At 72.0% G+C, this 57,055-nt stretch carries 50 protein-coding genes and 1 riboswitch (2 of these 51 cut by a window edge); of the genes, 17 read left to right on the top strand and 33 right to left on the bottom strand.

The window, feature by feature from the left end; all coding sequences use genetic code 11:
- From ABD262_RS14030 to ABD262_RS14020, 3 genes are all read right to left on the bottom strand, one after another.
- Window positions 1–2,053 carry the 5' portion of an elongation factor G-like protein EF-G2 gene (locus ABD262_RS14030; RefSeq protein ID WP_344137281.1) on the bottom strand. The gene continues 44 nt to the left of window position 1, outside the view, so only the first 2,053 of its 2,097 coding nucleotides appear in the window; the start codon lies at window positions 2,051–2,053; the stop codon falls past the left edge of the window.
- 63 nt (window positions 2,054–2,116) lie between these two features.
- Entirely contained in the window at window positions 2,117–4,285 is a 2,169-nt protein-coding gene (locus ABD262_RS14025; protein WP_344138235.1) for an ATP-binding cassette domain-containing protein, read from the bottom strand.
- Between the two features lie 91 nt (window positions 4,286–4,376).
- Entirely contained in the window at window positions 4,377–5,057 is a 681-nt protein-coding gene (locus ABD262_RS14020) for an ECF transporter S component (RefSeq protein ID WP_344137278.1), read from the bottom strand.
- An 87-nt stretch (window positions 5,058–5,144) separates the two neighbouring features.
- Window positions 5,145–5,247, bottom strand: a riboswitch (TPP riboswitch).
- Window positions 5,248–5,340: 93 nt separating this feature from the next.
- Between ABD262_RS14020 and ABD262_RS14015 the strand changes: the two genes are divergently transcribed.
- Window positions 5,341–5,619: a DUF4235 domain-containing protein gene (locus tag ABD262_RS14015; protein ID WP_344137275.1), complete on the top strand. Its 279-nt coding sequence runs from the start codon at window positions 5,341–5,343 to the stop codon at window positions 5,617–5,619.
- Window positions 5,620–5,629: 10 nt separating this feature from the next.
- Here ABD262_RS14015 and hutI read toward each other — a convergent pair whose 3' ends face one another.
- From hutI to ABD262_RS14000, 3 genes are read right to left on the bottom strand one after another with little or no spacing between them, the layout of a single operon-like run.
- Window positions 5,630–6,793 carry an imidazolonepropionase gene (hutI, locus tag ABD262_RS14010; RefSeq protein WP_344137272.1) on the bottom strand — a complete coding sequence of 388 codons (1,164 nt, stop codon included), beginning with the start codon at window positions 6,791–6,793 and terminating at the stop codon, window positions 5,630–5,632.
- Window positions 6,790–8,115: a formimidoylglutamate deiminase gene (locus ABD262_RS14005; RefSeq protein ID WP_344137269.1), complete on the bottom strand. Its 1,326-nt coding sequence runs from the start codon at window positions 8,113–8,115 to the stop codon at window positions 6,790–6,792. Before ABD262_RS14005 ends, hutI begins: the two co-directional genes overlap by 4 nt.
- Complete coding sequence (locus ABD262_RS14000; RefSeq protein WP_344137267.1) at window positions 8,112–9,320, bottom strand: allantoate amidohydrolase; 1,209 nt, start codon at window positions 9,318–9,320, stop codon at window positions 8,112–8,114. Before ABD262_RS14000 ends, ABD262_RS14005 begins: the two co-directional genes overlap by 4 nt.
- A 182-nt stretch (window positions 9,321–9,502) precedes the next feature.
- Here ABD262_RS14000 and ABD262_RS13995 point away from each other — a divergent pair, with 182 nt between their 5' ends.
- Window positions 9,503–10,015, top strand: a complete 513-nt coding sequence (locus tag ABD262_RS13995) for an aminoacyl-tRNA deacylase (protein ID WP_344137265.1) — start codon at window positions 9,503–9,505, stop codon at window positions 10,013–10,015.
- Between the two features lie 66 nt (window positions 10,016–10,081).
- On the opposite strand, the gene ABD262_RS13990 is transcribed toward ABD262_RS13995, so the two are convergent.
- From ABD262_RS13990 to ABD262_RS13955, 8 genes are all read right to left on the bottom strand, one after another.
- Window positions 10,082–11,209 carry a metallophosphoesterase gene (locus tag ABD262_RS13990; RefSeq protein ID WP_344137262.1) on the bottom strand — a complete coding sequence of 376 codons (1,128 nt, stop codon included), beginning with the start codon at window positions 11,207–11,209 and terminating at the stop codon, window positions 10,082–10,084.
- 107 nt (window positions 11,210–11,316) lie between these two features.
- Entirely contained in the window at window positions 11,317–12,975 is a 1,659-nt protein-coding gene (gene hutU / locus ABD262_RS13985; protein WP_344137259.1) for a urocanate hydratase, read from the bottom strand.
- Between the two features lie 67 nt (window positions 12,976–13,042).
- Window positions 13,043–14,608: a histidine ammonia-lyase gene (gene hutH, locus ABD262_RS13980; RefSeq protein ID WP_344137256.1), complete on the bottom strand. Its 1,566-nt coding sequence runs from the start codon at window positions 14,606–14,608 to the stop codon at window positions 13,043–13,045.
- Between the two features lie 77 nt (window positions 14,609–14,685).
- Window positions 14,686–15,195 (bottom strand): ribonuclease E activity regulator RraA, encoded by a 510-nt coding sequence (gene rraA, locus ABD262_RS13975; protein WP_344137253.1) that lies wholly within the window; start codon window positions 15,193–15,195, stop codon window positions 14,686–14,688.
- Between the two features lie 5 nt (window positions 15,196–15,200).
- Window positions 15,201–15,593 (bottom strand): universal stress protein, encoded by a 393-nt coding sequence (locus ABD262_RS13970; protein WP_344137250.1) that lies wholly within the window; start codon window positions 15,591–15,593, stop codon window positions 15,201–15,203.
- On the bottom strand, window positions 15,590–17,203 hold the full coding sequence (locus ABD262_RS13965; protein ID WP_344137247.1) for a tripartite tricarboxylate transporter permease: 1,614 nt from the start codon (window positions 17,201–17,203) through the stop codon (window positions 15,590–15,592). The genes ABD262_RS13970 and ABD262_RS13965 overlap by 4 nt, the downstream gene beginning before the upstream one ends.
- Window positions 17,203–17,718 (bottom strand): tripartite tricarboxylate transporter TctB family protein, encoded by a 516-nt coding sequence (locus ABD262_RS13960; RefSeq protein WP_344137244.1) that lies wholly within the window; start codon window positions 17,716–17,718, stop codon window positions 17,203–17,205. The genes ABD262_RS13965 and ABD262_RS13960 overlap by 1 nt, the downstream gene beginning before the upstream one ends.
- Window positions 17,715–18,725 (bottom strand): Bug family tripartite tricarboxylate transporter substrate binding protein, encoded by a 1,011-nt coding sequence (locus ABD262_RS13955; RefSeq protein ID WP_344137241.1) that lies wholly within the window; start codon window positions 18,723–18,725, stop codon window positions 17,715–17,717. Before ABD262_RS13955 ends, ABD262_RS13960 begins: the two co-directional genes overlap by 4 nt.
- Window positions 18,726–18,832: 107 nt before the next feature.
- Between ABD262_RS13955 and ABD262_RS13950 the strand changes: the two genes are divergently transcribed.
- The 4 genes from ABD262_RS13950 (at window position 18,833) to ABD262_RS13935 (ending at window position 22,871) form a co-directional block, all read left to right on the top strand.
- Window positions 18,833–20,470: a sensor histidine kinase gene (locus tag ABD262_RS13950; protein ID WP_344137238.1), complete on the top strand. Its 1,638-nt coding sequence runs from the start codon at window positions 18,833–18,835 to the stop codon at window positions 20,468–20,470.
- Entirely contained in the window at window positions 20,467–21,138 is a 672-nt protein-coding gene (locus ABD262_RS13945) for a response regulator (protein WP_344137235.1), read from the top strand. The genes ABD262_RS13950 and ABD262_RS13945 overlap by 4 nt, the downstream gene beginning before the upstream one ends.
- Window positions 21,139–21,232: 94 nt before the next feature.
- Window positions 21,233–21,994: an IclR family transcriptional regulator gene (locus ABD262_RS13940; RefSeq protein WP_344137232.1), complete on the top strand. Its 762-nt coding sequence runs from the start codon at window positions 21,233–21,235 to the stop codon at window positions 21,992–21,994.
- Window positions 21,995–22,148: 154 nt separating this feature from the next.
- Window positions 22,149–22,871, top strand: a complete 723-nt coding sequence (locus ABD262_RS13935; protein ID WP_344137228.1) for a D-alanyl-D-alanine carboxypeptidase family protein — start codon at window positions 22,149–22,151, stop codon at window positions 22,869–22,871.
- Between the two features lie 30 nt (window positions 22,872–22,901).
- Here the strand turns inward: ABD262_RS13935 and ABD262_RS13930 are convergent, their stop codons facing one another.
- A complete protein-coding gene (locus ABD262_RS13930; protein WP_344137225.1) occupies window positions 22,902–24,365 on the bottom strand; it encodes a PhoX family protein in 1,464 nt (487 codons plus the stop codon).
- Between the two features lie 120 nt (window positions 24,366–24,485).
- Here ABD262_RS13930 and mobA point away from each other — a divergent pair, with 120 nt between their 5' ends.
- From mobA to ABD262_RS13895, 7 genes are all read left to right on the top strand, one after another.
- Window positions 24,486–25,070, top strand: a complete 585-nt coding sequence (gene mobA, locus ABD262_RS13925; protein ID WP_344137222.1) for a molybdenum cofactor guanylyltransferase — start codon at window positions 24,486–24,488, stop codon at window positions 25,068–25,070.
- Window positions 25,067–26,044: an NAD(P)H-quinone oxidoreductase gene (locus ABD262_RS13920; protein WP_344137220.1), complete on the top strand. Its 978-nt coding sequence runs from the start codon at window positions 25,067–25,069 to the stop codon at window positions 26,042–26,044. Before mobA ends, ABD262_RS13920 begins: the two co-directional genes overlap by 4 nt.
- A 49-nt stretch (window positions 26,045–26,093) precedes the next feature.
- Complete coding sequence (locus ABD262_RS13915) at window positions 26,094–26,456, top strand: DUF1304 domain-containing protein (RefSeq protein ID WP_344137217.1); 363 nt, start codon at window positions 26,094–26,096, stop codon at window positions 26,454–26,456.
- Window positions 26,457–26,589: 133 nt separating this feature from the next.
- Window positions 26,590–27,240 (top strand): PadR family transcriptional regulator, encoded by a 651-nt coding sequence (locus ABD262_RS13910; protein WP_344137212.1) that lies wholly within the window; start codon window positions 26,590–26,592, stop codon window positions 27,238–27,240.
- On the top strand, window positions 27,237–27,989 hold the full coding sequence (locus ABD262_RS13905) for an ABC transporter ATP-binding protein (RefSeq protein ID WP_344137209.1): 753 nt from the start codon (window positions 27,237–27,239) through the stop codon (window positions 27,987–27,989). Before ABD262_RS13910 ends, ABD262_RS13905 begins: the two co-directional genes overlap by 4 nt.
- Window positions 27,990–27,997: 8 nt before the next feature.
- The gene (locus ABD262_RS13900) at window positions 27,998–30,835 is read left to right on the top strand and encodes an FtsX-like permease family protein (RefSeq protein ID WP_344137206.1); all 2,838 of its coding nucleotides are present in this window, start codon (window positions 27,998–28,000) and stop codon (window positions 30,833–30,835) included.
- A 78-nt stretch (window positions 30,836–30,913) separates the two neighbouring features.
- Window positions 30,914–31,513, top strand: a complete 600-nt coding sequence (locus tag ABD262_RS13895) for a bacterial proteasome activator family protein (protein ID WP_344137202.1) — start codon at window positions 30,914–30,916, stop codon at window positions 31,511–31,513.
- Window positions 31,514–31,558: 45 nt separating this feature from the next.
- Here ABD262_RS13895 and ABD262_RS13890 read toward each other — a convergent pair whose 3' ends face one another.
- Together ABD262_RS13890 and ABD262_RS13885 are read right to left on the bottom strand one after the other, a co-directional pair.
- The gene (locus tag ABD262_RS13890) at window positions 31,559–31,990 is read right to left on the bottom strand and encodes an RNA polymerase sigma factor (protein ID WP_344137199.1); all 432 of its coding nucleotides are present in this window, start codon (window positions 31,988–31,990) and stop codon (window positions 31,559–31,561) included.
- Window positions 31,991–32,076: 86 nt separating this feature from the next.
- Window positions 32,077–33,381 (bottom strand): MFS transporter, encoded by a 1,305-nt coding sequence (locus ABD262_RS13885; protein ID WP_344137196.1) that lies wholly within the window; start codon window positions 33,379–33,381, stop codon window positions 32,077–32,079.
- 99 nt (window positions 33,382–33,480) lie between these two features.
- On the opposite strand from ABD262_RS13885, the gene ABD262_RS13880 reads away from it, so the two are divergent.
- On the top strand, window positions 33,481–35,133 hold the full coding sequence (locus ABD262_RS13880; protein ID WP_344137193.1) for a DUF885 domain-containing protein: 1,653 nt from the start codon (window positions 33,481–33,483) through the stop codon (window positions 35,131–35,133).
- A 42-nt stretch (window positions 35,134–35,175) separates the two neighbouring features.
- On the opposite strand, the gene ABD262_RS13875 is transcribed toward ABD262_RS13880, so the two are convergent.
- Entirely contained in the window at window positions 35,176–36,831 is a 1,656-nt protein-coding gene (locus tag ABD262_RS13875) for an FAD-binding dehydrogenase (protein WP_344137191.1), read from the bottom strand.
- Window positions 36,832–36,840: 9 nt separating this feature from the next.
- The gene (locus ABD262_RS13870) at window positions 36,841–37,521 is read right to left on the bottom strand and encodes an HAD-IA family hydrolase (protein ID WP_344137189.1); all 681 of its coding nucleotides are present in this window, start codon (window positions 37,519–37,521) and stop codon (window positions 36,841–36,843) included.
- Window positions 37,522–37,568: 47 nt separating this feature from the next.
- Between ABD262_RS13870 and ABD262_RS13865 the strand changes: the two genes are divergently transcribed.
- Both ABD262_RS13865 and ABD262_RS13860 read left to right on the top strand, forming a co-directional pair.
- Window positions 37,569–39,221: a metallophosphoesterase family protein gene (locus tag ABD262_RS13865; protein ID WP_344137187.1), complete on the top strand. Its 1,653-nt coding sequence runs from the start codon at window positions 37,569–37,571 to the stop codon at window positions 39,219–39,221.
- Window positions 39,222–39,253: 32 nt separating this feature from the next.
- On the top strand, window positions 39,254–39,934 hold the full coding sequence (locus ABD262_RS13860; RefSeq protein WP_344137185.1) for a DUF5701 family protein: 681 nt from the start codon (window positions 39,254–39,256) through the stop codon (window positions 39,932–39,934).
- 47 nt (window positions 39,935–39,981) lie between these two features.
- On the opposite strand, the gene ABD262_RS13855 is transcribed toward ABD262_RS13860, so the two are convergent.
- The 3 genes from ABD262_RS13855 to ABD262_RS13845 all read right to left on the bottom strand — a co-directional run bounded on the left by ABD262_RS13855 (window position 39,982) and on the right by ABD262_RS13845 (window position 42,417).
- Window positions 39,982–40,836, bottom strand: a complete 855-nt coding sequence (locus ABD262_RS13855) for a sucrase ferredoxin (RefSeq protein ID WP_344137182.1) — start codon at window positions 40,834–40,836, stop codon at window positions 39,982–39,984.
- 44 nt (window positions 40,837–40,880) lie between these two features.
- Window positions 40,881–41,897: a cupin domain-containing protein gene (locus ABD262_RS13850; RefSeq protein WP_344137179.1), complete on the bottom strand. Its 1,017-nt coding sequence runs from the start codon at window positions 41,895–41,897 to the stop codon at window positions 40,881–40,883.
- A gap of 223 nt (window positions 41,898–42,120) precedes the next feature.
- Entirely contained in the window at window positions 42,121–42,417 is a 297-nt protein-coding gene (locus ABD262_RS13845; RefSeq protein ID WP_344137176.1) for a hypothetical protein, read from the bottom strand.
- A gap of 269 nt (window positions 42,418–42,686) precedes the next feature.
- Between ABD262_RS13845 and ABD262_RS13840 the strand changes: the two genes are divergently transcribed.
- Window positions 42,687–43,733, top strand: a complete 1,047-nt coding sequence (locus ABD262_RS13840; RefSeq protein WP_344137173.1) for an SGNH/GDSL hydrolase family protein — start codon at window positions 42,687–42,689, stop codon at window positions 43,731–43,733.
- A 111-nt stretch (window positions 43,734–43,844) separates the two neighbouring features.
- Here ABD262_RS13840 and ABD262_RS13835 read toward each other — a convergent pair whose 3' ends face one another.
- From ABD262_RS13835 to ABD262_RS13785, 11 genes are all read right to left on the bottom strand, one after another.
- On the bottom strand, window positions 43,845–45,122 hold the full coding sequence (locus tag ABD262_RS13835) for a sugar ABC transporter permease (protein WP_344137170.1): 1,278 nt from the start codon (window positions 45,120–45,122) through the stop codon (window positions 43,845–43,847).
- Window positions 45,119–45,976, bottom strand: coding sequence for an ATP-binding cassette domain-containing protein (locus ABD262_RS13830; RefSeq protein ID WP_344137167.1), 858 nt, complete (start codon window positions 45,974–45,976; stop codon window positions 45,119–45,121). Before ABD262_RS13830 ends, ABD262_RS13835 begins: the two co-directional genes overlap by 4 nt.
- A 147-nt stretch (window positions 45,977–46,123) precedes the next feature.
- Window positions 46,124–47,218, bottom strand: coding sequence for an ABC transporter substrate-binding protein (locus ABD262_RS13825; RefSeq protein WP_344137164.1), 1,095 nt, complete (start codon window positions 47,216–47,218; stop codon window positions 46,124–46,126).
- Window positions 47,219–47,310: 92 nt separating this feature from the next.
- Entirely contained in the window at window positions 47,311–48,507 is a 1,197-nt protein-coding gene (locus tag ABD262_RS13820; protein WP_344137161.1) for an ROK family transcriptional regulator, read from the bottom strand.
- A gap of 25 nt (window positions 48,508–48,532) precedes the next feature.
- Entirely contained in the window at window positions 48,533–50,395 is a 1,863-nt protein-coding gene (locus ABD262_RS13815; protein ID WP_344137158.1) for a glycoside hydrolase family 3 protein, read from the bottom strand.
- A gap of 235 nt (window positions 50,396–50,630) precedes the next feature.
- A complete protein-coding gene (locus ABD262_RS13810) occupies window positions 50,631–52,250 on the bottom strand; it encodes a glucoamylase family protein (RefSeq protein WP_344137155.1) in 1,620 nt (539 codons plus the stop codon).
- Between the two features lie 47 nt (window positions 52,251–52,297).
- On the bottom strand, window positions 52,298–53,125 hold the full coding sequence (locus ABD262_RS13805) for a carbohydrate ABC transporter permease (protein WP_425564877.1): 828 nt from the start codon (window positions 53,123–53,125) through the stop codon (window positions 52,298–52,300).
- A 7-nt stretch (window positions 53,126–53,132) separates the two neighbouring features.
- Window positions 53,133–54,089 carry a carbohydrate ABC transporter permease gene (locus ABD262_RS13800; RefSeq protein ID WP_425564876.1) on the bottom strand — a complete coding sequence of 319 codons (957 nt, stop codon included), beginning with the start codon at window positions 54,087–54,089 and terminating at the stop codon, window positions 53,133–53,135.
- Window positions 54,090–54,091: 2 nt separating this feature from the next.
- Window positions 54,092–55,363: a sugar ABC transporter substrate-binding protein gene (locus ABD262_RS13795; protein WP_344137152.1), complete on the bottom strand. Its 1,272-nt coding sequence runs from the start codon at window positions 55,361–55,363 to the stop codon at window positions 54,092–54,094.
- A 79-nt stretch (window positions 55,364–55,442) separates the two neighbouring features.
- Entirely contained in the window at window positions 55,443–56,468 is a 1,026-nt protein-coding gene (locus tag ABD262_RS13790; protein ID WP_344137149.1) for a LacI family DNA-binding transcriptional regulator, read from the bottom strand.
- A 135-nt stretch (window positions 56,469–56,603) separates the two neighbouring features.
- On the bottom strand, window positions 56,604–57,055 hold the 3' portion of the coding sequence (locus ABD262_RS13785; RefSeq protein WP_344137146.1) for a sugar-binding transcriptional regulator. Its footprint extends 490 nt past the window's final position; only the last 452 of its 942 coding nucleotides appear in the window; the start codon falls outside the window, past its right edge; the stop codon is at window positions 56,604–56,606.

Genomic DNA, 57,055 nt, shown 5'->3' with positions numbered 1-57,055 from the left:
CGTAGCGGACGAAGCTGCGGGTGAAGCTGCCGGTGCCGTGGGACACCGAGCGCAGGTCGACCGGGTAGCGGGCGAGCTCGTGGGCCGGCACCTCGGCGTGGATGACGGTGCGCCCGGCGACCTCGGCCGGCTCGGTGCCGTGGACCTGGCCCCGCCTGCCGCGCAGGTCCGCCAGGACCCCACCCACCGCGTCGTCGCTGACCTCGATGTGCACCTCGTCGACGGGTTCGAGCATGGCCACCGTCGAGTCGTTCGCCGCCTCGCGCAGGGCCATCCCGGCGGCGGTCTGGAAAGCCATGTCGGAGGAGTCGACCGAGTGCGCCTTGCCGTCGACGAGGGTGATCCGCACGTCGACCACGGGGTAGCCGGCCAGCACCCCCTTCTCGAGCTGGGAGCGCGCGCCCTTCTCCACCGAGGGGATGAAGTTGCGGGGCACTGCGCCGCCGACGACCTTGTCGACGAACTCGATGCCCGCGCCGCGTTCCAGCGGCTCGATCTCGAGGTGGCAGACCGCGTACTGGCCGTGCCCGCCCGACTGCTTCACGAGCCGGCCCTGCACCTTGGTCGGCCGGACGAAGGTCTCGCGCAACGAGGTCCGGACCGGCTCCACCTCGACGGGCACGTGGTAGCGCGAGTCGAGGGTGGCGATCAGCTGGTCGACGTGGGCCGGCCCCATCGCCCACAGCACCAGCTGGTGGGTCTCGGCGTTGTGCTCGAGCCGCATCGTGACGTCCTCGGCCACCAGCCGTTGCAGCGCGGTCGCGAGCTTGTCCTCGTCGCCCTTCGACCGGGCGTGGATCGCCACGGGCAGCAACGGGTTGGGCAGGAGCCAGGGTTCGACGAGGGCCGGCTTGTCCTTGCGCGACAACGTGTCGGAGGTCTCCGCACCCGACAGCTTGGACACCACGACCACGTCGCCGGCGATCCCCGCCGCGACGGGTCGCGTCTCGTCACCCACCGGCGCGGAGAGCGGGCCGATCCGCTCGTCGTCGGTGTCGTGGTCGGCGTGCTCGTCGACGAGGTGGCTGGCGAAGTGCTGGAGGTGACCGGAGATGTGCACCGGCTCGTCAGGGCGCAACGTGCCGGAGAACACGCGCACGAGCGACTGGCGTCCGACGAACGGGTCGGTCGTGGTGCGCACGACCTCGGCCACGAGTGGGCCGGACGGGTCGCAGGTGACCGGACCGAAGTCGCCACCGGCCGGGGTGTACACGGTCGGGACTGCTGCGCCCACCGGCGACGGGAATCCCTTCTCGCACAGCTCGAGCAGCGCCTCGACCCCCACGCCGCCCGGGGCGTGGGTCGGCAGGATCGGGAAGAACCGCGCGGTCGCGACGGCGAGGCGCAGGTCGTCGGACACCGCCTCGGTGTCGACCTCCTCTCCCCCCAGGTAGCGCTCGAGGAGCCCTTCGTCCTCGGACTCCTCGATCACGGACTCGATCAGCTCGCCCCGCTGGGCGTCGATCAGCTCACCCTCGTCGGCGCTGGGCTCCCGGTCGGCCTCACCCCCACCCGGCTGCTGCTCGGTCACGGTGCGGCGAAGGAGGTTCAGCAGTCCGGTGACCGCGCCGTCGACCACCAGCGGCAGGGCCAGCGGCTCGGCATCGCCGAACGCGCGCTGGCACCCTTCGACGGTCGCCTCGAAGTCGGCCCGCGCCTGCTCGAGGCGCGTCACGGCGACGGCGCGCGGCATACCGAGCACCTCGCACTCACGCCACAAGAGCCGGGTCGGCTCGTCCACCCCATCGGCCGCGGCCACGACGAAGAGGGCCGCGTCGGCGGCCCGCAACCCGGCGCGCACGTCGCCCACGAAGTCGGGGTGACCGGGGGTGTCGAGCAGGTTGAGGGTGACCTCGCCACTGGGGATCGAGGCCGCCGTGAGCGACTGGGTGGGCGCGAGATCGCCTCCGTCACGAGCGCGGCGGCCCGGGATCCGGGCCGCCACGAGCTGGTCGAACAGTGCCGTCTTGCCGGCCCCGCTCGCTCCCACCAGGACCACGTTGCGGATCTGGTCCGGTGCGGCCGGACCCGCGGCGTCATTGACACGGTTCATGGAAGTCACCTTGCTCCGGTTCCCCAGCGAGCCGCAAGGGGTCGTCGCAGACGAGGCGCCGGCTCAGCGGACCACGACTGCCAGCGCGAGGGGGAGCAGGCTGGCGGCGACCACCAGCCAGTCGGCGCGTCGCCAGGGGGCGGGCGCCGCCCAGGTGCGCCGGTATGCCGTGGCGAACCCGCGTGAGTCCATCGCGACCGCGAGCGCGGCTGCCGACTGGAGCGATCGGACGAGCATCCCCAGGGTCAGCGCCCACAGCTCGGCGAGGACCGAGCGCGGCGAGCGTGCGGAGGCTCCGATGCCGCGCACCCGGCGGGCCCGGGCGATCTCGGACCAGACCTCGCCGAACGTGTGCACCCGCTGCAGCGCCGCGGCGACGGCCACCACGGGGCGGGCCGGGAGCCGAAGCCGCTGCCCGAGGTGGTCGCCGAGGGCGTCGGCATCGACGTGCTGGATCAGCACCGTCGAGGGCAGCACGATGATGAGCACCCGCAGGCCCGCGGTGAACGCGGTCTCGTGGTCGTGTCCACCCAGGAGCCAGGTGGACCACGCCACCGAGAGCGCGCCGAGCAGCCCGGGCCCCAGTCGCAGGAGCACTCCACGGAGGCGAACCGCGGGTGCCGGGCCCCGGCCCGGAGCGCAGAGCGCGAGCCCGGCCAGCACAACCTGCGCCGCGAGGACGACGAGGCTGGTGGACCACCGAGGAGACACCACCCCCGCAGGGATGGCCAGGCTCGCGCCCAGCAGCAGCGAGAGCGGTCCGGCCCGCGCCACCAGGGGTCGGCGCAGGACCGGGGCGGGGGGTGGCTGCACGGGCCGCTCGATCACCGTGACCGCGTCAGCGCGAGCAGTCACGGCGTCGTCGTGGGTGGTGAGGACGATCGCTGCGCCGGTGTCGCGCAACCCCTCGACGATGCCCATGACGGCAGCCCAGGTGAGCCGGTCCTGTCCGACGGTGGCCTCGTCGGCACAGACCAGGGCGGGTTGGTGGACCACCGCCGACGCCATCGCGAGCCGCCGCTGCTCCCCACCAGAGAGGTGTCGCGGGTCGGCCTGCTCCAGGTGGTCGAGGCCGAGGTGCGCCAGCAGGGCCCGAGCCCGCGCCAGCGCCTCGGACTCGACCGACCCCACCGCCCGTGACGTGGTCATCACCTCGTCGAGCACGGTGTGGCTGACGAGGGTCGAGCTGGCCCACTGGGGCACCCAGGCCACCCGGCGGGCCAGCTCGACGGTGCCCAGCTCACGCGGGTCGCGCTCCCCCTCGACCGCGAGGTCGGGCCGCAGGCGCACCTCCCCGCCCTGTCGGCGCAGCAGCCCGGCCAACGCGAGCATGAAGGTGGACTTGCCCGCCCCACTGGGACCGACGAGGGCGTGCACCCGACCCGCGCGGGCCTGGAACCACTGGTCCCGCACCGCCACGGTGGTGCGCGTCGAGCCGTCGAGCCCCCGCACCGACCTGCTGATGGTGACGTCGGCCGCGTCGAGGGTCAGCACGTTGGCGCCGGTCGACGACGGCTCGAAGACCCCGGCAGGTATGCCGCGTGGTTGCGGATCGGGGAACCCGGGCACCCAGATGCCTTGGGCTGCAAGCGACTCCCCGTGCAGCGCCAGCACTGTCGACGGCTCGCCGTCCGCCTCGACCCGACCAGTCGAGTCGAGGACGACCAGCCGGTCGACGAGGTCGAGCCAGGGGCCGAGCCGGTGCTCGACGACGACCGTCGTCAGCCCCCGGGACCTGGTCACCCGGTCGACGGTCCGGCGGACGGTGTCGGCGTTGCCTGGGTCGAGCATCGCAGTGGGCTCGTCGAGCAGCAGGACGGCAGGCTCGAGGGCGAGCGCTCCGGCCAGGGCGAGCCGCTGCTGCTCACCCCCGGACAGCGCGAAGGTCGGGGTGTCCTGGGGCATCTCGAGGCCGACCGCCTCGAGCGCGGCCGTGACGCGCGCCGGCATGTCCGCACGCGGCATACCGATGTTCTCGAGGCCGAAGGCGACGTCGCGCCCGACGGTGGCCGAGACGATGCCCGCGCCAGGGTCCTGGAGGACGAGGCCGACATCGCCGGCCCGGGCCCCCGGGACGGCACCGTCGAGGAGCACGGTGCCACCCCGCTCGCCCGAGTCGGCGACCTCGAGCACGCCGGCGAGGGCCCGCAGCAGCGTCGACTTGCCCGAGCCGCTCGGGCCCACTAGCAGGACCCGTTGGCCGGCCGGGAGGTCGAGGTCGAGCCCGGGGATGACCGGGTCGCGGCGGCCGTAGGGTCGCCAGGTCAGCCCCCGGACCTCGAGGTGCCCCCGACGCCCCAGGGGGGCGCCGGGGCCGGGGTGCTCAGACAGCGTGTGACTCCCGGGCTTCCTGTCCGGCCGGGAACGCGCCCAGGGCGCCGGCTCGAGCCAGGCCGCGGGTCAGCAGCCAGCCGAGACCGCCGGCCACGATCGCGCCCGCGACCGTCAGGATCCCGCCGTAGGCGAGCTTGTAGGCAAGGTCCCAGTCGGTCCAGTAGACCTGCCACTCGTAGAGGGCCTCCAGCGGAGCCGAGAGGGCGCCGGCCAGCAGCGCGGCGCCGAGGCCGAACGCCGCGTACCCGAGGACGAGGAAGGCGATCTCCGCGCCGAGGCCCTGCAGGATGCCCGAGACGAGCGTGGTGAAGCCCCACTTGGTGCCCGGCAGCATCGAGACCAGCGCCGCCACCACCTCGCACAGCAGGGCCGCTCCGGGGCGCCTGATGACCAGGCCGCCCACCACCCCGGCCATCAGCCAGGGCGCTCCGGTGATGCCCTGGAGCGGCGGGAAGACGGCCTCGAGCCCCGCGGCCGGTGCGGTGTAGGCCAGGCCCCAGGCCCAGTAGGCGACGCCGAAGGCGGCGCCGAGGAACGAGACGGTCAACAGGTCGACGGTGCGCCAACCCCAGAGTGAGCCGCTCGCACGGATGCTCCCACGGCGGGCCGTGGTCGGTGCGGTGGACGAGGTCGTGCTGGCCGAGGTGGCCGGGGTGTTGGTGGTGCTCATGTGTTCTTCTCCCGTGGAATCCGGTGGATACCTCGGGGAGACAGCTGCCGGACGAGGAGCACCTGTGGTGGCGCACTCGCCCGACAGGTGTCTGAGATCTCGACTCCCTACGCCGGTGCGAACCGGATCAGGTGTGAGGGTCTGCGGTCTCCCGCACTCTCAGCGCTCACGCGCTCCCCTGTCGTTACGTCTCGAACCCTACTCCACGATGTGACAGGGTGGAGGCGCAGGTCAGCAGCAGTTCGCGGCGGCCGGAGGGCGATCTGGACGGAAGAGGTGCGTCATGGGACCACTGGTGTGGCGAGTGCTCGGGACCGGGTCGGCGGTGCTCGCCGGCGTGGTCGCCAACAAGCTGGTCACCACCGCGTGGAAGAAGGCCGGCCGCGACGCCGTGGTCGACCCACGCGACCCGCGGACGCCCTGGAAGGACGCCATCGCGTTCGCCGCGCTGACCGGTCTGGCCGCCGGCGCGGCCAAGGTCATCGTCACGCGCAAGGCGGCCGAGTACTACCAGAAGTCGGCCGGACACCTCCCGAAGGCCATGCAGGAGGGCGACGCCTGACGCGTCGGCGCTAGAGGTCGAGCGCCCGTGCGATCGGGACGCCGGCTCGGTAGGACAGGTGGACGTGCGATGGTGCGTCGAGCACCGTCAGGTCAGCGCGGGCGCCCACTTCGATACGACCGATGTCGTTGCGCCGCAACGACTTGGCCGAGCCAACGGTGGCTGCGAGCACGGCCTGCCCGGGCGTCAGCCCCATCTCGCGCACCGCGAGGGCGATGACGAACGGCATCGACGACGAGTAGCAGGTGCCCGGGTTGCAGTCGGTCGCCAGGGCGACCGAGACCCCGGCTCGCAGCAGGGCCGCCGCGTCGGGGTAGGGCGAGCGGGTCGAGAACTCCACCCCCGGCAGGAGGGTCGCGACGGTCGTGTCGGCCGCCCCGGCGAGCGCCTCCACGTCCGCGTCGGACAGGTAGGTGCAGTGGTCGACGCTGGCCGCACCCAGCTCGACGGCCAGCTGCACGCCCGGCCCGTGACCGAGCTGGTTGCCGTGGACGCGCAGCTCCAGCCCCGCCCGTCGCCCGGCGAGCAGGACCACCCGAGCCTCCGCCTCGGTGAACGCGTGCGCCGAGTGCGGCTCGCAGAAGACGTCGACCCACCGCGCGTGCGGAGCCGCCGCCGCGAGCATCGGTCCGGTGACGAGCTCGAGGTATGCCGCGCGGTCGCCGGCGTGCTCGCGTGGCACCACGTGGGCGCCGAGGAACGTCGTCTCCGGGGTGAACTCGCCCGCGATGCGCAGCGCCCGGGCCTCGTCCTCGACGGTCAGTCCGTAGCCGCTCTTGATCTCGACCGTCGTCGTGCCCTGGGCGCGCATCTCGGCGACCCGCGCGGCGACCAGGGACCGCAGCTCGTCGTCCGAGGCCGCTCGGGTCGCGGCGACGGAGACCCCGATCCCACCCCCGTCGTAGGGAGTGCCGGCCATGCGGGCGGCGAACTCGTCACCGCGGTCACCGGCGAAGACGAGGTGCGCGTGGGAGTCGACGAAGCCGGGGAGCACGGCCCGGCCGTCCACGTCGATCGCGTGGTCGGCCGCCGGCGCCTGCGTGGACGAGCCGAGCCACGCGATCCTGCCCGCCTCCACGACGAGGGCGGCGTCGTGGCGAAGGCCCAGCCCGTCGGGCGTGGTCCCGTCGCAGGTGACCAGCTCGCCGATGCCGGTGACGACGGTGCTGCTCACCGGTGGTCCCGCACGTCGGCGAGCGCCTTGCCCAGCATGGCCGCCACGTCCCCGAGCCGGTGCCGTCCGGCCTCCACCACCACCTGGCCGCCGACCACCACGGTGTCGACGTCGGCGCGCGTCGCGCTGTAGAGGATCTGGCCCGCCTTCGCGCCCGCGGTGTTGACGGTGTCGGTGCGGACCACGACGAAGTCGGCGGCCGCTGCGTCGGCGATGAGTCCGGCATCCTGCCACCCGAGGCTGCGGTAGCCGTCCACCGACGCTGCGGCCATCAGCTCGTCGGGGGTGAACCGGCCGCGCTCGTTGCTGGCCAGCCGCTCGTGCATCTCCAGGCCCCGCACCTCCTCGAACGGGTCGATGACGGCGTGCTGGTCGGAGCCGAGCGAGAGCCGCGCACCGGCCTCGGCCAGCGCCCGGGCCGGCCCGATCCCGTCCGCGAGGTCGCGCTCGGTCGTGGGGCAGAAGCAGGCGGTCGACGCGGACCGGCCGAGCAGCTGGATGTCGTGGTCGGACAGGTGCGTGGCGTGGACCGCGCTGAACCGCTCGCCCAGCAGCCCCGCCTCGTCGAGCAGCTCGGTGGGGGTGGCGCCGTAGAACACCTGCGTGGCGAGGTTCTCGGCCGGCTGCTCGCTCACGTGGGCGTGGACGATCCGCCCACGGGTGACCTCGGCCATGGCGCGCAGGTCATCGCGGGGCACCGCACGCACGGAGTGCACCGCGGCCCCGATCCGCGTGGTCGGATCGGGGGCGAGCGCGGCCACCCGTGCGGCCCAGCGGTCGACGTCGCCGTCGGTGAAGCGGCGTTGCACGTCGTCGAGCGGCACGTGCCCGTCACCCGACAGGCCGCCGGCGAGGTAGCAGGTGTCGAGCAGGGTGAGCCGCAACCCGGCTTCGCGGGCAGCCTCGATGATCGCCGCGCCCATGGCGTTGGGGTCGGCGTAGGGCCGGCCGGCGAGGTCGTGGTGCAGGTAGTGGAACTCGCCGACCACGGTGGTGCCGGACAGCACCATCTCCGCGAAGACCGCGCGGGCCAGGGCGAAGTAGATGTCGGGCGTGAGGTGCCGCGTGACGGCATACATCTGCTGCCGCCAGGTCCAGAAGTTGCCGCCGTCGCCGTGGGTGCGGCCGCGCAGCGCGCGGTGGAAGGCGTGGCTGTGGGCGTTGGCCAGTCCGGGCAGGACGACGCCGTGCAGGCGCACCTCGCCTGCCTCCGGCCTGGCCCGCCGGTGCACTCCGGAGAAGACCCCGTCGACCACGTCGAACCGCACGCCCGTCGCGAGCCCGGTCGGGAGCCAGGCGTGCTCCGCCCAGTAGCTGGTCACGCCGCGTCCCCGGCGAGGTCCTCGAGGACGGCTGCGAGGGCCGCGACCCCTTCGAGGCAGTCGGACGTCTCGGCGAACTCCGCCGGGGAGTGGGAGACGCCGGTGGGGTTGCGGACGAAGAGCATGGCCGTGGGGATGCCGGCGTTCGCGAGGATGCCGGCGTCGTGGCCGGCCCCCGTGCCGAGCACCGGGATGCCGCCGAGCCGGGTGCCCAGCCGTCCGCTCAGCGAGGCGTCGAACGGTGTGGAAGGGGTCCACGACTCCTGGGTGATCCTGCCGCCGGACTGCTCGACCATGGCGGTGATGTCGGAGACCGCGCGACGCACCGGACGCGGGCTGGCGCCGCGGGCGTCGAGCCAGCCGGTGACCGCGCTGGGGATCGCGTTGACACCACCGGGCGTCACGGCGACCTTGCCGATGGTCGCGACGCAGCCGTGGGTGATGGCGGCCTCGCGCGCGGCGAGCACCGCGGCGGCATACCCGAGCATCGCGTCGTGGCGGTCCTCGAGCCTGGTCGTGCCTGCGTGGTTGGCCTCGCCGACGAAGTCGAGGCGCCACCGCCCGTGCGGCCAGATGTCGCTGCCGACCGCGATGGGGTGGTCGAGGTCGATGAGCCCACGGCCTTGTTCGACGTGCAGCTCGACGAAGCTGCCGATGCGGCGCAGCGCGTCGTCGTCGCGGCCGATCTGGTGGGGGTCGCGACCGGCGGCCGTGAGCGCGTCGGCCATCGTCATGCCGTCGGCGTCGGTGAGGCTGCGCGCGCGCCGCGCGGTCATGGCGCCGGTGATCACCCGTGAGCCGGCGCAGGCGACTCCGAACCGGGCGCCCTCCTCGTCGACGAAGTTGACGATGCCGATCGGCCTGGACGGCTGGAACCCGCTGTCGCGCAACGAGTCGACTGCCGCGAGTGCGCTGACGACCCCGAGCGGCCCGTCGAAGGCGCCGCCGTCCGGCACGCTGTCGAGGTGGGAGCCGGTGACGACGCCCTTGTCGCCCCTGGCGGCCGCCGAGTCGGGGTCGCCCCACCAGGCCCACTGGTTGCCCATCCGGTCCTCAGTGAGGTCGAGCCCGCGCGCGAGGCACTCCCCGGCGAACCACTCGCGCAGGTCGTGGTCTTCACGGGTCCACGCGAACCGGCGGTAGCCGCCGCTCTGGGCGCTGCGTCCGACCGGTTGCAGGTCGGACCACATCGACTCGAAGCTCACGGTGTCCTCTCAGCTCTGCCCGCACCGACGGCGAGGTCCAGGCGACGCTCTGCTCGAACCGGCACCGAGACCATTCCACACCAGGCACCGTCGTTGCACTGCAGGACACCGGTCAATGCGTCTCGGATGCCAGACCGGCCCTCCGGGCAGACGTCGCCCGGCCTGCGACCTAGCATGACGGCATGACCCAGGACACCGGCTCCGACCCCGCCCGGGACGCCGCGCCGACCGAGGGCGAGGCGCGGGCGGCAGCGGCGCTCGCCGCCAGCGGGATCGAGCACACCATCACCCGGCACGGACGGGTCGGCTCCCTCGAGGAGGCGGCCGCAGCGAGGGGGGTCGAGCCGCAGGACATCATCAAGACCCTGGTGGTGCGGCGCGCGGAGGACGACTTCCTCTTCGTCCTGGTGCCGGGGGGTCGGGAGATCTCCTGGCCCAAGCTGCGGGCGCTGCTGGGCGTCAACCGCATGTCGATGCCCGACGCGGCCGTCGCCAGGGCGGTCACCGGCTACGAGCGCGGCACCATCACCCCCTTCGGCTCGACCACCGCCCTGCCGGTCGTCGCGGACACGACCGTGCGCGGGCGGCTGGTCTCGATCGGCGCCGGGGCGCACGGCGTCGCCGCGACCGCGCAGTCCGACGACGTGCTGCGGGTCCTCGACGCGCAGGTCGCCGACGTCACCGAACCCGCCTAGGGCCTCAGGAGCCCAGGGGCTCAGGGGCTCAGGGGCTGGGGACTCACGGACTAAGGGGCTCGGGACTCACGGACTCACGAAGCGCATGCCGGGGATCGTCACCGAGTAGGGGTAGGCCTCCTCGACGTCCTGCTGCCCCTCCGGTCTCGAGCGGTCGAAGCTGGCCCGCACCTGGGTCGCGATGGTGCCGGCGGCGGTGTCCACGGTGACGATGCGGACGGGGTTGGTGTCGGGGGCGTGCATGGCCTGCAGGAACATCGCCACGGGGTGGCCGTCGGCGGCGGGGGCGGAGCCGGAGAAGACCTGTCCGGTGTGCCCCGAGAAGGTCATGACGACGTTGGGGAAGCCCTTCAGCGCATCCCACAGCTGGGTCGGGCTGGTCGCGCCGTAGCCGCCGTTGGTCGTCGAGATCGACCCGTCCTTCTCGAGGAACATGTGGGTCAGCACGATCACGTTGTGGTGGGGGTGCGAGGCCACCACGCTCGTGGCCCAGTCGATGACCTGCTGCCGCGGCCAGAGCTCGAGGCTGAGGACGAGCCAGTCGTCACCGCCGGCCCGGAAGGTGCGGAAACCGTTGTCGGACTTGCCAGGCTCGGCCAGGCCCTCGAAGCCGAAGTAGGACGGCGGGTAGTAGGTGTTCCAGAGGGTCGTGTCGCGCACCGTCACGAGGGTGTCGGCACCGGGACACGACCCGCCCCCGACGCAGACCGCCGCCGTGTCGTGGTTGCCGGGTGAGGCGATGAAGGGGATGCCCGCCCTCCCCAGCGCCGCGAACCGGGTGCTCATGCTGACCCACTGCTGGTGGTCAGGGGTGTCCCAGTCCTGGACGTCTCCGCTGTGCAGCACCCACTGGAGGTTCAGCTGCTCGCGGTGGGCGACCAGCCAGGCGACCCGCTTGTCGGTGCGCGGGTCCTGGGCCTTCACCTCGGGCTGGGTGTCGGGGATGACCGCGAACGAGAAGGTCGTGGCCGGGTCGGCGATCGAGGGAACAGGCTCGGGCGTGGGTGGTGCCTCGTCGGCGCTGGGTCGTGGGGCACCGGTCGGAGCGGCAGCGGCGCCGGTCGCCACGACCGTGGCGGTGGCACCCGGGGGGTGGCGAGGCTGGGGTGTCGTGCAGCCGACGGACGTCAGGGCGACGGCGCCCGCCAGGGCGCCGAGCGCGAGCGCGCGTCGTCCTCTCGCCGCTCGCCCCATGCACCGTCACCCACCTGAGTCGTTCCGCCCTGTCCGGCCAGCGTATGCCGGGTGGTGACCACCCGGCATACGTCGTCCGGCGGAGCTGTCCCCGCCCGGGGCCGGCGTCAGCCCTCGCGCATCGGGATGCGGATGCCGTGCTGCTGCGCCGTGCGCTCGGCGATGTCGTAGCCGGCGTCGACGTGGCGGATGACGCCCATCGCCGGGTCGTTGGTCAGCACCCGGGCGAGCTTCTGGGCGGCGAGCTCCGTGCCGTCGGCGAGGGAGACCTGACCGGCGTGCAGCGACCGGCCGATGCCCACACCACCGCCGTGGTGGATCGACACCCAGCTGGCACCGGAGGACGTGTTGACCAGGGCGTTGAGCAGCGGCCAGTCGGCGATGGCGTCGGAGCCGTCGAGCATGGCCTCGGTCTCGCGGTAGGGACTGGCGACGGAGCCGGTGTCCAGGTGGTCGCGGCCGATGACGATGGGTGCGCTCACCGCACCGGTGCGCACCAGCTCGTTGAACGCCAGCCCCGCCTTGTCGCGCTCACCCTGGCCGAGCCAGCAGATCCGGGCCGGCAGGCCCTGGAAGGCGATCCGCTCCTGGGCTCCGCGGATCCACTTGTGCAGGCGGTCGTTGTCGGGGAAGAGGTCGAGGACGGCCTTGTCGGTGGCCGCGATGTCCTTCGGGTCACCCGAGAGAGCGGCCCAGCGGAACGGGCCCTTGCCCTCGCAGAACAGCGGCCGGATGTAGGCCGGGACGAAGCCGGGGAAGTCGAACGCCCGGTCGTAGCCGCCCTGCCGGGCCTCGTCACGGATCGAGTTGCCGTAGTCGAAGACCTCCGCGCCAGCGTCCTGGAACTCGACCATGGCCTGCACGTGCTTGGCCATCGACTGGCGCGCGCGGTCGGTGAACTCCTCCGGCTTCTTCTCCGCGTACTCGTGCCAGTCGCCCAGCTCGATCCCCTCGGGCAGGTAGGACAGCGGGTCGTGGGCGCTGGTCTGGTCGGTGACGATGTCGATCGGCACCCCCCGGCGCAGCAGCTCGGGGAAGACCTGGGCGGCGTTCCCGACCACGCCGACGGACCAGGCCCGGCGCTCGTCCTTGGCGGCCACGGCCTTCTCGATCGCGTCGTCGAGCGAGTCGGCGACCTCGTCGAGGTAGCGGTGCTCGACCCGACGGCGCAGGCGGCTCTCGTCGACGTCGACGATGAGGCAGGCGCCCTCGTTCATGGTCACGGCGAGCGGCTGCGCCCCACCCATGCCGCCACAGCCGCCGGTCAGGGTGAGCGTGCCGGCCAGCGTGCCGCCGAACCGCTTCTCGGCGACGGCGGCGAAGGTCTCGTAGGTGCCCTGGACGATGCCCTGCGTGCCGATGTAGATCCACGACCCGGCCGTCATCTGGCCGTACATCGTCAGCCCGAGGTGCTCCAGCCGACGGAACTCCGGCCAGGTCGCCCAGTCGCCCACGAGGTTGGAGTTGGCGATCAGGACCCGCGGCGCCCACTCGTGGGTCTGCATGACCCCGACCGGCCGGCCGCTCTGCACCAGCATCGTCTCGTCCGGCTTGAGCGTGCTGAGGGTGCGGACCATGGCGTCGAACGACTTCCAGTCGCGAGCCGCCCGACCCGTGCCGCCGTAGACGACCAGGTCGTCAGGACGCTCGGCGTTCTCGGGGTCGAGGTTGTTCATGAGCATGCGCAGCGGCGCCTCGGCACCCCAGTGCGTGGCGTGGGTGAGCGAGGTGCCGCGGGGTGCGCGGACCGGACGAGCGCCTTCCATGTCGTTCTCCTTCTCGAGGTGTGTGGTTGCGGCGGGGCCATGGGGCCGCGCCGGGCACACGACTGGGCTAGTTGAGGGGGCCGGTGACCGACTCGGCCGCGGCGACGGCCGCACCGCTGGCGACCAGCTGGACGGCGATCTCGATCTCGGGGGCGAGGAACCGGTCGGTGCCGGGAGCGGGAGCGCCGGCGTCGCGCAGCGCCTTGACGACCGCCGCGGTGGCGGGCGCCGGGGCAAGGGGCGCCCGGAGGTCGAGGGCGCGCGCCGCGGTCAGCAGCTCGACCGCCAGCACGCGGGTGAGCCCGTCGACCGAGCGGCGCAGCTTGCGGGCGGCCGACCAACCCATCGACACGTGGTCCTCCTGCATCGCGCTGGAGGGGATCGAGTCGACCGACGCCGGTGCCGCGAGCCGCTTCATCTCCGACACGATCGCGGCCTGCGTGTACTGCGCGATCATGTGGCCGCTGTCGACGCCCGGGTCGTCGGCGAGGAACGCGTGCAGGCCGTGGTTGCGCGAGACGTCGAGGAACCGGTCGGTGCGGCGCTCGGAGATCGACGCGAGGTCGGCGGCGACGATCGCGAGGAAGTCCAGCACGTAGGCGACCGGGGCGCCGTGGAAGTTGCCGTTGGACTCGACCCTCCCGTCGGGCGTCACCACAGGGTTGTCGACGGCGGAGGCCAGCTCGGAGGCAGCGACCCGCGCGGCGTGGTCCACGGTGTCGCGGACGCCGCCCGCCACCTGCGGCGAGCAGCGCAGGGAGTAGGCGTCCTGGACGCGGGTGCACGCCTCGGGGTCGCGATGGCTGTCGCGGATCCCGCTGTCCTGCATGATCTTCCGCAGGTTCGCGGCGGAGAGGGCCTGACCCGGTTGGGGACGGAGCGCGTGGAGGTCGGCGGCGAAGACGTCGTCGGTGCCGAGCTGACCCTCGACGCTCATCGCTGCGGTGACGTCGGCGACCTTCAGCAGCATCCGCAGGTCGGTGATCGCGAGGACGAGCATCCCGAGCATGCCGTCGGTGCCATTGATGAGGGCCAGGCCCTCCTTCTCGCGCAGCTCGACGGGGGTGATCCCGGCCGCGGCGAACGCCTCACTGGTCGGCATCCGCTCTCCCTCGGCGTCGCGGACGACGCCCTCGCCCATCAGCGCCAGCGCGCAGTGGGACAGCGGGGCGAGGTCACCCGAGCAGCCGAGCGAGCCGTACTCGTGCACCACCGGGGTGATGCCGGCGTTGAGCATCGCGACGTAGGTCAGGAGGGTCTCCTCGCGGATGCCGGTGCGCCCGGTGGCGAGGGTCGAGATGCGCAGCAGCATCAGGGCCCGCACCACCTCCCGCTCGACCTCGGCCCCCGACCCGGCCGCGTGCGAGCGCACCAGCGACCGCTGCAGCTGCGCCCGGAGCTCCGCGGGGATGTGCCGCGTGGCGAGCGCACCGAACCCGGTGGAGACGCCGTAGTGGGCCACGGTGTCGTCGGCCAGGGCCTCGATCACCGCGCGGGTGCGACGCACCTCGGTGAGCGACTGCGGCGAGATCTCGACGCGGGCACCGTGGCGGGCGACCGCCACGACGTCGTCGAACGAGAGGGGCCCGGTGCCGACGGTGACCGTCGGCACGGAGGTGGCAGTGGTCGTCATGCCTCCATTGCAGCGGAGGTATGCCGCGTGCGCGCCCCGCGCATGCGGCATACCGTCTCGGATGCGAGACGTCGGGGTCAGGCGCGCGTCACGAGGATGCCGTCCTCGTCGGCCCAGAGCCGCTGGCCGGGCACGAAGTCGACGCCACCGAAGGAGACCGTGACGTCGCGGTCGCCGACGCCGTCCTTGGCGCTCTTGCGCGGGTTCGACCCCAGGGCGAGGGCCCCGAGGGGCAGCTCCCGGAGCGCGGCGACGTCGCGCACGGCTCCGTGGATCACCACCCCGGCCCAGCCGTTGGCGACCGCCGACGCGGCGATGAGGTCGCCCATGAGTGCCGACTCGAGCGAGGCCCCGCCGTCGACGACCAGCACCCTGCCGTCGCCGGGCTCGGCGAGGGCCGCCTTCACGATCGCGTTGTCCCTGTGGCAGCGCACCGTGCTCACCACGCCGGAGAACACCACGCGGCCGCCGTAGTGCCGGAACTGGACGGCACAGGACTGCAGGTCCTCGCCGTGCTCGTCGTACAGGTCGGCGGTCGCCGTGACCTGGGGGCGGGCGTCGGGGCTCGCGTCGCTCATGCCGGTCATGTCCGTCATCCCACCTTCACCGCGAGGACGGGGCAGGTGGCGTCGAGCAGGATCCGCTGGGCCGACGACCCGAGCAGCAGCTTGCCGACGGGGGTGCGGTGCCGCAGCCCGATGACGATGACCGAGATGCCTTCCCGGTCGGCGATGTCGAGCAGGACGTCGGACGCGTCGCTGCCCTCCTCGACCTGGCGCACCTCGAACTCGAGGTCGAGGTCGGCGAGGTCGCGACGGACGCGCTCGAGCTGCTCGGCTCCGGCCCGGTGGGCGTCGACGAGGACGTCGTCGCGCGACATGTTGACCACGAGCAGCGGCTCGCCACGTCGCCGGGCCTCGCTCACGGCGGCGGTGAGCGCCGCTTCGCCGAGTGGGTTGGGGATGAAGCCCACGAGCACGGTCATGCCACACCTCCGGAAGAGCTGACGCCGTGTCCGGCCCCGGTTTCCGTCAGCGAGTCGGCTCCGTCACCGCCCGCGCCGTCGGCGCGACCACCGGGACCAGCAGGACCCCCGGGATCCCCGGGACCACCACGGAGACGGGCGCGGACCAGGCCTACCAGCGGCCACGCGAGGGCCACGACGATGAGGACGTAGCAGAACCACGCCACCGGACCGCCGACCAGCCCGGAGATGTCACCACCGGTCAGCTGCAGGGACTGGCGCCCCTTGCGCTCGACGAGCGGCCCGAGGATGACGCCGACGATCAGCGGCAGGACCGGCAGGCCGAACCGGCGCATTGCGAAGCCCAGCAGACCCAGCCCGAGCAGCAGCCACAGGTCGAACGGCTGGGCGTTCACGGCATACGCACCCATGCAGGCGAAGAAGAGAATGCCCGCGTAGAGGTAGGGGCGGGGGATCTGGAGCAGCTTGGCCCACGCGGGGGCGAGCGGCAGGTTGAGGACCAGCAGCATCGTGTTGCCGATGAACAGGCTGGCGATGAGCGCCCAGACCAGGGCCGGCTCCTTGGTCAGCAGCAGCGGCCCGGGCTCGATGCCCCAGCCCTGCAGGGCGGCGAGCATGATCGCCGCGGTGGCGTTGGTGGGCAGGCCGAGGGCGAGCATAGGCACCAGGGTGCCGGCGGCCGAGGCGTTGTTGGCCGCCTCCGGACCGGCGACGCCCTCGATGGCGCCGTGGCCGAACTCCTCCGGGTGCTTGGTGAGCCTCTTCTCCGCTGTGTAGGACAGCAGGGTGGGGATCTCCGCCCCGCCGGCCGGCATCGCACCGAACGGGAAGCCGAGGAACGTCCCGCGCAGCCACGGTTTCCAGGACCGCCGCCAGTCCTCCCGACCCATCCACGGTCGTCCCACGGGGATGACGCTGGCCGCCTTGTGGCGCAGGTGGGCAGCCACCCACAGGGCCTCGCCGACGGCGAAGATGCCGACCGCCACGACGACGATGTCGATGCCGTCCGCCAGCTGCGGCAGACCACCGGTGAGGCGCTGCTGCCCCGTGACGAAGTCGATGCCGACCACGCCGATGGTCAGTCCGAGCAGCAGTGCCGCGATGCCCCGGATCCGGGAGGCGCCCAGCACTGCCGTGACGCCGACGAAGGTGAGCAGGATGATGGCGAGGTACTCGGGCGCCCCGAGGCTGATCGCGAACTTCACCACCTGAGGCATCAGGAAGACGATGCCGAGGGTGCCGAGGGTGCCGGCGATGAACGACCCGATGGCCGACGTCGCGAGGGCCTGCGCGGCCCGCCCCGCCTTCGCCATCTTGTTGCCCTCGATGGCGGTCACCACCGATGACGACTCGCCCGGGGTGTTGAGCAGGATCGAGGTGGTCGAGCCGCCGTACATGCCTCCGTAGAAGATACCGGCGAACAGGATCAGGCCCTGGGTGGGCTCCATGCCGTAGGTGATCGGCAGGAGGAGCGCGACCGTCATGGCCGGCCCGATGCCCGGCAGCACGCCGACGGCCGTGCCGACCGTGACTCCCAGCAGGGCGATGAGCAGGTTCATCGGGGACAGGACGTCCTGGAAGCCGCCGATCAGGCTGACGATGTTGTCCATCAGAGGATTCCTTGCAGGATGCCGGCCGGGAGGTTGACGCCGAGCCCGACCGCGAAGGCGTAGAAGGTCACGAGCGACAGCGCCACGCCGATGGCCAGGCCACGGATGTGGTGCCGGTTCCCGAGCGCGAAGGCCGAGCCCCAGAAGAGCAGTGCCCCGCTGATCACCCAGCCGAGCGGCTCGATCAGGACGGCGTTGACCGCGAACGCGGCGATGAGCAGCCCGATGGTGCGCCAGTCCACCGTGGTGGTGAGGTCGATGTCCTCACCCTCCTCGGCCTCGCCCGTGCCGCCACGGGCGACGTCGACGGCGTAGAAGAGCGCGACCACGATGAGCAGCACCCCGAGCAGGATCGGCATGGGCTTGGGGCCGACCGGGTCGTTGCTGCTCGACACGTCGCCGATCCGGCTGGCGTCGAACAGGACGTAGGCGCCGAGGAGGGCCAGGCCCGCGCACAGTCCGAACTGTGCGCGGTCCCGGATCCCCGGACGGGTCTCGGGGTGCTGCTCGCTCATGCCAGGCCCAGCTGCTTCAGGATCTCGGCCACCGAGGTGTCCTGCTCCTTGAGGAAGGCCCCGAACTCGTCACCGGTCTCGAAGGCGTCGGTCCAGCCCCGCTTCTTCTCCTCGTCCTTCCAGGCCTGGGAGTCGTGCATCTTGGTGAGCGCATCGACCCAGACCTTCTTGTCCGCGTCCGAGATGCCGGGAGGGGCCACGATGCCGCGCCAGTTGGTGAAGACCAGGTCGATTCCCTTGTCCTTCAGGGTCGGGACGTCCTTGAGGACGTCCAGCGGCTTCTCGCTGGTCACGGCGAGGACCCGCACGTCTCCCGCCTCGACCTGGCTGAGGAACTCGCCGAACCCGCTGGCGCCGAAGGCGATCTTGTTGCCGAGCAGGGCCGGCAGCAGCTCACCGCCACCGTCGTACGTCACGTAGCTGACGTCCTTGGGGTCGATGCCGACGGCCTTGGCCAGCTGCATGGGGAGCAGGTGGTCGGGGCCGCCGGGGGACGAACCGCCGCCGACCGCGAGCTTCTTGGGGTTCGCCTTCCAGGCCGTGACGAGCTGGTTGATGTCCTTGTAGGGCGAGTCCTTCGGCACCACGATGGCGCCGGCCTCCTCGATCAGCTTGGCGATCGGGGTGGTCTCGTTGAGGGTGGCCTTGGACTTCTGGGTGTATGCCGCGCCGACGACTCCCAGCCCCATCTGCATGGCGAGCTTGCCGTTGCCCTTCTCGTTCACGACGCGCTGCAGGCCGACCGTGCCACCGGCACCGGGAAGGTTGAACACCTGCATGCTGCCGGTGATCTTCTCGTTCTCCAGGACCTTGGCCGCGGTGCGGGCCGTGGTGTCGTAGCCTCCGCCGGGGGAGTTGGGGACCATGATCTGCAGTCCGTTGGCAGGCTTGGCGTCGCCGCTGCTGCTGGCGTCGGCTCCCTTGTCGGCGGTGGCGCCGCAGGCGGCGACCAGGAAGGTGGAGGCGATGGCTGCCGTGGCAACCAGGCCGGTGAATCGAGCGCTCATCGTTGAGGCCTCTTTCGCGTTGGGTGGGTCGAGCGGGATGATCGTGCTCGCCCAGCGGGCGATTCGTCTCCCTTGTGTCATCAGAGAAGGTTGAGTTCATAGTGGTCATGCGTGGACTGCGGCGGCGGACCCTCGCAGGGCAGCTGCTCTTCCTCCAGCTCGGCATCATCGCGGTGGTCCTCGTCGGGGTCGGAGCGGTGTCGTTGGCCCAGTCCGAGGCGACCTTCGGGCGCGTCGAGGGGCGCCGGGTCTCGGCGCTGGCGGAGCAGGTCGCGGCCAACCCGCTGGTGCGCGACAACCTCGCCGTGCCCGACCAGCGCACCGGGCTGGCGACGCTGGCCCTGCAGACCGTCACCCAGTCGAGGATCACCGCTGTCACGATCGCCGACGCCAACGAGCGCGTCCGGGTCTCCACCGATCCCTCACTGGAGGACCAGCCGATGCCGCTGGGCGACCCGGACGTCCGCGCCGGCGCCAGCTGGTCGGGGTCGCTCACGCTGGACGGCGACCGACAGCTGGTGAGCCAGGTGCCGGTGCTGAGCATCGTGGACGACCACGTGGGCGAGCACCTCGGCACGGTGATGGTCGCCGAGGACTTCCCGTCGGCGTGGGAGCGGCTGCGCGGGGCCTCCTCCTACCTGCTCACCTACCTCGGGATCGCGCTGGCACTGGGGGTGGCCGGCTCCTGGCTGCTCGCCCGTCGCATCAAGCGCCAGACCCTCGGCCTCGAGCCGCACGAGATCACCGGGCTGGCCGAGCACCGCGAGGCCCTGCTCTACGGGATCGCCGAGGGCGTGATCGCCCTCGACCCCCATGACCGGATCACCCTCGTGAACGACGTGGCGAGGCGCCTGCTCGACCTGCCCCAGCACGCGGCCGGCATGAGCCTGCGCGACCTGCGGGTCGAAGGACGTCTCCTGGACGTGCTCACCGGAGCGGACGCCCCGGACGCCCACGGAGACGCCCCTCGCGACGACGTGGTCATCCGGCGTGGGCGGATCCTGGTGATGAACCGGATGCGCGTGACCCGCGATGGTCGTCACCTCGGCACTGTGACCACCTTGCGCGACCGGACCACCCTGGCCAACCTCGAGCGGGAGCTCGGGTCGTTCCGCAGCACCACCCAGCTGCTGCGGGCACAGACCCACGAGTTCGCCAACCAGCTGCACACGATCAGCGGCCTGATCCAGCTGGGCGACTACGACGAGGTGGTGCGCTACGTCGATGCCGTGACCGAGCGTCGCCAGTCGCTGGACCTGTTGGTGAACAGTCGAATCCGCGACCCCGCCGTCGCCGCCCTGCTCATGGCCAAGGCGTCACTCGCCTCGGAGCGGCGCGTCGACCTCCGGGTGTCGGACGAGACCTCCCTGGACCGCCTCGAGGCGGAGGACTCTGCCGACGTGGCGACCGTGGTCGGGAACCTCGTCGACAACGCCATCGACGCCGTGAGCAGCGGGTCGCCCGGCGAGTGGGTCAGCGTCGAGATCCGTCAGGACGCGGCGAGCGTCGAGATCTCGGTCTCGGACTCCGGCCCGGGGGTGCCCGCCGAGGTCGCCCAGGAGGTGTTCGCCCACGGGTTCACCACCAAGGCCGCCACCGCCGGGGAGCGCGGGATCGGCCTCGCGCTCACCCGGCTGGTCTGCCAGCGCAGGGGCGGTGAGGTCCGGCTCGCCAGCACCCCGGGCGGCGGCGCGAGCTTCGTCGCCCACCTGGGCATCGCGCCGGTGAGCGAGGCGGTCCGGTGATCCGGGTCCTCGTCGTCGACGACGACTTCATGGTTGCGCGGGTGCACACGGGCTTCGTCTCGCGGGTCGACGGTTTCGAGGTGGTCGGCACCAGCCACACCGGCGCGGAGGCCGTCCAGGCCGCCGCCATCCTCGAGCCGGACCTGGTGCTGCTGGACCTCTACCTCCCCGACCGCTTCGGCCTCGACGTGCTGGCCGACCTGCGCATCGCCGGGCGGGAGTGCGACGTCATGGTCATCACCGCGGCCAAGGAGGCGGATGCGGTGCGCGGCGCCCTGCGCCAGGGCGTCGTGGACTACGTCCTCAAGCCGTTCGGCTTCGAGGACCTCCGCGAGCGTCTCGAGCGGTATGCCGCACAGCGCGACGCGCTCACCGAGGCGCAGGTGCGTGGCCAGGAGGACATCGACCGGGTGCTGTCCCGCAGCGGTGGGGCGAGCCAGGCCGCGCTGCCCAAGGGAATGAGCCCCCAGACCGCCGAGCTGGTCCAGACGGCGCTGCGCGAGGCGCAGGGCAACCTGTCGGCGACCGAGACGGCGGAGCTGGTGGGGGTGAGCCGGGTCAGTGCGCGCCGCTACCTCGAGTACTTCTGCAGCATCGGCCAGGCCGAGGTGTCCCTGCGATACGGCAGCGCCGGCCGACCTGAGCGCCGCTACCGCTGGGGCGGCTGACGCGACGCCCCCAAGACACCGCAGGAGCCAGCGTGGTCCCGCGGGCAAGGCCGCGGCACACCCTGGTCGGTCTCGCACCTGAGACACTGTGGGCGTGGCCAACGCCCCCGCCGCGAAGCACGCCCTGACCCTCCTCACCCTGCTGGCCAGGCACACCGAGCCGCTGCCCGCCGGGTCGATCGCGCGCGAGCTCGGCCTGCCCCGCTCCACGACGTACCACCTGCTGGCGGTGCTTCGTGATGCCGGGTTCGTCACGCACCTGGAGGAGGAGCGGCGCTACGGGCTGGGCGTCGCCGCCTTCGAGCTCGGCTCGGCCTACCAGCGGCAGGCCCCCCTCCAGCGCATCGCCCGGCCCCTGCTCGGGCGGCTCGTCGACCAGACCACCCACAACGCCCACCTCGCCGTCCTGCACGGTCGCGACGTCCTCTACGTCATCGAGGAGCGGGCGCCCGGGCGACCGCTGCTCGTCACCGACGTCGGGGTCCGGCTGCCGGCGACGCTGACCGCCAGCGGGCTGGCCATGCTCGCCCGGCTGCCCGCGGCGCAGGTGCGGGCCCTCTTCCCCCACCGTGACACCCTGGTGCAGCGTGACGGGCACGGGCCGACCTCGGTCAGCGAGCTGCGCCGCGAGCTCACCGAGGTGCGCACCCGCGGCTACGCCATCGAGGACGACTCCGTCAGCGCGGGGCTCTCGTCGGTCGCCCAGGCCGTCCTCGACCACACCGGCCACCCGGTCGCCGGCGTCGCCCTGACCTTCCCCCGCGAGGGCGTCGACCAGACCGAGCGCGCCAGGCTCGTGGCCGCGGTCTCGCGCGCGGCCGCCACGCTGTCGGCCCGCATCGGTGGGGTCCACTGACCCGACCTGTTGCCACCTCGTCCCCACGACGGCCGGTTTCCGGGCTCTGCTGACCACCTCGTCGCAACAAGTGGCGACCCGACCCGACGTGGTCCCGCGATCCGACCGCGCCGGCTGCCAGAATCGGGTCGACCGCGGCGACGGGGGTGAGGTCATGGGCACGACGACACACGTGTCGGCAGGGCGGCGGCGCCGGCAACGCCTGCGCCGCACCATCATCGTGACCGCGCTCCTGGTCGCATCGGCCGCGACCGCCGGGTATGCCGCGCGGCACGGTGCCGACGACGACCGCGCCTCCCCGGGCGCCCGGGCCGCCGGCAGCGGGGCGGCGCACGGCGACCCGTCCCGGGCGGTGCAGCCCTCGACGAAGAAGGCGAAGCCGAAGGTCGCCTCGACCAGCTCCGGCGTGGACCACGGGAACCGCAGCGGCGGCAAGGGTTTCCCGCCGGTCGTCACCGACCGCATCCCTGCTCCGACCACGAGCCTCGCCCTGTCAGCAGCCGTGCCCGGCACGACGAACATGCAGGCACCCGCCGCCGCGGCCTTCGAGCGCGCCTTCGCCGACGCCCGGGCCGTCGGGCTGGTGCCCGAGATCCGGTCGGCCTGGCGCAGCGAGCAGTGGCAGCAGATCCTCTTCGACCGTGCCGTCGCGACCTACGGCTCGCGGGCCGAGGCGTCGAAGTGGGTCCTCTCCCCAGTCAGGTCGGCGCACGTGAAGGGCTACGCCATCGACGTCCACCCCCAGGCCGTCGCGGCGTGGCTGCAGGCCCACGGCACGGCATACGGCATCTGTCGCACCTATGACAACGAGTGGTGGCACTTCGAGTACCTCGCCACGTCCACCTGCCCGCCGCGGAAACCGTCCGCCGCCGGCTGACCCTGACGGACCAGCCGACGGCGGCACGGGTCAGACGCCGATCGTGTGCCACGGACCCCAGATGGCGAAGGTCAGGCCGGCACTGGCCTGGATGTTGACGAACAACGTCGACTTGTCCGGGCTGAAGGTCGAACCGGCGAACTCGTCGTCGAACCGCGGCGTGCCGTTGGCGTTGGCGGCCCGGTTCAGCGCGATGTCCCAGAGCTGGCCGCCCCTGTTGAGTCCGCGGATGTAGTTGTCCTGGTTGCTGTCCTCACACACGACGAGCGTGCCGCGGTCGCTGACCGTGATGTTGTCGGGGAAGTCGAAGGTCTGCTTGCCCGGCGACTGGTAGACGAGGCGGAGCTTCTCCGACCGGGTGTCGTAGGCCCACACCTGCCCGAACCCGTTGCCGTAGCCGGCGACGAGCTCCGGACCGGTCTCGGCGTCGCCACCGCCCTGCGTCGAGGTGAAGTAGACGACCCCGTTGTCGTAGATCTGGCCCTCGAGCCGCGAGAAGCCGGCTGCGCCCAGGGCCCGACCCTGGTCACCGACGTGGACGAGGGCGTCGTCGTTGCGGGTCGGCGCCGGCTGGCCCGGTGTGTAGGGGAAGGTCGGGTCGGGGTCGGCGATGTCCACCCACTCGACGTCGTAGACCACCCCCTTCTCCTGGTGCCCTTCGAGGTGGGCGTTGGGCCGGCCTTTGACGGCCAGCATCTGGAGCTGTCCGTCGTTGTCGAGGTGCCCACTCTCCATCGGGTTGGTCGCCGGCGTGTAGCGGTAGAACCCGGACGGGAAGGCGAAGTTGTCCTCGGTGAGGTAGAGCCGCCCCTCGTGCGGGTCGAACGACACCGCCTCGTGGGCGAACCGCCCGGCTCTGGTGATCGGCACCGCCGCGGAGTGGCCGGTGGCCGGCACCTCGAACACGAAACCGTGCCGCTTGGTGAAGGGCACGTTGGAGGCTCCGGTGAAGTCCGGCCCGACGTCGGGTCCGTTGACCGTCTCCTCGCACGTCACCCAGGCACCCCACGGCATCTGGCCACCCGAGCAGTTGTTCGCGGTGCCGTTGATGGCGGTGTAGGCGGCCAGGACCTCGCCCTGACCGGTGACGTCGATGTGGGTGCACCCTCCTTTGGCACCCGTGTCGTAGGTCCACGACCCCACGGGGCCGAAGGGCGTGCCGGTGCCGGAGACCTCGTGGTTGCGGATCAAGGTCGTGGCGCCGTGCGGGCCCTCGAAGGCGCCCATGCCGTCGTGCCGGCCGGGCAAGGCGGTGCCGTCGTCCAGCACGACCGGGGACTGCGTGTCGTGGAACGAGCGATAGCTGAAGCCCTCGGGCAGGTGCAGCCGCACCTTGCCGTCACGCAGGTCGGGCGTCGCGCGCAGGCCACGGAAGGGCGCTGCACCGATCGCCGATGCAGGTCCTGCCACCAGTCCGGCGAACGGGCCGGCCATCGCCACCCCGCCTGCCACTGCCGCGCTCCCCTTCAGAAACGTCCTTCTTTCGAGCGTCATCACTTCTCCTCCGAGATCGTCGAATCTCGTCAACCTAGACCTGACAGCCACCGACCGGAACCCCCGAAGCCCCCGGCCCGGACACCCACGACCGCCGCTTCGAACCCCCACAATGGGCCGATGACCTCGGACGACACCGCACCTGCGCCGGCGACCGCAGTGGTGCTCTGCGGGGGCGCGAGCCGCCGGTTCGGCACCGACAAGACCCGGGCCGACCTCGCCGGCCGCTCGCTCCTCGACCACCTGCTCGACGGCCTGCCGCCCGGCTGGCCGGTCATCTGCGTCGGCGAGGCACGGCCCACGCACCGGGACGTCAGGTGGTGCCGCGAGGACCCACCGGGTGGCGGCCCGGTGGCCGCCGTCGCGGCCGCCCTCCTGCTGCTCGACGGTCCCGTCCTCGTCCTGCTCGGTGGCGACATGCCGTATGCCGCGTCGCCGGCCCCCACGCTCGTGGCGACCCTCGAGCGCTCCCCCGACGTCGACGCGGTGATCGGTCGCGACGGCGACGGGCGACTCCAACCACTGCTGGCGGCATACCGCACCTCGGCGCTGCGCGGCGCGGTGCCGCAGCCCGCAGCCGGCACCCCGCTGATGCGGCTGCTCGACCCGTTGCGCACCCTCGCGGTGCCGGTGGGGGACCAGGCCGCCCTCGACGTCGACACCGCCGCGGACCTCGAGCGCGCCCGCCATAGGCTCGACCCGTGAAGGCGATCACCATCCCGGAGCCCGGCGACGCGTCCGCGCTCGTCCTGGCCGATGTCCCCGACCCCCAGCCCGCACCCGGTGAGGTGCGGGTCCGCGTCGCGGCCGCCGGGGTGAACCGCGCCGACGTCATGCAGCGGATGGGCTTCTACCCACCGCCGCCGGGCGCCCCCGACTACCCGGGGCTGGAGGTCAGCGGCACGGTGGACGCCCTCGGCGACGGGGTGGACGGCTGGTCCGTCGGCGACCCGGTCTGCGCCCTCCTCTCGGGGGGCGGCTACGCCGAGCTCGTGTGCGTGCCGGCCGAACAGCTCCTGCCGGTGCCGGCGGGGGTGTCCCTCCAGGACGCCGCCGCGCTGCCCGAGGTCGTCAGCACGGTGTGGTCCAACGTGTTCATGACCGCGAACCTGTTGCCCGGCCAGACGTTCCTCGTCCACGGTGGCTCGTCGGGCATCGGCACGATGGCCATCCAGCTGGCCCGCGAGGTCGGCGCCCGGGTCGCGGTCACGGCCGGCTCGTCCGCGAAGCTCGAGGCGTGCCGCGCCCTGGGCGCCGAGATCCTCGTCAACTACCGCGAGCAGGACTTCGTGGCGGAGGTGCGGGCGGCGACCGGCGGGGCGGGAGTCGACGTCATCCTCGACAACATGGGCGCGAAGTACCTCGCCCGCAACGTCGAGGCCCTCGCCGTCAACGGTCGGCTGGTCGTCATCGGGCTCCAGGGTGGCGCGAAGGCCGAGCTCGACCTCGGCCTCATGCTGCGCAAGCGGGTCGCCGTCATCGCCACGTCCCTGCGGGCCCGGCCGGCCGACGAGAAGGCGGCCATCGTGGCGGCGGTCCGGGAGCACGTGTGGCCGCTCATCGAGGCCGGCCGGGTCGTGCCGGTCGTCCACGGCCGCTACCCGCTCGCCGACGCGGACAAGGCCCACCGCGAGCTCGAGGACAGCGGACACGTCGGCAAGATCCTGCTCACGACCTGACCTGAGCGAGTCGTGACCCCGGCTCCGTCGGGTCTGCCACCCTGAAGCCATGAACGCCGTCGCCACCGTGCTCGTCGCCCTGGTCGCCCTCGTCCACGTCTACATCGTGGTGCTGGAGATGGCCCTGTGGACCACCCCGCGCGGGCAGGCGGCGTTCGGGCTGACTCCCGAGTTCGCCCAGCAGACCAAGACGCTGGCCGGCAACCAGGGGCTGTACAACGGGTTCCTCGCGGCCGGGCTCGTCTGGGGCCTGGTCGGGCCGGAGCACCTGCGGTTCGGGTTCCAGGTGTTCTTCCTGCTCTGCGTCATCGTCGCCGGGATCTACGGCGCGGCCACGGCCAGCCGCCGGATCCTCCTGGTGCAGGCCCTGCCCGGCGCGCTCGCCCTCGCGGCCGTCCTGCTCGCCCGCTGACCGGCCCGGACCGGACACTGCTCGGTCGCCTGCCCACGATGCTTGACGCCGCCCGGCAATACTCGGTATACATCTCCTTACCAGTGGCAATACTGGGTATGTAGGGGACACCACAAGGGGATCGGGGCACCGCATGTCGGTCAAACAGGGGCTGTTGGCCCTGCTGGCGACCGAGCCGATGTATGGCGCGCGGCTGCGTTCCGAGTTCGAGGCCAGGACCGGGGGGACCTGGCCCCTGAACGTCGGGCAGGTCTACACGACGCTCGCCCGCCTCGAGCGTGACGGGCTCGTCGAGGCGATCGGCGAGGACTCCGAGGGGCGGATCTCCTACCGGCTGACCCGCACCGGGCGGGCCGAGGTGGCCCGGTGGTGGGTCTCCCCCGTCACCCGAGAGTCGACCCCGCGCGACGAGCTGGTGATCAAGCTCGCCCTGGCGGTCACGGTCACGGGGGTCGACGTGCACCGCGTCGTCCAGACCCAGCGCACCGCCACGCTGCGCCACCTGCAGGACCTGACCCGCCTCAAGCAGCGGGCGACCACCCACCACGAGGCGGCCGAGGAGGGCGACGGACAGGTCGACCTGGCCTGGCTGCTGGTTCTGGAGAACCTGATCTACGCCGGCGAGGCCGAGGTCCGCTGGCTCGACCACGTCGAGGCCCGGCTGGTGCGCGAGGCGAACCGCCCGCGACCGACCCGACCGGCCAGCAGCGCGACCACGACCGACCCTGCGATGGGGGCCATCGCAGGCGACCACAGCACGACCACCAAGGGGACACGACGATGAGCAGCGCCGACACCACACCCACGAGCGACCGCGAGGTCATCCTCCGGCTCGACAACGTCACCCGGGTGCACGGCACCGACGGCACCGCGGTCCGCGCCCTGGCGGGGGTCAGCCTCGAGGTCCGAGCCGGTGAGCTCGTGGCGGTCATGGGCCCGAGCGGTTCAGGCAAGTCGACCCTGCTCAACCTCGCCGGTGGCCTCGACGCCGCCACCAGCGGACAGGTGCTCATCGAGGGCCAGAGCATCGGCACGCTCAAGGGCGACGCCCTCGCCCGCCTCCGGCGGCGCCGCGTCGGGTTCGTCTTCCAGGACTTCAACCTCATCCCTTCCCTGACCGCTGTCGAGAACGTCGCCCTGCCGCTCGAGCTCGACGGTCAGCGGGTCAGCCGGGCCAGGCGTCGCGCGATCGACGCGCTGACGATGGTCGGGGTGCAGGAGCTCGCCGACCGCTACCCCGACAAGATGTCGGGTGGGCAGCAGCAGCGCGTCGCCATCGCGAGAGCGCTGGTCGGCGACCGCCGCCTCGTGCTGGCCGACGAGCCGACCGGCGCCCTCGACTCGCACACCGGCGAGGGAGTGCTCCGCGTCCTGCGCGAGCGCTGCGACGCAGGAGCGGCGGGGCTGCTCGTCACCCACGAGGCCCGCCACGCGGCGTGGGCCGACCGGGTGGTCTTCCTGCGCGACGGCGTGGTGGTCGACAGCACCGGCTCGGTCGAGACGGCCGAGGCGCTCCTCGAGCCGACCGCCTGAGCAGCGCCATGACCACCCTCATGGAGCCCACGGCCCCGGCCGGCCTGTCCGACGACCCCGAGCGCGGCGAGGTCAAGAGCTCGCGGCTGTCCCGGTGGCGCGCCTCGTGGCGGGTCGCCCTGCGGATGGCCACACGAGATGCGTGGCGCTACAAGGGCCGCAGCATCCTGGTCCTCGTCATGGTCGCCCTTCCCGTGGCCGTCCTGGTCGCCACCCTGGTCTTCGCGACGACGTCGTCAGTGACCAGCGTCGAGCGGATCCCGACCGCCCTCGGCAGCGCCCAGGCGATGATCCAGGGACCCGAGGAGCAGGCCGTCTGGCAGACCGCCGACCCGGACGAGGGCTGGGCCACCGACGGCAGCAACATGCCGCCGGCGGCCACCGCGCTGCCCGGCTACGACCGCGCCGCCAGCCCGGGCTCGGCGGCGAACGTCGCTGCGCTGCAACGCCTCACCGGTGGCAAGGTCGTCCCGGTCGGAGACCTCTACATGCGTCGCGTCCTCGACGCCAGGCGGAGCCGAGGGCTGCTCGTGGCGACGGTCGACGCAGCGGCCACGGACCTCGGCAGCAAGGCCGAGCTCGTGTCAGGGCGCTGGCCCAGCGGTGACCGCGAGATCGTCGCGACCCCCTTCGGCGTCAGCCGGGGACTGGCCGACCACGGGACCGTCACCCTGCGCTACAGCGGTCGCCCGGTCGAGGTCACCGTCGTGGGCGTGGCCAACTTCTTCAGCAGCTGGGGTGGCCAGCCCGATGCGGTCTCGTCGCGGCCCCTCGACCAGGGGGCCACCCTCGACTGGCGCTACCTCCTGGTGCGTGACACCGGGGTGCCCTACTCCGAGGTCAAGCAGTGGAACGCCTACGGACTGCGAGTGACCAGTGCCGAGGCGCTGCGTCACCCGCCTGCGGCCTCCGAGCTGCCCCGGACCATGCAGCAGATGCGAAGCTCCCAGAACCGCGACCTGCAGACCGCGGTGGCCGTCGGTGGGGTGATGCTGCTGCTCGTCACCACCCTGCTGGTCGCTCCTGCCTTCGCGGTGAGTGCCTCGCGGCAGCGACGCACCCTGGCCCTGGCCGCAAGCAACGGGGCCGAGACCCGTCAGCTGCGCCGCAAGGTGCTGGCCCAGGCCTTGCTGCTCGGCGCCCTCGCCGCCGTGGTGTCGGCCGCCCTGGCGGTGCTGGCTGTGCGCGTCGCGGTGTGGGTCCTCGTCGCGAAGCGACCGTGGACCACCTTCCGCTTCTTCGAGATCCCTTGGTGGGCCGTGGCGGCAGTCATCGTCATGGCCGTCGTCAGCGCGCTCGTGGCGGCGCTCATCCCTGCCCTGCGCCTGCGTCGCCTCGACATCATCGGCGTGATGAAGGGGCAGAGCGTCTCGCCCCGCGTCAACCGCGTCCTGCCGGTCGTCGGTGCGGTCCTGGCCGTCGGCGGCGGCGTCGGCCTGGTCGGTGCGGTGGCGACCCACCAGCGCGAGCTCGCCATCGCCGGGCTCGCGGTCGCGCTGACCCTCGGCGCCCTGATGCTCGTGCCCCTCATCCTCGTGCTGGCGGGCATACTCGCCTCCCGCCTGCCCGTCGCGGCGCGGATGGCCACCCGCGACTCAGCGCGCCACCGCACGCGCTCGGTGCCCACGGTGGCCGCCATCATGGCCGGCACCATCGCTCTCACGATCTTCAGCATCGGGCTGGTGAGCGACACCGAGCAGCAACGCCGCGAGTACCGCCCGCAGCTGCCGGCCGGCGAGGGCGCCGCCTACCCCAGCTACGAGGGATCCGAGGACCCGGGAGCGTCGGCCGTGGAGCCGACCGAGGAGCTGGTGCGGTCGGTGACGCCCGACCTGGTGACCAGCCGGCTCGCCTCGGTGACGGTGAAGTACCCCGAGGGCTCGGCCGACCCGGTGCCGTTCGTCACTGCGGTCAAGCCCGGCTGCACCGTCGAGCGGGCGGTCAACGACTCACAGTTCGGCTCGGACGGCCGCCCGGTCTGCACCGTCGTCGGCACGAACGGCCAGACCTCGATCGCCGTCCTGCCCGCAGCCGACATCACCCGCATGGCCGGGCTGTCCGCCGCCGACGCCGCCGTGGTCGGCGCTGGCGGGATCATGGTGCGCGACCCCAGCCTCGTCGCGAGCGGCAAGGTCACGATGGCCTCGGGCGCCGCGACGACCAGGCAGACCGACGGCACGGTCAAGTCCGTCTCGGGTGTGCGGAAGGAGTCCCTGCCCGCCGTGCTCGGCAAGCTCCCACTCGGCCCCGGCCAGTACGGCGCGGCGGTCACCCCCCAGACGGCTCAGCGACTCGGCTGGGCGGTCGGCAACTACAGCCTCCTGCTGCGCAACCCCGACGGCGCCATCAGCCAGGCCGACGAGAACGCGCTGAGCGACCAGCTGAGCGAGGAGGGCGGCCTCTACGTCGAACGAGGCTTCCAGCGCGACGACGTGGTGATCATGCGGGTCATGTTCGCGGCGTTCGGCCTGCTCCTGCTGATCGTCACCCTCATCTCGACCGCCCTGGCGCTGGCCGAGCAACAGGGCGACATGGGCACGCTGGCCGCAGTCGGCGCGACCAAGGGCACACGGCGCCGGCTCGCGGCGGCGCAGGCGGCGACCGTCGCGTTCATCGGCGTGCTCGTGGGCATCGCCGTGGGCCTGGCCCCGGGCATCGCCGTGACCTACCCGCTGACCGGGTTCTCCTACGACCAGGAGACCGGCCGCGAGCTGACGCCGCATCCGATCACCATCATCCCGTGGCTGCCGCTGTCACTCCTCCTGGTCGGGGTGCCCCTCGTCGCGGCCCTGCTGTCGGCCGTAGCGATCCGACGGGCGCCCGCGATGACGCGACGAGCCGACTAGACCGGCCCACCGCGGGCCCCGGTCGGGGGGCCGGCGCCCGTGGTGGGCCACCGGCGGTCGTGGGGCAGGATAGGAACCATGAGCCAGCAGCCACACGACCAGCAGAGCGACGGCGGCGCCCAGCCGGGTGGCGAGGGTGACGGGCAGCAACGAGTCGTCGTCGTGACCCAGGACGGCATGGGCGTCGCGCCGCACCAGGACAGCGAGGACGGCCCCACGAACCCCGCCGACCTCGTCGAGCAGCCGGCCAAGGTGATGCGGATCGGCTCCATGATCAAGCAGCTGCTCGAGGAGGTGCGCAACGCGCCGCTCGACGAGGCCGGGCGGGTGCGGCTGGCCGAGATCCACCGCCGGTCGATCAAGGAGCTCGAGGACGGCCTGGCGCCCGAGCTGATCGACGAGCTGGAGCGGATCGCCCTGCCCTTCAACGAGGACGTGGCGCCCACCGACGCCGAGCTGCGCATCGCGCAGGCCCAGCTGGTCGGCTGGCTGGAAGGCCTCTTCCACGGCATCCAGACGGCGCTCTTCGCCCAGCAGATGGCCGCCCAGCAGCAGCTCCAGCAGATCCGGCGCGCGCTGCCCCCGGGCCATGCTCCCGAGGAAGGCCCGGGCATGGCGGCGCCGCAGGGGCTGCGGCCCGACACCGGTGACAGCGGGCCGACCGGGCAGTACCTCTAGCTCGGTGCCGAAGGACCGAGCCGGCAGCTCGTGTCGCCGGCCCGGTCAGGCAGGGGTGCGGTCCAGGTAGGCGCGGCGCAGCGCCCGGCGGCCGCGGTACGACAGCGCGGAGACGGCCCCCGGCGTGATCCCGAGCCGAGCTGCGGCCTCCGCGACGCTGAGCTCCTCGACGTGGGTGAGCAGGGGGACCTCACGCCAGCTCGGGTGCAGGGCGCCGAGGGCGTCGAGCAGGTCGCGGCGGGCCTCCTCGGTCAGGACTGCGTGGTCCACTCCCTGACCGGGGTCCGGGACGGTGTGCAGCGTGCGGTCGTCGGCGGTCGCCGGGGCGTGGCGGTGGCCGAGGCGCCGGCCGTGCCGGGCCGCCAGGTTGCGCACGCTGACGGCCAGGTAGGCGGGCGCGTTGTCGGACGGCCCGTGCCCGTTGGCCAGCGCGCGCAGCATCCTCGCGAACGCCTCCATGGCGCTGCTCGGCGTCACGACGATCGACGAGCTCCGCGACCGGGGGCCCGAGCTGCTCAGGCACCGCGGCGACTGGCCCGGCGGGCCGGGCGGCCAGCCAGTCGTCAGGCCGGAGCTGCCGCGCGCTCGGCCGCGTCGGCCAGCGCGATCTGCCGCAACGGGGAGAGCCAGGCGTATGCCGCGGCGGCAAGTCCCACGCCCACGACCGTGAGCATGGCGGGCCGCACCCCCACCTGGTCGGCGAGCGCGCCGGCGACGAGGGCGCCGATGGTCCAGCCGAGTCCCCACGAGAGCATCCGGCCGGCGGTGTTGACCCGGCTCAGCAGGTGCTCTGGGGTGACCTGCTGCCGGTAGTTCAGCGAGTTGATGATGACGAGCTGGTAGGCGACGCCCCAGCCGATCATGAAGACCACGGCCAGCAGCCAGTGGGTCGACACCGCGACGAGCAGCCCGAAGGCCGCAGAGACCGGGATCCAGCTGAGGGTCAGCCGCGCGGCGGTGACGCGACGCAGCAGCCGGGGGGTCAGCCAGGCCGCGAGGATCCCGCCGACACCCCACGCGCTGAAGACGAGCCCGAACCGCCAGCCCGAGGTGCCGATCCGCAGCACCCGGTCGCACCACGGCACCGCGAGCGCCATGAAACCGGCCCCGGCGACCGACTGGAGCGCACCGATCAGCGAGTTGGACCGCACCCCGTGGTGGCGCCAGAGGAACCGCACCCCTTCGCGGATGTCCGCGCGCACCGAGGCGAAACCCCTTGCGGCCGAACGCTCGCGGGCCACGGACATGGCGCGCCCGATCGATCGGACCACCAACGCCGACACCAGGAAGGTGAGCGCGTCGACGGCCAGCAGGTCGGCCGGGTGCACCACGGCGAGCGCGAGCCCCACCCCGGCGGGCACGGTCAGGTCGAGGATCCCGCCCGCGCCCCACACCGCGGAGTTGGCCTCCCCCACCCGGTCGCGGCCGACCAGCACGGGGAGGGCGCCGAAGTTGGCGCCGTCGAAGAAGGTGAACAGCGACTGGGCGAAGAACCCAGCGACCAGCACGTGCGGCACGGTGAGGCCGCCCAACCACCACGCAACGGGGACCGACCCGACCACGACCACGTTGGCGAGGTCGGCCAGCACCATCACCCGCTTGCGGTCGAACCGGTCGCCGACCGCCCCCGAGAACAGGCCGAAGAGCAGGTAGGGCAGCGCCTCGAGGGTCGTGGTGAGGGCCGTGAGCGTGGTCGAGCCGCTGAGCCGGTAGACCAGCACGGGCATGGCGACGGCCGTGACCAGCGACCCGAACAGGCTGGCCATCCGCGCCACCCAGTAGCGCCGGAAGTCGGCGTCGTCCCGCAGCGGGGCACGCTCGACCGCAGCGTCGCCCACGCTCGTGTCACCCCCCGCGTCGCTGCTCACCCGACGAGTCTGCAGGGTGCGACCCACTCCACCGCAACCCGGGTGTCCCGGTCGGCAAATTCCGGGCGACCGTCCGACGTGGCAGGTACGTTCGGGGACATGACGGACGACGTGCGACAGCTGGCTGACGACTACCACGACCACTGGATGCGGACCAGCCCGAGCTGGGCGCACATGGTGGGCGACTACCGGTTCGCCGACCGGTTCGACGACGCGAGCCGGGCCGCTGAGGACGACCTCATCACCGCCTCACGCGAGTTCGCCGCCCGGGCTGCCGCGATCCCGGACGACGGGCTGAGCCTGCAGGACCGCGCCACCCGCGACGTCGTGGCCTTCCAGGCCACCAGCGCCGCCGACGAGGCGGAGTGCCGCACCGCCGAGTTCGCGGTCAACCCGGTGTTCGGTCCGCAGGTCGACCTCCCGCTCACCATCGCCAACCTCGCCATCCCCACCGCCGAGGTCGCCGAGGCGATGCTGCACAAGTTCCGCGGCATCGGCCAGTACCTGCGCGACTCCGCCGAGCGGCACCGCGAAGGCGTCGCCTCGGGGCGCACGCCGGCCGCCTTCGCCGTCGCCGACACGGTCCCGCAGCTCGACGCCTGGCTGGCGCGGCCGCTGTCGGAGGACCCGCTGCTCCAGACCGCCGACCTGCCCGCCGACGTCGATGCCGATGAGTGGCGGGCCCGGCTGACCGAGGCCATCGAGCACGAGGTCCGACCGGGCCTGCAGGAGTACCGCGACGTCATGGTCGACGAAGTGGCACCGCACACCCGACCCGACGAGAAGTGCGGCCTGGTCTGGCTCCCCGACGGCGAGCAGACCTACGCCCGCGCCCTGGCCTCCAACACCACGACGACGCTGACCGCCCAGGAGATCCACGACCTCGGCCTGCGCCAGATCGCCTCGCTCGAGGAGGAGTACGCGACCCTGGGCGGGGAGGTGCTCGGCACGTCCGACGTGCCCGCGGTCTACGAGCGGCTGCGCACCGATCCCGCGCTGCGCCACCACGACGCCGCCGAGATCCTGGCCGAGTGCGAGACCGCGTTCGCCCGGGCCCGCGCGGCGATGCCGGCCTGGTTCAACCGGCTGCCCGCGGCCGACTGCGCCATCAAGACCACCACGCAAGGCGCGCTCGGCTTCTACTACCCGCCCTCGGACGACGGCACCCGAGGCGGTGTCTTCTACGTCAACACCTCCGACCCGGCCGCCTGGGGGCGCGTCGAGATCGAGGCGCTCAGCTACCACGAGGGCATCCCGGGCCACCACCTCCAGCTCGCGATCGCGGCCGAGCTCACCGACCTGCCCACCCTGCGACGTCACACGATCTTCAACGCCTACGCCGAGGGCTGGGGGCTCTACACCGAGCGGCTGGCCGACGAGATGGGGCTCTACTCCACGCCGCTGACCCGGCTCGGCATGCTGACCATGGACTCCGTGCGCGCGTGTCGGCTCGTCGTCGACACCGGCCTGCACGCACTCGGCTGGAGCCGCCAGCAGGCGATCGACTACATGGTGGCCAACTCACCGATGTCGACGGCCAACGTCACCAGCGAGGTCAACCGGTATGCCGTGCTGCCCGGTCAGGCGTGCGGCTACATGGTCGGTCGGCTCGAGATCCTGCGCATCCGCCGGGAGGCCCAGGAGCGCCAGGGCGAGGCCTTCGACATCAAGGCCTTCCACGACGCCGTGCTCGACGGGGGCAGCGTGCCGCTCGGGGTGCTGGACACGATCGTCCGCGACCGCCTCCCCTGACACCGACGCGCCCCGCCCACTCGGGGTGGGGGGAGGCCGTCGTCAGGCGGTTGCGGCCGCGGCGGCCCGCCCGGCGGTCCGACCGGAGAAGATGCAGCCACCGAGGAAGGTGCCCTCGAGCGCGCGGTAGCCGTGCATCCCGCCGCCGCCGAACCCGGCGACCTCGCCCGCGGCATACAGGCCGGGCACCGGCTGACCCGACGCGGACTGGACGCGCGCCAAGAGGTCGGTCTCGAGCCCGCCGAGGGTCTTGCGGGTGAGGATGTTGAGGCGGACCGCGATGAGGGGTCCGGCCTTGGGGTCGAGGATGCGGTGCGGAGAGGCGGTGCGGATCAGCTTGTCTCCCCGGTAGTTCCGCGCACCGCGGACCGCCGTGACCTGCGCGTCCTTGCTGAAGTCGTTGTCCAGCTGGCGGTCGCGCTCGACGACCTGCCGCTCGACGTGGGCGAAGTCCAGGGGGGCGTCGGGCGTGAGGGCGTTCATCTTGTCGACCAGCTCACGCAGGGTGTCGGCCGAGACGAAGTCGGCGCCCTTGTCGAGGAACGCGCGCACCGGGCCCGGCATGTCGGCCCGCGCGCGACCCAGCACGTCCTTGACCGACTTGCCGGTGAGGTCGGGGTTCTGCTCCGACCCGGAGAGCGCGAACTCCTTGCCGATGATCTTCTTCGTCAGCACGAACCAGCTGTGGTCGTGCCCGGTCCGGCGCAGGTGGGCCAGCGTGCCGAGGGTGTCGAACCCCGGGAACAGCGGCGGCGGAAGCCGGTCGCCGTTGCCGTCGAACCACAGCGAGCTCGGTCCGGGGAGGATGCGGATGGCGTGGGACGGCCAGATCGGGTCCCAGTTCTCGATGCCCTCGACGTAGTGCCACATCCGGTCGCGGTTGACCAGGCGGCCGCCCGCGGCCTCGGTGATCGCGAGCATCCGGCCGTCGACGTGGGCCGGCACCCCGGTCAGCATGTGCTCGGGAGCCGTGCCGAGGCGCTCGGGCCAGTTGGCGCGGACCAGGTCGTGGTTGGCGCCGATGCCGCCGCTGGTGACGACGACGGCCTGGGCGGACAGCTCGAACTCGCCCACCGCCTCCCGGCTGGTCGGCCGGCCCCTCGCCGCGGAGTCGTCGGCCAGGAGCGTCCCGCGCACACCGGTGACGGCGCCGTCGCTGGTGACCAGCTCGTCGACCTGGTGGCGGTGGCGCAGCTCCACGAGTCCTGCCGTCACGTGCTCCTGCACCCGGCGCAGGAACGGCGCCAACACACCGGGGCCGGTGCCCCAGACGATGTGGAACCGCGGCACCGAGTTGCCGTGGCCGGACGCCGACCCGTCACCCCGCTCGGCCCAGCCGACGACGGGGAAGAACCGCATCCCCTGGTCGTGCAGCCACGCCCGCTTCTCGCCTGCGGCGAAGTCGACATAGGCGCGGGCCCATTGGGCGCCCCACCGGTCCTGGTCGTCGAGCCGGTCGAACCCGGCCGAGCCCTGCCAGTCCTGCCACGCGAGGTCGACGTGGTCCTTGATCCCCATCCGCCGCTGCTCGGGGCTGTCGACGAGGAACAGCCCGCCGAACGACCAGTGCGCCTGCCCCCCGAGGTTGGCGGCGCTCTCCTGGTCGACGACCACCACCCGTCGTCCCGCGTCAGCGAGCTCGGCTGCGGCGACGAGCCCGGCCAGGCCGGCTCCGACCACGATGACGTCAGCGTCCATGCGCCCAACCTACGGGCCGGTAACCACCGGCGCCACGCAAACGCGACCCTCCACCACCGAGAACCGCACGTCCGCGAGGGTGTCCACCACCGCGTCGGCGAGCAGGTCGGCGGCGACCGTCGTCGTCGTGACGGCGAGGGTCGCGCACCCGGCCGCCCGGGCAGCCTCGAGACCACCCGGCGCGTCCTCGACCACGAGGCAGTCCGTGGGGTCGACCCCGAGCCGCGCGGCGGCGAGGAGGAAGGGTTCGGGGTGCGGCTTGCCCTGCCTCACGTCGCTCGCCGTGACGACCACCCTCGGGGCGGGCAGTGCGGTGACCGCCAGGCGGGCGTCCGCGAGGGGTCGGGTGCACGACGTCGCGATGGCGCACAGGTCCACCTCGCCGGTCAGCACGGCGAGCGCGTCGAGGGTGCCGGGCAGGACGGTGATGCCCTCGGTGTCGGCGACCTCGATGGCCTCGATCCGCTCGAAGGCGGAGTCCACCCGGCCGGGGGGCAGCAGGGCCGAGATGACACCGCGCGCCGGCACCCCGTGGAACCCGGCCAGGTCGTGGGGGTCGACGCCTTCCTCCTGCGCCCACCTCAGCCACGACCGGATGACCGTCGGGATCGAGTCGATCAGCGTCCCGTCCATGTCGAACAGCACCGCCGCGAAGGTGCGGCCTTCCAGCGTCCCCAGGCGTCGCGGCATACCCGCCAGCGTAGGAGGCGCCGACGGGAGCCGGTTACGGTGGACCGGTGAGCACGCCCCCCGAGAGCCCACGTCGCTGGAGGCGTGTGTCCCCGTGGCTGCTGCGGAGCGCCGCGTTGGCGTTGCTCTTCGTCGCCTGCAACAGCGGCGGCGTGGCCGCGACCACGCTCTTCCCCAGCTCTGCCGACACGCTGAACTACGGCGCAGAACTGCGGCTCTCCCTCAACCCCGGAGACGTCTCCAAGATCCAGAGCCCCACGATCTTCGGCGACATCAAGCTCGATTTCGCCGGTCCCGTGCCGGCACCGGGCGTCGTGGCCCAGGTCCGCGTCAAGGAGCGGATCACCGACCTCCTCGCCCGCCCCAACATCTCCGTCCAGTCCCTCCAGCCGGGGCCCCTGGAGCTCGAGCGCGCCGCCCGCGGGGGTGTCATCGCCCTCGCCTGGCGGTTTGCGGCGGGTGCGCTCCTGGTCGCCGTCCTCTGCCTCGGTGGGTATGCCGCGTGGCGGCGGCGGCGACCGCAGCCACGGTGGGCTGCGGTGGTCGCCTCCGTGTGGGTCGCCTCGTGCGTGGCCACCTTCGGAGTCATCGGGCTGACCTACCAGCCGGAGCGACTGGACAGTTTCACCACCACCGGCATCCTCGGCACGGTGCAGCGCAACGCCGACCTGCTCGAGGGGGTCGAGACCCGCGCGGAGCAGGTGACGCCGTACCTCAAGAACCTGCTGGCCCTGTCGGCGGCGCTCCAGGACAAGTACGCCCCGCAGGCTCTCGACCGACCCGTGGCCGCTCGGCTGCTCCTCGTCTCGGACATCCACGGGGCCAACCAGTACTCCCTGATGAAGACGATCGTCGAGCAGGAACGGATCGACGCCGTCATCGACTCGGGTGACCTGGTCAACTTCGGCAGCGCCACCGAGGCCGACGCCGCCGACCTGTTCAAGGGCATCGCCTCGCTGGGGGTGCCGTACCTCTTCGTCAAGGGCAACCACGACGGCCGGTCCGACGTCGACCGCGAGCTGCTCGACCGCCTCGCGGCCGTCCGCAACGTCGTCCTGCTCGAGCCGGACGACGAGACCTACGTGGTCGAGAGCATCCACGGCCTGCGCATCGCGGGGTTCAACGACCCCCGGTGGTTCGGCGACGACAACACCAACAACGCCGCCAAGCAGAAGCCGGCCGCCGACCGCTACAACGCGGCGATGGCCGACGAGCCGGTGCCCGACCTCGTCGTCAGCCACGAGCCGGCCGCTGCCGAAGACGTGGCCCTGGCAGGGATCCGGGTCAACGGACACATGCACGCCAGCCAGCTCCAGGGGACCCGGATCGGGGTCGGCACCTTCACCGGCGGCGGCCCGTTCAGCCACTTCATCGCTGGCGACCAGACCGGCACCGCGAAGGGTGGCAGCAGCAAGGACGTCGGCGAGCTCACCGGTCAGCCGTCGGCCTTCGACATCGCGACCTTCGGGACCGACTGCCGGCTGGCGTCGCTGACCCGCTACCAGTTCCGCAACGTCATCGAGGGCCGCCCCGCGTACGACAACGTGACGCTCATCAACGGCTCACGGATCGAGGACGCCCCGCCGGCGGCAGCAGTGCCCGCGGGCGAGGCCGGCGGCACTGCCTCGGCCGCACCGGCCCGTACCTGCGGCCCCGACCTGGAGCAGAGCAGGGAACGGGTGACCGTCGCCCCGCGTTGAACCTCGGCCACCCGCACGTGACCGGAGGACCCGTGACCCAGACGCCGACCGACACCCGCCGCCCGACCGACTCGACCACCCCGGCTGCGACCGCGACCGAGTTCGACCGCCAGGTGCGCAGCTACCTCGACGCCGGCTACCCGGCACTGGCCGGGATGAGCCAGCCGGCGTTCGTCGACCTCGTCGAACCACTGCGGGACAAGGCACTGCGGGACAGGGCTTTGCGGGCCGAGCCCACCGCTGACGACCGCATCCCGTTCGCGCTCGTGGTCACGTCACGCCTGGTCACCGCCGACCGAGCCCTCCCCACGGTGCACTGGAAGGCCACTACCGGGTGGACCGAGTACACCGCCGACGACCTCGCCGGCTACCGCCCGATCGAGGGCGTGCACGTCCCGGACCACGCGGCATACCTCGTCACCGACGTCGACACCGGGAAGGCGACCCTCGACGTGCGCGCCAAGGATGCGGTGCCGCTCATCGCGGCCGAGGGCCGCACGCCGCTCACGGTCGACGAGGGCGTCAGCCTGCTCGCGCTCTGGCCGGGGATCCTCAAGGAGCGCAACGCCTTCTTCCTGCCCGGTGCGCGGGACGGCAGCAAGCGGGTGGCCGCGCTCTGGGTGAGCAAGGGTCACCCGCGGCTGGGCTGGTGCTGGGAGGGCAACCCGCACAGCTGGCTGGGTTCGGCGTCGTGCGGCGGACGCGTGGCCTGAGCTGACGCGCAGCCGCGACGCCGGTTGTCGTGCTGTTGGCGGCCCCTTCAGCCTGCCGGGTCGATGACCTCGGCCGTCCACACGTATGCCGTGGCGTCGGCGCTGGCGCTGCAGGTGAGCCGCGCGGCGGGCTGGCTGGTGCGCCGCACCGTCACCTCCGACCTCGCGGGCAAGCCACCGCGCCCCAGCACCTCGACCCGCCACCGCCCGCCGTGGGCGACCACCTCGCCGGGCGTCACGTCGCCCACCGCTGCCGGACCGTGCGCCCGCAGCACCGCTGCGAGGGCGGCCTGCACCGGCGGTCGGTGGGCCGAGAACCCGCGCAGGTGCTCGAGGTCCACCGACCCCGACAGGTGCGACTGCACGACGTCGACCGCCCTCGCCGCGTCCAGTCCGCCGTAGACGGTGCCGTCGGGGACGACGAGCAGGTTGGCGGCGAACCGGTCACCGCCGATGTGCGTGCACTCCCACGTCTGCTGCGGCCAGCGGACCGCGAGCGCCTGGGCGACCGGGCGCCCCCTGACCGCGCAACAGACGTCGTGACGCCCGTGGGTGCAGACCAGGAACAGCGGCCCTGGCAGGTCTCCCGCGGCGGAGTCGTCCGGTCCGTGCAGCAGGGCGGCATCGGCGGCCAGCAGGTCGTCGGAGCGGTGCCAGGTGCCCTCCTGCCGTCGGCCGTCGAGGTCGAGGACGGTCCAGCGGCGCGGCCGCGCTGCCGCCGGGACCGCGGCCCGGCCCGGTCGGCGGACGAGCACGACCCGTCCTCCGACGGACAGGGCGGTGCGGTGCAGCCGGTCCGCGACGGCGTCGTCGATACCGGGGCTGTCGAGGGCCGCCGGGGCCCAGCCGCCAGGGTGCTCGACGAGCAACCAGCGCGTCGCGGGGGCTGCGGTGCCCAGCATGGGATCGCCTCGACGTCGCGCGGACGTCGAACACCGGGGCGTGGTCATGCAGGGACGACGACGCCGGCGCGCAGGAGGGCGCGGGTGAGCTCGAGGCCGAGCTCGGCCGCCGTGGCCGAGCCCGAGTCGAGCAGCCGCTCGACGGCGGCGAGGTCAGGACGCTCGACCGTCTGCGACCCGACCCTGCTGCGCAGCACGGTGCGGCCGCCAGCGGTCGGCACGAGAGTGGCGGCGACGTGGGCCCGCAGGTCCACCCGGGTCTGCGGAGTCACCGAGCTCGCGGCCTCGGCCTGCGCCAGGGGAGCGATCGGGGCCGGCCGCTGGGCAGCGCGCGCGGCACCGGCCAGCCCGGTCGCGAGGTCGTTCGCGTCGACCTGGGCCAGCGCCTCGAGGAGGGCCGCGCGGACCACCTCGACATCGTCGTGTCCGGGTCCGTCGGCGACCAGGTCGGTGCCCAGTGGCAGGGCGTCGCGCAGCTGGCTGGAGCGGCTCGCGCGCGCGACGGCGGCGCGCACCAGCTCGTCAGCCACGTGGCGGCGGGTCCATGCGTGGACCCCGATGGTGAGGTGGATGCTGGTGCCGCCCAACGCCGTTGCGGAGTGCAGGTACCCGCGCGGCAGGTAGAGGCAGTCGCCCGGCGCGAAGGTCTCCTCGATGAGCGGTGCTGTGCGGGCCGCCTCCTCGACCGCGGCCCGGTGGTCCGTCCAGGGCTCGTCACGCAGCGGCAGGTCGTGCACGGGTGGACGGATCCGCCAGCGCTTCTCCCCCGCGATCTGCAGGACGAAGACGTCGTGCACGTCGTAGTGGTCACTGAACCCGGTGTTCTCCGGCGGGGTGACGTAGGCGTTCACCTGCACCGGGTGCCCGAGCTCGGCGGCGAGGGCCTGGGAGAAGTCGACGACAGGTCGCCAGGTGCGGTGCAGGCCCTGCAGCACCAGCGTCGCGCCGTCCGAGAAGTGCTGGAGGACGGCGTCGTCGCTGGCCTGGTCGGCGATGGCGGCGCCGATCCCACCTCCGCGGGTGAAGCTCCGGTCGGCGAGGGTCGTGCCCTCCTTGGCCATGCGCAGGAACGGCGTCCGCAGGCCGCGGGCCGAGACCAGCTCGTCGACGGCGGCGGCGGAGAACAGGTCGTCGAACGGCTGGGGCAGGTCTGCCGCCCTGCTGAGCAGCGGCGCCCGCGACCAGTGGCGCTCGGCGAACTCGGCCGGCGGGACAGCGAGGAGGCACCCGGTGCGATGACGTCGTGGTCACCGGCTCACCGGCACCGGTCGGCGGTCGGTGCGGTCAGGACCCGTCGGCGCCGCCATCGGCACCGCCGTCCTGGCCACCGGCGTTCGCGCCACCGTCGGCCGGACCCTCGCCCGCACCACCATCAGCGCCACCGTCGGCACCGCCGTCGTGGCCACCGGCGTCCGCGCCACCGTCGGCCGGACCCTCGCCCGCGCCGCCATCGGCGCCGCCATCGGCGCCACCGTCGGCGCCACCGTCATCGGCACTGCCCGGCATACCCGCCGCGCCACCGTCGGACGGTCCGATGCCGCCCTCGTCGTCGCTTGCTTCGTTCAGGGGGGTTTCGGTCATGAGTGGTTCTCCCTGTCTTCGGACGACGCCGTGTCGCGCCGCTGCTCCCTTCCTATGCCACCCAGCGCCGGGCCGCCACTCAGAACCCCACGTTTGCGCAGGTCAGACGCCCACGCAGGCATTGCGGTGGCCCGGTCGACCCGATCCCGGGCCGTCCCTACCCGAGGTAAGGACTTGGCAAGGGTTCGCGCCCAGGCCGCCGCGCCCGATCTCCCAGCCCTACTGTGCGACCACCGATCCTCTGGACTGCAGGGAGAAAACCAATGGCGATGACCCGCAGGTTCGGCGCGCTCGTGGCTCTTGGTGCCGCGACCGCCCTCACCGTGTCAGCAGCACCCGCCCAGGCGGCGAGCTCGTACGTGGCACTGGGCGACTCGTACTCCTCGGGCACCGGCACCCGGACCTACCTCAACGACGGCACGTCGTGCCAGCGCTCGGTCTACGCCTATCCCTCGCTCATCTCGGCCAGCAAGGGGTTGACCCTCAACTTCCGCGCCTGCTCCGGAGCCAGGGTCGCCGACGTCACCAACACCCAGCTGGGTGCGCTCACGACCTCGACGACGCAGGTGTCGATCTCGGTGGGGGGCAATGACGCCGGGTTCGCCGACGTCCTCACGGAGTGGGCGCAGCCCGGCTGGATGAGCGACTGCAACGGGGCCATCGACGGCGCGCAGAGCATCATCACCAACACCCTCCCGGCGCGGCTGTCCACGCTCTACGCCTCGATCAGGGCCAAGGCACCCAACGCCAAGGTGGTCGTCGTCGGCTATCCCCGGATCTTCCAGGGTGAGGACTGCAACGCCTTCACCTGGTTCTCCCCGGCCGAGGAGACCCGGCTCAACCAGACCGCCGACCTGCTCAACAGCAAGACCTCCGCCCAGGCTGCGGCCAAGGGCTTCACGTTCGTCAACCCGACCAGCCGGTTCAGCGGTCACGCCGTGTGCGACGACGTCGAGTGGCTCAACGGCCTGTCCAACCCGGTCAGCGAGAGCTACCACCCGAACGTCGCGGGACACCGTGACGGCTACGCCCCGCTGGTCAGCACGCCGCTCACCGGCAGCGCGTTCAGGGTCAGCAGCGCGACGCTCCGCCAGGCCGAGCGGTCGGCCGACCGGCTGGCGACCCAGCAGCGCCGCTACGCCGCTGCCGACGCCACGATCAGCCCCGAGCAGTTCCGGGCGCCCGACCTGACCACGGCCGAGGCGAAGGCAGCGGCCCGGCGCGCCGGGGTCGACCTGCGTTCGCGGGCCAGCATCGACGCCGCCGACCGGGCCTGGTCGCAGCGCCAGGCCGAGGCACGCACGTCCTCCCCCTGATCCCACCTCTATCGGGTCACCCGACAAGGGTGGGACGACGACCGGAGGGGTATGCCGGGTGGTGACCACCCGGCATACCCCTGCGGTGTTGGTGGGTGCAGCCGCGAACCCTCAGGCGCGACCGTGGGCGGCGCGGCTGCGGCGGCTCAGCGAGTCGACGATGACCGCGAGCAGGAGGACGCCACCGGTGATCATGTAGCGCTCCGGCGAACCGAGGTTGACCAGGCTCAGGCCGTTGGAGATCGACTGGATGACCAGGATGCCGAGCAGGGCCGAGTAGGCCGACCCGCGCCCGCCGAAGAGCGAGGTGCCGCCGATGACGGCTGCCGCGATGGCGTTGAGGTTGACGTCGCCACCGCCGCTGCTCTGGTTGGCCGCGGCCAGGCGACCGGCAGCCAGCAGGCCACCGAGGGCGGCCAGCGTCGAGCAGAAGACGAACACGGTGACGTAGATCCGCTTGACGTTGATGCCCGCGCGACGGGCCGCCTCGACGTTGCCACCGATGGCCAGCACCGAGCGGCCCCACGACGTGCGCCGGATGACGAAGTCGAAGACGACGACCAGCGCGAGGAACAGCACGAACATGTAGGAGACGCCGCGATCACGGTTCAGCACGTTGACGGGGATGCCCAGCAGCAGCAGGAGCGCGACGGATCGGATCGCCAGGGTCGTGACAGGGGTCGTCGACAGGCCCGCCGTGGCCCGGCGCTGGTTTGCGCGCAGCCGGAGGACGAGGTAGATCACTACGGCCGCGACCACGACGCCGTAGGCCGTCGCGTCGGGCAGGAACTTGAGGGCGGAGAACTGCACCAGCGCGGAGTCGAACGGGATGTTGATCGACCCCTCCTTGCCGAGCACCTTGAGCTGCAGGCCCAGGAAGCCGAGGAGCCCGGCCAGCGTGATGACGAAGCTGGGCACGCCGAAGCGCGTGTAGAGCACGCCGTAGACCCCGCCGATGACGGCACCCGCGACGAGCGCTGCGACGATCGCCAGCGGCAGCGCCCAGCCGTGGCCGACGAAGCCGACCGCCAAGATGGCCGCTGACAGGCCGCTGATCGAGCCGACCGAGAGGTCGATCTCGCCGAGCAGCAGCACCAGCACGATGCCCAGCGCGATGATCCCGGTGGGCACGCTCTGCTGGGTGAGGTTGACGAGGTTGCGGCTGGAGAGGAAGGCGTCGTTGCGCAGCGCGAAGACACCCCAGATGACGACGAGGCCGACGACGACCGGCAGCGAGCCGAGGTCACCACTGCGCAGCCGCGAGAGGAACGCACGCAGGAAGCCGCCCACGCCCTGCGACGCGATCAGCCGCTCGTCCTGGAGGTCTGCGGGCAGGGCCGCGGTCGTGTCGACCGACTGCGCCTCGGGAGTGGGAGTGGGGGTGCTCATGACTGCTCCTCCGAGGTGGCAGTGGATGGGGCGGTGGTGTCAGTGGGCGCAGCGTCCTGCTCGGCCGGCACCGCACGACGGGCCGCCCGTTGCGACACGGCGTTCGTGGTCGCGCCGGTGATCGCGGCGATGATCTCCTGGCTCGTGGTCTGGGAGACGTTGAACGTGCCGTTGTTGCGACCCAGGCGCAGCACGCTCACGCGGTCGGCGACCGCCATCACGTCGGACATGTTGTGGCTGATGAGGATGACTCCGAGGCCGTTCTCGCGCAGCCGCTCGACGAGGTTGAGCACCTCGGCGGTCTGGGCGACGCCGAGAGCGGCCGTGGGCTCGTCGAGCATCACCACCTTGGGGGCGCCGAGCAGGGACCGCGCGATGGCGACGGTCTGGCGCTGGCCGCCCGACAGGCTGGCGACGGGGATGCGCACCGACGGGATCTTGGCGCTGAGCTGGCGCAGCAGCCGCCAGGACTCCTGCTCCATGGTCACCTCGTCGAGGGCGCGACCGCGGAAGAGCTCACGGCCGAGGAAGAGGTTGGCCACCACGTCGAGGTTGTCGCAGAGGGCGAGGTCCTGGAAGACCGTCGCGATGCCGAGGTGCTGCGCCTCCGCCGGGCTGGCGACACTGGCCGGCTTGCCGTCGAACGTCATCTGCCCCTCGTCGGGGGTGTAGACGCCGGCGATGGTCTTGACGAGCGTGGACTTGCCCGCGCCGTTGTCGCCCACGAGGGCCACGACCTCGCCCGAGTGGACGTCGAACTCGATGTCCTTGAGTGCCTGCACGGCACCGAAGCGCTTGGAGACTCCGGTCAGGGCCAGGACGGCCGTCGTCGGCGGCGAGAGGGTCGCTGTCATGTCAGTCCTTCGGTGGTTCGGTGGAGCCCGGTGCGGTGGCGCACCTGCCGGCGGATGACTCAGGGAGTGCCTCCGACCAGCAGTGTGCCGCGTGCGCCAGCGGGTGGGAACGGCGCCGCGGCGCTGCTCCCACCCGCTGGCCTGTGATCAGCTGATGCCGGCCGCGGTGCAGGCCGCGGCAAAGGCACCCGTGCAGAGGTCGGCGACCTTGTAGACGTTGTCCTTGATGATCGTGTCCTTGACCTTGTCCTTGGTGACCGCGATCGGGTCGAGGATGGTCGAGGGCACGCCGTCGGTGTCGCCGGTCGAGGCGGGCTTCTGCTTGTTCGCCAGCGCGATGGCGGCCTTGGCAGCAGCCTCGGCCTCCGGCGGGACCGGCTTGTAGATGGTCATGGCCTGGTCGCCGGCGAGGATCCGCTGGATCGCGGCGAGCTCGGAGTCCTGGCCCGTGACGGGCGGCAGGGGCTTGACGCCGCCGGCCTTGAGCGCGGCGATCGCGCCACCGCCGGTGCCGTCGTTCGCCGCGTAGACACCGACGAGGCTGCCCTTGACGGCCGAGATCTGGCCCTCCATCCAGGCCTGCGCCTTGTCGGGGCTCCAGTCCGGGGTGTCGTACTCGGCGGCGATCTTGAAGCCGCTGCTGTCGAGGACGCTGTGCGCACCCTTCTTGAAGCTGGCGGCGTTGGGGTCGGTCGGCGAGCCGTTGATCATGACGATGTCGCCCGAGGTCTTGCCCCCGGCCTTGATGGTGTCGACCAGGGTCTGGGCCTGGATCTTGCCGACCGTCTCGTTGTCGAAGGAGACGTAGTAGTCGGCACCGGCGATGAACCGGTCGTAGGCGACGACAGGGACGCCCTGGCTCTTGGCGCTGGCCACGACCCCAGCGGCGGCCTTGCCGTCGACCGGGTCGAGGACGAGCACGTTCGCGCCCTGGGTCAGGGCTGCCTCGGCCTGCTGCTGCTGCTTGGCCGGGTCCTGGTCGGCGTTGCTGTAGATGATCGTGCAGTCCGCGCAGTCCTTCTTGACAGCGGCCTCGAACAGCGGCCGGTCGAAGGTCTCGTAGCGGGTGGTCTTGGACTCGGGCAGGAGGAGCGCGATCTTCTTGGCGCCGCCGCCACCGGACGACGACGAGCCGCTGCTCCCGGAGCCGGAGTCATCGCTGTTGCCACACGCGGCGAGCGACGCGAGGCCGAGGCCAGCCACGAGAGCGGCCCCGGCGAGACGAATGGAACGGGTGGGCATACTGAACTCCCTTGGTCAGGCGCCGACAACCACGATGGTGCGGGCGTGCCCAGAGTTAATCCCTCAACCACCCTTGACGTCAAGAGTTGAATTCAAGAAATGGACGCTGCAGTCGCCAGAACCGCCTGGTTGGCTGGCAACAGGGTCGTCGCGCAGACCAGCGCACCCACGACGTCGGCGTCGGTGTCGAGCTCGCCCTCGCGCACGACCACCGAGGCGACGGCGCTCGGGATCGCACACCGCTCGAGCGAGGCGCGCATCGGGCTGATGATGATCGAGCCCACCTTCGACAGCTGCCCGCCGAGCACGACGACCTCGGGGTTGAGCAGGTTGACCAGGCCTGCGACCGCGACGCCGAGGTGTCGGCCGGCGTCCTCGAGCACCCGCCGGCAGCCGGGGTCTCCGTCGAGCGCGCGGGTGATGACGTCGCGCAGGCTCAGCGGCCCGTGTGAGGAGGCGAGGGCGTCGAGCAGCCCCCGGGCGCCGATGTAGGTCTCGAGGCAGCCGCGGTTGCCACACCGGCACACCGGACCGTTCTCGTCGATGGTCAGGTGGCCGATCTCGCCGGCCGTGCCGGCCGCTCCCCTGAACACGTCACCGTCGAGGATCAGGCCGGCGCCGACGCCGTAGGACAGCTTGATGTAGACCGCGTGCTGCACCCCTTGCAGCACACCGCATCTCAGCTCGCCGAGGGCTGCCAGGTTGGAGGTGTTGTCCACCGTCACCGGCGCCTGGATCCGGCCTTCCATCTCCCGGGCGACGGCCACTCCGCGCCACCCCGGAAGGATGCTCTCGCTGCCCACCTGACCCGACACGGAGTCGACCGGAGCGGGGATGCCCACTCCGACCGCACGGACGTCGGCCATCGTCTTGCCGGCCTTCTCCACGAGGTCGAGGAGCAGCCGCGAGGCGCGGTCCATGCCCTCGTCGGCAGCGTGGTCGGCAGGCAGGGGCATGCGCTGCCGGCCGATGATGTCGCGGGGGCCGGTGCCCAGCGCGACCCGCACGTCGCGGTCTCCGAAGGCGATGCCCGCGATGAGCGTGCTGCCGGTCGCCAACGAGACCAGCACGGCCCGGCGGCCGTTGCGGATGCTGGGCTCGAGCTCGACCGCTCCGGAGGTGTCGAGCTCCTTGACCATGTTGGACACGGTCGCCGGGCTGAGCCCGGTGAACCCGGCGATCTCGACCTGCGTCATCGCCCCCTGGTCGCGGAGCGCTTCCAGGACGCGCAGACGGTTGGCTTCACGCAGGGACGCCTGCGAGCCCGGAGCCGCCTGTGATGGATTCACGGCCTAAACATAAAGGGTGAGGCGGTCAAACGGTAGGCATGACCGACAGGCCATCTCCCAGCCCATGCCCAAACCTGAACAACGGGTCGTCGTAGCCGGGGACGTCCTCGCCGTGCCGACGCACCTGCTCCATCGAGCGCGGCAGGTCGAACGGCAGCCGGCCCACCGGCGGGATCGCCCCGGTGAGGGCGTCCACGAGGGCGTCGTCGTTCGTGCCGTAGCTACCCACCAGCGCACTGGCCAGCGGCAGCAGCGGGGTGAGGACCGCGGGACGGTCGAGCACCACGTCGATGACGAGGGGGCAGTGGGCGGCGATCCGGGCGAGCCGGGCGACCAGCCCCGGTGGGAAGTCGAGCGAGCCCTGGTGGAACCACGACTCGAGGAACAGGTCGGAGCGCGGCTCGAACGGCGCGGGCAGCCGCACCAGGGCCACCTCGGCGTCCTCGGGCCGCGCGACCGCGACCCCGAGGGCCGCGACGGCCCCGGGTGACACGTTCTCCGCGTAGACCCGAAGCCCCTTGCGCAGCGGAAGGACCGGCGGCCAGCCCTCCGAGCCATTGGTGAGCACGGTCACGGACCGCGCCTGCGCGGCATACCCGGCGGCACGAAAGTCCTTGCGCCCCAACGTCTCGGCGGCCACGTCCTCGTCGACGAACGGGTCGTCGAACAGTCCGAGCCGGAACTTCACGGCGAGCAGCCGGCGGGCGGACTCGTCGACGCGCTCCTCGGTCACCCGCCCCTGGGCGATGAGGTCGAGCAGCAGCTCGACGCACTCCTCGCCGCCGAACTGGTCGGCGCCGGCCTCGAGGATGAGCTCCATCCGGGCGGCCGGGTCGAGGTGCTCCACACCCCACGCCCGGGCCGGGAGCACCTGGTCGCCGACGTGGTTGTCGTTGACCAGCTCCCAGTCGGTGACCACGACGCCGTCGTAGCCCAGCGTGCCCCGCAGCAGGCCCGTGACGATCTGCTTGTTGTAGCCGAACCCGACCTCCTCGATCTTCTCGCCGTCGATCTCCAGGGCGATCGGCATGCCGTAGTAGGGCATGATCGCGGCGGTCCCGGCGGCGATGATCGGGGGGAACGGCTTGAGGTGGTCGGCGAACCGGCCGCCGGGGTACACCTGCTCGCGACCGTAGGGGAAGTGCGCGTCCTCGCCGTCCTTCTGCGGGCCGCCCCCGGGGAAGTGCTTGCTCGTGCAGGCGACGCTGCCCGGGCCGAGCGACTCCTGCTGGAAGCCCTGCAGGTAGGCCACTGCGAGCTCGCTCACGAGGTCGGGGTCCTGGCCGAAGGTGCCGGACTGACGGGCCCACCGCGGCTCGGTCGCGAGGTCGAGGGTGGGGTGCAGGGCGGCCCGGATGCCGACCGCGCAGTACTCCTGTCGGGCGATGTCACCGAACTCCCGGACCACCGCGGGGTCGCGCAGGGCGGCCAGGCCCAGGGGTTCGGGCCACTGCGAGAACGACTTCGCGGCGAACGAGGTGCCGGCGTTCTCGATGAACGCGTGCCGCGGGTCGGTGGAGATCGTGACGGGTATGCCGTGGGGAGACTGCTCGGCGATCACCTGGAGGGCGTTGTGCCAGCGCGCCGCCATGCGGGCGTCGTCGAGGGCGTGCACGTTGAAGTGGGTGAGGTGCTTGCGCAGCACGACGTCGGAGGTCGCCGACTTGCTGATGGCGCCGGGCGCCTCGAGCACGCTGCCGTCGCCACCCGCCTCGATCACGGTCTGGAACATCAGCCCGACCTTCTCCTCGAGGGAGAGCCGCGGCAGCAGGTCCTCGACCCGCTCCTCGACGGTCAGGCGCGGGTCCTCGAACGGGTCCATCCGGTCGTTGCCGTTGAGGTCGCGGTACTCGACCCCATCGGGGCTGGTCCTCGTGACCGGGTGCATGGGGGTCCTCTCACGCTGCTGTGATGTGCCGGGCGACCACGGGGCTGGGTGACCACGGGGGCCGGGTGACCATGGGGGCCCGGGGTCCACCGGGACCGGGAGGTCACGGGTGCCGGGTGCTCACCGGGGCCGCGGCCACGCGGCCCCGGTGGCCACCTCCGGCACCGCGCGCCCCAAGCCGTCAGGGGCTGCTCGGGGCACGCGGTGGGTCCGGGGGGTCAGGCGATGCCGGCGGTCAGGCGATGCCGGCGCCGAACTCTTCCACACCGATGACCGGACGCAGCGCGCGCTCCACGTCGGGGGTGCTGAAGGCGCGACGGATCACGTTGTCCGCCATGACGTTTCCGATGGCGCCCATGATCATGGCCTGGTCGAGCGACAGGTAGCGACGAGCGATGGTGCCGGAGCGCACGGCCACGGCGTCGAAGAACCCGCCCCGGCCGTAGGCCTTGAGCTCGTCCTGGATCTTCGCGAGGTTGGCGAAGGCCTGGCCGGGCTCGTGCATCATCGCGAGGAAGGACGCGTGCGGCGTGACGACGCCGTCGCCGAAGGTCGGGGTCGGGTTGAGCGCGTCGCGGCAGCCGTCGTAGGCCAGCTGGACGTCGGTGTTCTCCTGGTCGGAGAAGTAGCCGTCGGGCTTGAGGCCGAGCACGTCCACGCCGTACTCGCGATAGCCGCCGGCGGGGTTGCTCGACGGCGAGAAGCCCCAGAAGCCGTAGTCGGCCTCGATCAGCCCGTGCTCGCGCTGGGCGCGCACGTGGAGGGGGTGGTTGAGGCCCCAGGACCGCGGCGCCCAGCTCGACTCCGGCACGAACACGTCCGGCATGAGCTCCTCGAACATGCTGCCGCCCCAGCCGGGCACGATGTGCATGCCGCGGTAGGTGTAGGCGCCCTCGAACACCTCGACGCCCAGGTAGGTGCGGTTCTGCCCGACCGGCTGCATCTCCTGCCAGTTCCAGCCGCAGTCGCCGGGGAAGGTCCGCCACATCGCGAAGTACTGCGACGGCGGGATCTGGCCGGTGATGATGCCCAGGTAGCTGGTGATGCGCGTCTCGGACACCGTGGTGTCGTAGTGGTGGTTCTTCGTGTACCAGACGTCGGGGCCGACCCCGATGGTGTTCCCGAGGGCGAAGTCGTTGGTGTTGGGCGGGGTGCCCGGGTAGAAGCCGCCGTAGATGAGTCCGGGCTTCCGGGCGGCGTTCTTGTCGTAGAACATGTCCCAGCGCATCCGGCTGAACAGCCGCTTGGCCAGGGGGGCGGCACCCTTGTCCGACGACATGACCACCTTGAGGGCGGCTCCCAGCCAGCCGTTGTCGACGGAGGAGCAGAACGGGTAGACCCGGTTGCCGTCGGTGGGCCAGGTCGTGAGCTTCTCGCCCGTGGCCTCGTCGTACCAGTTGTAGTACATGCCGCTCGGCGTGTGGTGCTCCATCCGCAGCACGGTGTTCAGCGTCTGGATGAGGCGCTTGGTGCACTCCGCCTTCGAGATGATGCCGAGCTCGCGCGCCACCACGGCCGACCAGAGGTAGCCGGCGATGTTGGTCGGCGAGGTGTAGCCGGACCGGTCACCGGGGGCCAGCGACTCCGTGATGTTGTCAGCGGGCAGGCCGGTCTTCGGGTGGGTCATCGCGACCAGGCTGCGCCAGGTGTCCGCGGCCCAGCCGTGCACGCGCGCTGGCTGGGCGGCCACCGAGGTGCTCGACGCGAGGTATGCCGGGGCGCTGGGTGCCGCAGGAGCGGCGAAGGTCCCTGCCGATGCGCGACCGGCGGTCAGGCCGGTGGCGGCCACCGCCGTCGCTCCGACGAGGAGCTGGCGACGGGTGGCGGACGGGAGGACGAGCTGTGTGGTGGCCATGGGTGAGGCTCCAATCGGGTTGGTTGCACTGCTGTCACCAGGGACGGCTACTTGATGCCGGTCGTGGCGATTCCTTCGATCACGCGTCGCTGGAAGATCAGGAAGATCGCCAGCACGGGGACGACGACGACCGTGGCTCCGGCGAGGAGCAGGCCGTACTGCGTCGAGTTCTGCCCGGTGGAGTAGAGCGCGAGCGCCACCGGCAGTGTGTAGGTCTTCTCCTGCTGCGCGACGACCAGCGGCCACAGGAAGTTGTTCCAGCTGCCGAGGAAGGTCAGGATGCCCAAGGTCGCCAGCGCGGGTCCGGCCAGCGGCAGGAAGATCTGCCGGAAGATCCGCAGCTCTCCCGCGCCGTCCACGCGGCCCGCGTCGAGCAGGTCGCGCGGCAGGCCGAGGAAGAACTGCCGCATCAGGAAGACACCGAACGGCGCCGCCAGGAACGGCAGGATCAGGCCGGGCAACGTGTCGATGAGCCCGATGTTGGCCACCAGCACGAACAGCGGCACGAAGGTCACCACGCCCGGGATCATCAGGGTGCCCATCACCACGGCGAACAGGATCTTCTTGCCCTTGAAGTCGAGCATCGCCAGGGCGTAGCCGAGCATCGAGCAGAACAGCAGGTTGCCGGCCGTGACGCAGACGGCGACGACCGTCGAGTTGAAGAAGTACTGCTTGAAGTTCAACCGCGAGAACAGCTGCGTGTAGTTGTCGAGGGTGACCGTCTCCGGCCACCAGGTCGGCGGGCTCTGGAGGAGCTCGCCCTGGGTCTTGAAGCTGCCCAGGATCATCCACACGAAGGGTGCGATGACGACCAGGAGGAGCACGGTGAGCACTCCGTAGAGCAGCACGCGGCCGCGAACGTTCATTCCAGTCATGACGACCTCACGTGTTGTCACGCAGCAGGCGGAACTGGATGGCAGCCACGATCGCGATGACGACGAAGATGATGTAGCTCATCGAGGCCGCATAGCCGTAGTTGCCGAAGCCGAACTGCTTGTAGGTGTACATGGACATCGAGATGGTGCTGTTGAGCGGACCACCGTTGGTCATCACGAAGGGCTCCTCGAAGAACTGCAGGTAGCCGATCGAGGTGGTGACCGAGACGAACAGCAACGTGGGGCGCAGCATCGGCAGGGTGATGTGGCGGAAGCGCTGCCACGCTCCGGCCCCGTCGATCGAGGCCGCCTCGTGGAGCACCCACGGCACACCCTGCAGACCGGCCAGGAAGATGATCATCGCGGTGCCGAAGTTGCGCCAGGACGCCATCAGGATCAGGCCGGGCATCGACCAGTGCGGGTCGCCGAGCCAGTTCGGCCCGGTGATCCCGACCCAGCCGAGCACCGTGTTGATGAGGCCGAACTCCTCCTGCAGGAGGAACCGCCAGACCACGGCCACCGCGACGATCGAGGTGATCACCGGCAGGTAGAAGCCGAGCCGGAACGCCGACCGGAACTTGGTGATCCCGCGGTCGAGCGCGACGGCTGCCGCGAGCGCGATCCCCAGGGTCAGGGGCATCCCGATGACGACGAAGTACGCGGTGTTGAGGGCCGCCTTGCGGAAGACCGGGTCGGAGAAGGCCCTCGTGAAGTTGTCGAAGCCGACGACGTTGACCGCGAAGGGGCTGCGCAGGTCGCGTGACTTGGTGTCGGTGAGGCTCATGAAGAGCGACTGGACCACCGGCCACGCGGTGAAGACGAGGAACAGCAGGCAGAACGGCAGCGCCAGCATCCAGGCTGCCGGGCCCTCGCGGAGTGCGCGCCTCGCGGCACCACCCCCGCGGGGGGACGGGCGGGTGTCGCCCGCCCCCCCGCGAGGGGTCACCTCGGTGGTGGTGGCCATGACTACTGGCCGGTGCCGATCGAGTCAGCCTGCTGCTGCACGGTCTTCAGTGCCGCAGCGGGGTCGGCGCCCTTCTTGGTGACCTTCTCCATCTCGGTGTCGAAGCTCGCCACGACCTGCTCCCAGGTGGGGAAGCTCGGCGGGGCCTGGGCCGTCTCGAGCTGCTTGCCGAAGGTGGCCAGCTTCTTGTCGGCGGTCAGCGCCGGGTCCTGCCATGCCGACTTCACCGCGGGGAGGTCGGTGGACATCTGGTACCACTTGACCTGGGTCTTGGGGTCACTCAGCCACTGGACGAACTTCCAGGCGGTGTCGCGCTGCTTCGACTTCTTGAACACGACGAGGTCGGATCCACCGACGAACGACGACGACTTGGTCTTCGCCGGGATCGGCATGACGTCGTACTGGTCCTTCTTCACCCCGACCTTCTCGACCGCGGACATCATCCACGGGCCCGAGATGAACATCGGCACGCGGCCGCTCTTGAAGTCGGGCTCGGTGGTCGGCGTGGCGGGAGCAGCCTTGTCGGAGATCCCGTCGTTGAAGTAGCTCTGGTAGTACTTGACGGCCTCGAGCACCTGCGGGCTGTCGAAGTTGTAGGCCTTGCCGCCGTCCTTGGTGAGGTCGGCGTCGGCGGACCACGCGAACGGCATGATCGACTGCCACGAGCCGACACCGCCGGCCTGCAGGCCGATGCCGTACTTCGCGCCGGCCTTGGTCTGCATGGCCTTGGCCATCGACTTCAAGCCGTCCCAGTCGGTCGGGGGCGTGGCGTAGCCGGCCTTCTTGGCGAGGTCGGTGCGGTAGTAGACCAGGCGGGTCTCGACGTACCACGGGACACCGAAGGAGGTGCCGTTCACCTCGGTGGTCTTCTGGGCACCGTCGAAGAAGACGGACTTGTCGATCGACGGGGGCGTCGGGTCGAGTGCGTCGTTGCCGGCGAACTCACCCATCCAGGTGGTGCCCACCATGGCGGCGTCCGGCGTGGTGCCGGCCGTGATCGCGGTGGTGAACTTCTGGTATGCCGCGTCCCACGGGATCGCGGTGACGTTCACCTTGGCGCCGGGGTTGGCCGCCTCGAACTCCTTGGCGAGCTTTGGGAGGTTCTCTCCCTCGGCGCCCATGGCCCACACCGTGATGGTGCCGGTGGCCTTGCCTGCGCTGACGTCCTTGCCTGTCTCGGAAGCGGTCGAGCCGGCGTCACCACGACCGCAGGCCGTCAGGGTGAGGGCTGCGGCGGCGATCGTCGCGACCGCCAGGGCGGGGGTGCGTCTCATCGGGTTTCTCTCTTTCCTCGGGGCGGGGATGAAGCCTGGGTTGGTGGACGGGTATGGGGGACAGTCGGGTGGACGGTGGTCAGCGCGAGGGGGCCGGGGCACAGCCACAGGACGAACGGATGATCAGGCTGGTGGGGATCACCAGCGGACCGTCCTCGACCTTGGCGCCGGTGACCCGCTGGTGCAGCCGTTCGGCGGCCTGGGCGCCGAGCTCGCGCACCGGCTGGCGCACCGTGGTCAGGGCGGGCTCGACGTAGCGGGCTGTCATCACGTCGTCCCAGCCGACGACGGCCACGTCGTCGGGGACCCTCGTGCCGCCCTCGCGCAGCCGCTTCATCACGGCGAGCGCGAGCTCGTCGTTGGCGCAGACGAGCGCGTCGGTCCGGACGGCCCCGGACAGGATCCGGTCGGCGAGCGCGGTGCCGTCGGCCTCGCGCAGCGAGATGCGCACGGGCTCGGACGCACGCAGGTCCGCGGCCGCGTGGGCGGCGACGAAACCGGCATACCGATCACGGACGTCGGGACCCGAGTCCGGGTCACCGACGAAGAGGAGGGTGCTGCGGCCGTGACCGAGGACGTGGTTGGTGATCTCCTCGGCGCTCTTGGTGTTCTCCGAGGTGACGGTGTCGATGTCGGAGTGCGGGTCACCGGCGATGAGCACCACGGGCTTGGAGCCGTGGAGGGCCATGACGGTGTCCTCGGGGATGGCCGCCGAGCCGAGCATCGCGAGGCCGTCGACGCGGGTGGCGAGCTTGCGGACGGCTGCGGGGAGGTTGTCCTTGCCCTCGGCCAGCATCAGCACGACGCTCTGCCCGAGGTCGGCGGCGCGCGACTCGAAGCCCATCAGGAGCTCGGAGTAGTAGGGGCCGGACAGCTCGGGGAGCACCAGTCCGTGGGCCTCGTGGTGGCGCACGGCCAGGCTGCGGGCGGCGGCCAGGGGCACGTACTTGAGCTCTTCGGCGGCCTCGAGCACCCGGCGGCGGGTCTTCTCGGAGACGGCGGTGGAGCCCTGCAGGACGCGGGAGACGGAGGCGATCGAGACACCGGCACGCTCGGCGACGGAGTAGATCGTCGTCCCGTTGGAGTGCGTCGCAGCGGTCGCCACAGGTATGCCTCTCTCATCGTTGAAAGCGCTTACATCTGGCACGACCATGCCACGGCCCGGGACCGGGCGCAAGGGGCGAAAGGTGATTAAGGGCGTTCTCGGGCACCCTGTGGCGCCGCCCGGGAGGCCCTCGGCTCAGCCCGCGAGCAGCACGTCGGCCAGGGTCGCGTCGACCACGAGGCCGTGCACCAGCCCGCCGTCGAGAGCGGCGCGCACGGCCGTCGACTTCGACGGCCCGGAGACCACCGCGATGACCTCGGGAACCCTCGTCAGGTCATCGGGGTCCATCGTGATGAGGCGGGCGGCGACCTTGGGGCGCAACGGTTTTCCGCTCGCGTCGAAGAAGATGCCGGCCAGCTCGCCGATGACTCCCCGGGCCGTCAGGTCGCGCTGTTCGGCCGCATCGAGCAGGTCGTGGATCGTCGACTCGCCGGGCCGCCAGGCGCCGATCCCGACCACGGCCTTGCTCACCGCGGAGGCGCGCGCCAGGCCGTCCACCACGGCCGGCTGGCGGCGCAGCGCGTCGGCGCTCGATTTGCTGTCGAGGACGAACGGCGCATAGAAGACAAATGCCTTGCCGCCGGACA

Origin of the sequence: Pedococcus bigeumensis (assembly GCF_039531795.1) — a bacterium.
Lineage (GTDB): Bacteria > Actinomycetota > Actinomycetes > Actinomycetales > Dermatophilaceae > Pedococcus > Pedococcus bigeumensis.
This window is presented reverse-complemented; position numbering and strand designations above follow the sequence as displayed.

Bases quoted from the DNA above. Each gene is read 5' to 3' on its own strand.
- ABD262_RS13875 (WP_344137191.1), bottom strand. From the start codon at position 36,831: ATGGACGCTGACGTCATCGTGGTCGGAGCCGGCCTGGCCGGGCTCGTC.
- hutH (WP_344137256.1), bottom strand. From the start codon at position 14,608: ATGACGACCACTGCCACCTCCGTGCCGACGGTCACCGTCGGCACCGGG.
- ABD262_RS13870 (WP_344137189.1), bottom strand. From the start codon at position 37,521: ATGCCGCGACGCCTGGGGACGCTGGAAGGCCGCACCTTCGCGGCGGTG.
- ABD262_RS13845 (WP_344137176.1), bottom strand. From the start codon at position 42,417: ATGACCGAAACCCCCCTGAACGAAGCAAGCGACGACGAGGGCGGCATC.
- ABD262_RS13965 (WP_344137247.1), bottom strand. From the start codon at position 17,203: ATGGACAACATCGTCAGCCTGATCGGCGGCTTCCAGGACGTCCTGTCC.
- ABD262_RS13795 (WP_344137152.1), bottom strand. From the start codon at position 55,363: ATGAGACGCACCCCCGCCCTGGCGGTCGCGACGATCGCCGCCGCAGCC.
- ABD262_RS13950 (WP_344137238.1), top strand. From the start codon at position 18,833: ATGCGTGGACTGCGGCGGCGGACCCTCGCAGGGCAGCTGCTCTTCCTC.
- ABD262_RS13835 (WP_344137170.1), bottom strand. From the start codon at position 45,122: ATGAGCACCCCCACTCCCACTCCCGAGGCGCAGTCGGTCGACACGACC.
- ABD262_RS13900 (WP_344137206.1), top strand. From the start codon at position 27,998: ATGACCACCCTCATGGAGCCCACGGCCCCGGCCGGCCTGTCCGACGAC.
- ABD262_RS13815 (WP_344137158.1), bottom strand. From the start codon at position 50,395: ATGCACCCGGTCACGAGGACCAGCCCCGATGGGGTCGAGTACCGCGAC.
- hutU (WP_344137259.1), bottom strand. From the start codon at position 12,975: ATGGAAGGCGCTCGTCCGGTCCGCGCACCCCGCGGCACCTCGCTCACC.
- ABD262_RS13825 (WP_344137164.1), bottom strand. From the start codon at position 47,218: ATGCCCACCCGTTCCATTCGTCTCGCCGGGGCCGCTCTCGTGGCTGGC.
- ABD262_RS13850 (WP_344137179.1), bottom strand. From the start codon at position 41,897: ATGGCCAAGGAGGGCACGACCCTCGCCGACCGGAGCTTCACCCGCGGA.
- ABD262_RS13805 (WP_425564877.1), bottom strand. From the start codon at position 53,125: ATGACTGGAATGAACGTTCGCGGCCGCGTGCTGCTCTACGGAGTGCTC.
- ABD262_RS13830 (WP_344137167.1), bottom strand. From the start codon at position 45,976: ATGACAGCGACCCTCTCGCCGCCGACGACGGCCGTCCTGGCCCTGACC.
- ABD262_RS13840 (WP_344137173.1), top strand. From the start codon at position 42,687: ATGACCCGCAGGTTCGGCGCGCTCGTGGCTCTTGGTGCCGCGACCGCC.
- ABD262_RS13995 (WP_344137265.1), top strand. From the start codon at position 9,503: ATGACCCAGGACACCGGCTCCGACCCCGCCCGGGACGCCGCGCCGACC.
- ABD262_RS14015 (WP_344137275.1), top strand. From the start codon at position 5,341: ATGGGACCACTGGTGTGGCGAGTGCTCGGGACCGGGTCGGCGGTGCTC.
- ABD262_RS13855 (WP_344137182.1), bottom strand. From the start codon at position 40,836: ATGCTGGGCACCGCAGCCCCCGCGACGCGCTGGTTGCTCGTCGAGCAC.
- ABD262_RS13895 (WP_344137202.1), top strand. From the start codon at position 30,914: ATGAGCCAGCAGCCACACGACCAGCAGAGCGACGGCGGCGCCCAGCCG.
- ABD262_RS13910 (WP_344137212.1), top strand. From the start codon at position 26,590: ATGTCGGTCAAACAGGGGCTGTTGGCCCTGCTGGCGACCGAGCCGATG.
- ABD262_RS13800 (WP_425564876.1), bottom strand. From the start codon at position 54,089: ATGGCCACCACCACCGAGGTGACCCCTCGCGGGGGGGCGGGCGACACC.
- ABD262_RS14020 (WP_344137278.1), bottom strand. From the start codon at position 5,057: ATGAGCACCACCAACACCCCGGCCACCTCGGCCAGCACGACCTCGTCC.
- ABD262_RS13915 (WP_344137217.1), top strand. From the start codon at position 26,094: ATGAACGCCGTCGCCACCGTGCTCGTCGCCCTGGTCGCCCTCGTCCAC.
- mobA (WP_344137222.1), top strand. From the start codon at position 24,486: ATGACCTCGGACGACACCGCACCTGCGCCGGCGACCGCAGTGGTGCTC.
- rraA (WP_344137253.1), bottom strand. From the start codon at position 15,195: ATGACCGGCATGAGCGACGCGAGCCCCGACGCCCGCCCCCAGGTCACG.
- ABD262_RS13960 (WP_344137244.1), bottom strand. From the start codon at position 17,718: ATGAGCGAGCAGCACCCCGAGACCCGTCCGGGGATCCGGGACCGCGCA.
- ABD262_RS13880 (WP_344137193.1), top strand. From the start codon at position 33,481: ATGACGGACGACGTGCGACAGCTGGCTGACGACTACCACGACCACTGG.
- ABD262_RS13810 (WP_344137155.1), bottom strand. From the start codon at position 52,250: ATGGCCACCACACAGCTCGTCCTCCCGTCCGCCACCCGTCGCCAGCTC.
- ABD262_RS13955 (WP_344137241.1), bottom strand. From the start codon at position 18,725: ATGAGCGCTCGATTCACCGGCCTGGTTGCCACGGCAGCCATCGCCTCC.
- ABD262_RS13990 (WP_344137262.1), bottom strand. From the start codon at position 11,209: ATGGGGCGAGCGGCGAGAGGACGACGCGCGCTCGCGCTCGGCGCCCTG.
- ABD262_RS13935 (WP_344137228.1), top strand. From the start codon at position 22,149: ATGGGCACGACGACACACGTGTCGGCAGGGCGGCGGCGCCGGCAACGC.
- ABD262_RS13905 (WP_344137209.1), top strand. From the start codon at position 27,237: ATGAGCAGCGCCGACACCACACCCACGAGCGACCGCGAGGTCATCCTC.
- ABD262_RS13970 (WP_344137250.1), bottom strand. From the start codon at position 15,593: ATGACCGTGCTCGTGGGCTTCATCCCCAACCCACTCGGCGAAGCGGCG.
- ABD262_RS13930 (WP_344137225.1), bottom strand. From the start codon at position 24,365: ATGACGCTCGAAAGAAGGACGTTTCTGAAGGGGAGCGCGGCAGTGGCA.